The sequence below is a fragment of the Pantoea sp. 22096 genome (genome assembly GCF_052045955.1).
GTDB classification, from domain to species: domain Bacteria; phylum Pseudomonadota; class Gammaproteobacteria; order Enterobacterales; family Enterobacteriaceae; genus Pantoea; species Pantoea alfalfae.
In genome coordinates this window covers 1,143,013-1,198,223 of the sequence record NZ_JBQEPW010000001.1, presented here as the reverse complement: position 1 = coordinate 1,198,223, position 55,211 = coordinate 1,143,013, and the positions used below count along the sequence as shown (strand labels likewise).

Genomic DNA, 55,211 nt, shown 5'->3' with positions numbered 1-55,211 from the left:
AATATGCACTTTTCTGTCATCGGCAGTGATTTTGTGATCCATTGCAAAAGTTAAGGTCCGGTTAAATTTGCTGAATATATGGATCATTTTGTCGTGATTTTAATGTGTGATACCGCTCTACATTTTTCTTCGCTAATACCGCTAAAACTAGCCCAGCGTCTGGACAGTCTGTCGGCACATGCCAGCCTAACGCACTGATTTATGGCTGTACCCACATAAGAAAATTAACTGGTAGCGTTTACACCAATTCGTTATTAGCAGCGAAAAATAACCTGGTACCGGAGAGCATCATGCATAAATTCACTAAAGCATTCGCGGCCATCGGCCTGGCAGCGGTTATGTCACAATCCGCTATCGCCGAGACCATGAAGCTGGGTTTTTTAGTCAAACAACCAGAGGAACCCTGGTTCCAGACTGAATGGAAATTCGCCGACAAAGCGGGCAAAGATCTTGGCTTTGATGTCATCAAAATTGCCGTGCCGGATGGTGAAAAAACCCTGAATGCCATCGACAGCCTGGCGGCCAATGGCGCGAAAGGTTTTGTTATCTGTACCCCCGATCCGAAACTTGGCTCTGCCATCATGGCAAAAGCGCGGGGCTATGGTCTGAAAGTCATCGCTGTGGATGACCAGTTCGTCACCGCGAAAGGTAAACCCATGGACACCGTGCCACTGGTGATGATGGCGGCCACCAAAATTGGTGAGCGTCAGGGTCAGGAACTCTATAAAGAGATGCAGAAACGCGGCTGGGATGTAAAAACCACTGGCGTGATGGCGATTACCGCGAATGAACTTGATACCGCACGTCGCCGTACCGGCGGCTCAATGGACGCGATCAAAGCCGCAGGTTTCCCGGCAGCGCAGATCTACCAGGTGCCAACCAAATCTAACGATATCCCAGGCGCGTTTGACGCCGGTAACTCCCTGCTGGTGCAGCATCCTGAAGTTAAACACTGGCTGATTGTCGGCATGAACGACAACACCGTGCTGGGCGGCGTGCGTGCCACCGAAGGCCAGGGCTTTAAAGCGGCTGACGTCATCGGTATCGGCATCAACGGCGTCGATGCCATCAGTGAACTGTCGAAAGACAAGGCGACTGGCTTCTACGGTTCGCTGCTGCCAAGCCCGGATATCCATGGCTATAAAAGCAGCCAGATGCTCTACAACTGGGTCAGCAAAGGTGAAGAGCCACCGAAATTCACCGAAGTTACCGATGTGGTGCTGATCACCCGTGACAACTTCAAAACTGAACTGGCGAAAAAAGGACTGATGTAACCCTGAGCCTGTCGGGCTGTCCGCAGCCTGGCATCCTTAATAGCCGATTTCGCGCCGCCCGCCGTAACAGGCCGGTGGCGCGAAAGAGTGAGGACCAACATGAACACTGATTCAGCATTTCTGTCGTTTCATGGCATCAGTAAAACCTTCCCTGGCGTGAAAGCGTTGCAGGATATCTCCTTCGACTGCCGGGGCGGTGAAGTCCATGCGCTGATGGGCGAAAACGGCGCAGGCAAATCGACGCTGTTAAAAATACTCAGCGGCAGTTATCAGCCGAGCGGCGGTGAGATTCGTATTAAAGGCAAGCCAATGAGCTTTCAGCGCACCACAGATGCGCTGGACGCGGGCGTTGCCATTATTTACCAGGAGCTGCATCTGGTACCGGAAATGAGCGTGGCGGAGAACATCTACCTCGGTCAGATTCCGCACAAGCACGGGCTGGTTAATCGTAAGCTGATGCGCTTTGAGGCGGGCGTGCAACTGAAAAATCTCGGCATGGATATCGATCCCGATATGCCGCTGAAATACCTGTCGCTGGGGCAGTGGCAGATGGTGGAGATTGCCAAAGCGCTGGCGCGCAACGCGCGCATTATCGCCTTTGATGAGCCAACCAGCTCCCTGTCAGCGCGTGAAATCGACAACCTGTTCCGCGTCATCCGCCAGCTCCGCGAGGAGGGCCGGGTGGTGCTCTACGTTTCTCACCGCATGGAGGAGATCTTTGCCCTCAGCGATGCCATCACCGTCTTCAAAGATGGTCGCTACGTGCGGACCTTTACTGACATGGCCAACACTCATCATGACGATCTGGTGCAGGCGATGGTGGGACGTAACCTGGGTGATATCTATGGCTACTCACCGCGGGCCAAAGGCGAAGTGCGGCTGGAGCTGGACAAGGTTGAAGCGAAGGGCGTGCGGACGCCAATTTCGCTGAAAGTTCATGCCGGTGAAATCGTCGGGCTGTTTGGCCTGGTCGGAGCCGGACGCAGTGAACTGCTGAAAGGATTATTTGGCGGCACGCGGCTGCGCGGCGGTCAGGTGATCCTGGACGGTAAACCGCTGCCGCTGCGGGAGCCGATCGATGCCATCCGCGCGGGCATCATGCTCTGTCCGGAAGACCGCAAAGCCGAAGGCATTATTCCGGTGCACTCGGTGCGCGACAACATCAACATCAGCGCCCGTCGTCACAATCTCACCGCCGGTTGTCTGATTAAAAACGGCTGGGAAAACAAAAACGCCGACAGTCATATCCGCTCGCTGAACATCAAAACGCCCAGCGCCGACCAGCTGATCATGAACCTCTCCGGCGGTAACCAGCAGAAGGCGATTCTGGGACGCTGGCTCTCTGAGGATATGAAAGTGATCCTGCTGGATGAGCCAACGCGCGGCATCGATGTCGGTGCCAAACATGAAATTTACAACCTGATTTATCAACTGGCGAACCGGGGTATTGCGGTGCTGTTCGCCTCAAGCGATTTACCGGAAGTCATGGGCCTGGCCGACCGCATCGTGGTAATGCGTGAAGGTGCCATTGCCGGTGAACTGCTGCACGACGACGCCACGGAGCAGCAGACGCTGAGCCTGGCGATGCCCAAAACCACTCAAGCGGCCGCCGTGGCCTGACAGGAGATCATCATGGCTTCATCCACGACCTCAAATACGCCGCAGCCCGCTTCACGCGGCGGCCTGCAGTTAGGTCGCATCTGGGACAACTTCGGCATGCTGGTGGTATTTGCACTGCTGTTTATTGTCTGTGCGATTTTTGTGCCGAACTTCGGCTCGTTTATCAATATGAAAGGCTTAGGGCTGGCGATGTCGATGTCCGGCATGGTCGCCTGCGGCATGCTGTTCTGTCTGGCCTCCGGGGATTTTGACCTGTCGGTTGCGTCAGTTATCGCCTGTGCAGGTGTTGTGACCGCCGTGGTGATCAACATGTCCGAAAGCCTGTGGATTGGTGTAGCGGCCGGTCTGGTGCTCGGCATGATCACCGGTTTTATCAATGGTTTTGTGATTGCCCGACTCAAGATCAATGCGCTGATCACCACGCTGGCGACGATGCAAATCGTGCGCGGCCTGGCTTATATCTTCTCTGACGGTAAAGCAGTCGGGATTGAAGATGAGCGCTTCTTTGAACTCGGTTTTGCCAACTGGCTTGGCGTGCCTGCGCCCATCTGGCTGACGCTGGCTACCATGCTGATCTTCGGCTTCCTGCTTAACAAAACCACCTTTGGCCGTAATACCCTGGCGATTGGCGGCAATGAAGAGGCCGCGCGACTGGCCGGTGTGCCGGTGGTGCGAACCCGTATCATCATCTTCATTCTTTCCGGTCTGGTTTCGGCGGCCGCGGGCATCATCCTGGCGTCACGTATGACCAGTGGTCAGCCAATGACCTCCATCGGCTATGAGCTGGTGGTGATTTCTGCCTGCGTACTGGGCGGCGTGTCACTGAAAGGCGGCATCGGCAAGATTTCCTACGTGGTGGCAGGGGTGTTAATTCTCGGCACCGTCGAGAATGCGATGAATTTATTGAATATCTCGCCATTCTCACAGTATGTGGTGCGCGGTCTGATACTGTTAGCTGCGGTGATTTTTGACCGTTACAAACAGAAAAAAGCCTGACTGATCGAGCCGTTGGCCCGCAGAGGCAAAGGTCTCTGCGGGCTATCCGAACAATAACAGACTGAGTGAGGACGCTATGTATCACCGCGAATTACCGGCCGAGCAGCAAAACCCCTTGTTGCCGGGCTATTCATTCAATGCCTGGCTGGTGGCGGGGCTGACGCCCATCACCGCTGATGGCCCGCTCGATTTCTTTATCGATCGCCCGCACGGCATGAAAGGTTACATTCTGAACCTCACCATCAAAGGCAAAGGGCGGGTATTCGACGGCGAGCGGGCATTTGACTGCGAACCGGGCGAAATGCTGCTGTTTCAGCCAAAAACCGCTCACTATTATGGCCGCGCGCCGGACAGCCCGCAGTGGTTCCACCGCTGGGTCTATTTCCGTCCACGCGCCTACTGGCACGACTGGCTGCGCTGGCAGGATGAGCAGGAGGGCGTGGGACGACTGCTGCTGCCGGAATCGCTGCGCGGCGAGTTCGACCGCCTGTTTGCCAGTATCGAACAAACCCATAACTCGGGCCGTCGCTTTGCGGAAGAGCTGGCGATGAACCTGCTGGAGCGACTGCTGCTGCGCGCCGTTGAAGAAGATCCGCGCAGCCATCAGCTAATCCGCGATCCGCGCGTGATTGAAGCCTGCCAGTATGTGACCAACCATCTCGCCAGCGAGGTGAAGATTGAAGAGGTGGCACGTCACGTCTGTCTTTCACCGTCGCGGCTGGCGCACCTGTTCCGCGAGCAGATGGGTGTGAATTTGCTACGCTGGCGTGAAGATCAGCGCGTTATCCGCGCCAAACTGCTGCTGCAGACTACCCAGGAACCTATCGCCTCGGTAGGGCGTGAAGTGGGTTACGATGACCAGCTCTACTTCTCACGGGTATTCCGCAAGCGTGTTGGCGTCAGTCCCAGCGACTTCCGCCGTCGCAATCAGGATGCGCACGACAGCCTGGCAGCGCAGACGGCCTGGCCCCTGGCGCGAAGTGCTATCTCTTAGTTTTTTCGGGGGATTCCGCCTTGTCCTCACCTGGTTAATAGTCTTAAATCAATCAGGTTATCAACTAAGAGCCTGCCATACAGGCTCTGAGAGGAATCCAAATGAGCGATAAATTACGTGTTGGTCTGATCGGCTACGGCTTTGCCAGTAAAACGTTTCATGCCCCGCTGATTGCGGGAACGCCGGACGTCGAACTGGCCGCCATTTCCAGTAGCGACGCCAGCAAAGTTCACGCCGACTGGCCCGCCGTAAAGGTGGTGGCCGATCCTCAGGCGCTGCTGGACGACCCGACTCTGCAATTGATTGTTATTCCTACCCCTAATGATACCCACTTCCCGCTGGCTAAAGCGGCGCTGAACGCCGGTAAACATGTGGTGGTCGATAAGCCGTTTACCGTGACGTTGTCACAGGCACGTGAGCTGGATGCGCTGGCGAAAGCCAAAGGGCTGCTGCTGTCGGTGTTCCACAACCGACGCTGGGACAGTGACTTCCTGACGCTGAAATCCCTGCTTGAAGCAGGTTCATTGGGTGACGTGCGCTACTTCGAATCGCATTTTGACCGTTTCCGTCTGGAAGTGCGTAATCGCTGGCGTGAAATGAAGGGCGCAGGCAGCGGAATCTGGTATGACCTGGGACCGCATCTGCTGGACCAGGCGCTGCAGCTGTTTGGCCCGCCGGTCGCCATCAATGTCGATCTGGCCGAAATGCGTCCGGGTGCGCAGACCACCGACTACTTCCACGCCACGCTGACCTATCCGCAGCGCCGCGTCGTGCTGCACGCCAGCATGCTGGTGGCAGCGGAATCTGCGCGTTATACCGTCCACGGCACGCGCGGCAGTTACGTCAAATATGGTCTGGATCCGCAGGAAGATCGCCTGAAGTCAGGTGATTTCCCGCCGCAGGCAGACTGGGGCTATGACATGCGCGACGGCACACTGACGCTGGTTGAGGGCGACTCCCTGACCGAAACCACGCAGTTGACCCAGCCGGGCAACTATCCTGCTTACTATGCAGGCATCCGCGATGCGATTGCCGGACGCGGTAATAATCCGGTAACGGCGGAAGAGGCGATTCAGGTGATGGAGTTGATCGAACTGGGTCTGCAATCCGCCGAAAAACGCCAGACGCTGTCGCTGAAGCGCGTTTAATCTGTAGGTGTAATACGGGCTGGGTACCAGCCTGTCAGATTGCTAACAAGCCCGTAGCGTGAATCAGACAGCAATAAATCTGTTTAGCGCGCAGGGACTACGGTCAGAAGAGGAAAGCGTCCCATCTGACCGTAGTCTTTGCGCAGGCTCGGTCCCATAGCGAAAAGATCTATACCTCGTTACCATAAAAACGGGCCGGTTATCCGGCCCGTTTTTTGTCGCTACGCTTCAGGATTACTGCACGCGAGCGCGAATAGCCGCTTTCTCAGCGTCGCTGAGGAAGGCAATCGTCAGACCATTCTCCTGCGCCTGACGGATCTGTGCCGCGCTCAGACCGGCAGCCGGTGCGGCATGATGATATTCATGCGCCAGTTCAATGCCCTGAACCGCGGGATCATCGGTATTGATGGTCGCCAGAATGCCATGCTCAAGGAAGGTCTTCAGCGGATGCTGCGCCAGTGAAGGCACGGTGCTGGTCTGGATGTTGGAGGTCAGGCAGGACTCAATACCAATATGGTGCTCCGCCAGGAAATCCATCAGCGCGCGATCTTCAATCGCTTTCACGCCGTGACCGATACGTTCTGCGCCCAGCTCACGAATCGCCTGCCAGATGCTCTCCGGACCAGCTGCTTCGCCCGCATGCACGGTAACGCGGAAACCGGCATCGCGCGCCTGGGTAAAGTGACTCAGGAACTCGCTGCCCGGGAAGCCCAGCTCATCACCCGCAAGATCGACCGCAGTGATATGATCGCGGTGGGCAAGCAGACCTTCCAGCTCGCTGAGGCAGGCATCTTCGCCAAAGGTCCGGCTCATAATCCCAATCAGACGCACGTCGATATCGTGCTGCTGACGGCCTGCGCGCACGCCGTCAATGACCGCTTCCACCACACCGGCAATTGGCAGATTGTGGGTCATCGCCATATAACCGGGCGAAAAACGCAGTTCAGCATAATGAATGCCCGCGCGCGCGGCATCTTCGACATTTTCCTGCGCAATGCGGCGGCAGGCATCCAGATCGCCCAGCACTTTCACGCCCCAGTCGAGTTTCTGCAGGAAGCTCACCAGATCAGGTTCATTCTGGCCAACCTGCACATGCGGACGCAGCGTCTCCAGGGTTGATGCGGGCAGGGCGAGATTAAACTGGCGGCCTAAATCAAGAATGGTTTGTGCACGAATGTTGCCATCAAGGTGGCGGTGAATATCAGTCAGAGGAATTTTAGAATCGATCATGGCGCACTCGCTGAGTTGTCGGTGAAGTGCAGAGCATTATAAAAATATCTTGCGCAACAGCGCCAGCTATTTGCGCAACAGCCGCGCCGGATGCTGCTTAATTACCCATAACTGGCGGGCAAACTCACTTCCGCAGCGGTCAGGCATAAAAAAAGCGACCCGGAGGTCGCCTTTGGTGGAAGACAGCGCTTACTGCGGCATGCCTTCGCTGGTCGGCATACCCAGCATATAACGGGACAGAAACTGTTCCAGCGTCATCTTGTCGCCGTTCATGTTCACCTGACCGTTGGTGTACTGCAGGCTGGTCACGATGTTGTTATCCTGCTGTTGAGTCAGGCGGAACATCTGACCCATCGCCGCCAGACCTTTAACCTGCTGATCCGCCAGCTTCTGCGCGTCGTCGGCCTGATAACCTTCAGCCAGACCCACTTTATGCATGGTTTCGGTTGCCATCGGCATATTGATGACCAGCTTGCTGTCCAGACTTTTCAGTACCCGATCAACCATAGCGCTCAGAGTCTGGGCTTCACCGGTAACAGCAGAAGGGTCATTGAAGCTGGCCGTCAGATTAAAGGTGCTTTCACCTTTGTCATTCTTCCAGCTCAGCGGAGCGATGCTGATGGATGGCGAGCCTTTCAGCAGCATCGGCAGATTGGCCATCAGAATCTGATGTATGCCTGCCTGATAGCGGATAGGATCTTCTGCAACGCCAGGCTGGGTCAGCAGTTCCTGCATCTGTTGGTTATAACGATCGGAGAACGCTTTGACCGCCTGCGCATCAAACTGTGACAGCTTCATTTTCAGCGCTGCCTGACCAAAGTCCTGCTTCTGCAGCTGAACGCTTTCAACCTTGTAGTCGATATCGCCGCCAATTTTACCGGCGCTGTTGTCGAAAGAGGAGGTGCCTTTCATTTTGTGCAGCGTCAGGGCGTCCTGACCATTGATGCTGGCATTTACCTTCTCAATACCGACCGACTGATCGCCGATGCGTACGCCTTCGGGGCTGAGGTGCGTGTTACCGCTCAGCTTCAGACCATTGACAGTGAACAGTACCGGCTGGCCCATCTCATTTTTACTGGTCAGCGCGAGGCTATCCACATCGCTGTCCAGCGACACTTTATCGCCTTTATTATCGGCGCTGATGTTGAAAGTGCCGCCATTGGTGGCAAAACGTTCACCGGTTTGCGCATTCTGATAATCAACCGGCAGGACACGCAGTGCGGTATCGGTAGCACCGCTGTAGCCGATGCGGGTGTCTGCGTTAATCAGCGATTTATTGCCGGTCAGCTCAAACAGCTTCTTCACCGCATCGGTGTTAGCCAGCTCGGTATGAACAGATGCCATGCTCGGGATCAGATTGAAATGCCTGAGCTGCGCAAACGGGAAAGGGCCATGATCGATGGTTTCATTCAGGATGATGCTCTGACCCGGCTTAAGCAGCGGATTATCTTCCGTCTGCGAATTGGCCTGAACCACCAGATTCACCTTGCTGCTGAACACGCCGCGCTGATAGTCCTGATAGCTGATCTTCAGTCGACTGTTAGGGGCATAAGCGTTCAGCTGTGCATTGGCGTTCTGCACCAGCTCATCCCTGTGGCTTTCAATTTGCTTGCCGGTGAACCACGCCGCGCCAGTCCAGACTACGCCCAGTGCGATGATGACACCTACGGCAACATTGGTCTTTTTCATTGCTGATTCGTCCTTATCCTTGAGTCCGCTTATGCCGCAGGTTTACCCCAGCGACCGAAGAAAAACGCCCGCAGGCGTTTAAAAGCTAATAGGTTGAAATAATAGCAGTTAACAGAGATTCCGTCAGCCGCGCTGCCCTAAGTCGTTAAATACCCGCGCCAGTCGGCCCGTACCGGCGACCGTTACTGGCGATTCGCTGGCGGCAATGAAGCAGGATTCACCCGGTTTTAGCGTCAGTTGCTGATCGCCTTTGGCGATGACAGCCTGGCCTTCGATGCAGAACAGCAGGGCAGCGCTCTGCTGCGCCAGCGATTGCGGTTCTGCATTCAGGCTATGGATGGCAAAGGCAAAATCTTCTACCGGAATCGGGAAGCGCAGCATGTTGCCCTGTTGCTCTGGCTCCGTCAGCAGCGAGCTGGCAGGCTTCTCCTCAAACTTCAGGTTGGCCATCAGCTCGTCGATATCGATATATTTCGGGGTTAAACCGGCTCGTAATACGTTATCAGAGTTGGCCATCACCTCCAGCGCTACGCCTTTCAGATACGCGTGCGGGGTTTCAGCGTAGAGGAACATTGCCTCGCCGGGCTGCAGGGTGATGACATTCAGCAGCAGCGGTGAAAACAGGCCGCTGTCGTCAGGATATTCAGCCGCAATCATGCGGATGGTTTCCCACGGCTCGCCCTGCTGCGCATCAAGTGCGGATTTCAGCACGCCCAGCGCCAGCGATTTCGCCTCACCCTCCAGTGACAGCAGGGTCGAGAACAGCGCAGCAAGCGTCTCCCGATCGGGATGTTGCAGAAAATGGGCAATCTGAGGATGTGCACCTGCAACCGGCTCGAGCAGTGAGACCATCTGCGTCAGCGTGCGAAAGCCATTCATTGCCTGAAACGGCGTCAGCGCATAGACCAGCTCCGGCTTGTGGTTTGCATCTTTATAGTTGCGCTCGGCGGCCGTCAGGGGAATCCCCGCCGCATTCTCACGGGCAAAGCCCACTTCGGCCGCACGTTTGCTGGGATGGACCTGAATCGACAGCGGCTGATCGGCACACAGCACTTTAAACAGAAACGGCAATTCACCAAAGCGCTGTGCCACCGCGTCGCCCAGCATCGCGGCGGGCGCCGCATCAATCACGTCACGTAACGAACGCGCGTTGCCCTGATCCATCACGATAGAGGGACTTTTCGGATGTGCGCCCATCCACAGCTCTGCCATCGGCAGGCCCTCGGGATTGGCAATCCCATACAGCTCAGTCAACGCTGTTTTGCTGCCCCATGCGTAATTTTGCAGCGAGTTATTCATTTTTTGCATTGTGTAACCCTTTATCACGGGAAATTATTGCGGCTATTAAAGCAGAAACTACCGGTAAAAATACATATCCAGCGCAAAAGGACGCTAAGCTCTGATAATGTTAAATTATTGTATATCAGTATCCTGACCGCCGGGTTATCGATTGCGATGACAGAACGGGCGATCATTCTTTTAAAAAACAGGTGAAGGAGACGTATTCATGGCAGCCAATCGCATTGAGAAAGATTCAATGGGCCCCATCGATGTACCGGCAGACAAACTGTGGGGCGCGCAGACGCAGCGCTCACTGGAACACTTCCGTATCTCAACCGAAAAAATGCCGACCGCGCTGGTGCATGCGCTGGCACTGACCAAGCGCGCCGCGGCCAGCGTAAACCGCGATCTGGGGCTACTGCCTGCTGACCGCGCGGATGCGATTGTCAGCGCGGCGGATGAAGTGCTGGCGGATAAGCATGCGGACGAGTTCCCGCTGGCGATCTGGCAGACCGGTTCCGGCACCCAGACCAATATGAACATGAATGAGGTGCTGGCAAACCGCGCGAGTGAAATCCTCGGCGGGGAGCGCGGGATGTCGCGCCTGGTCCATCCTAACGACGATGTGAACAAGAGCCAGAGCTCCAACGACGTCTTCCCGACGGCGATGCATGTTGCCGCCGTGATCGCCCTGCGCGAACAGTTAATACCTCAGATTCAGGTACTGAAAAAGACGCTGAGCCAGAAGTCTGACGCCTTTAAAGACATCGTTAAGATTGGTCGTACTCACCTGCAGGATGCGACGCCGCTGACGCTGGGCCAGGAGATTTCCGGATGGGTAGCGATGCTGGAGCACAACCTGAAGCATATCGAACAGAGCATTCCGCACGTGGCGGAGCTGGCGCTGGGCGGAACCGCCGTAGGCACCGGTCTGAACACCCATCCGGAGTATGCAGTGCGCGTGGCGAAGGCGCTGGCCGATCTGACGCAGCAGCCATTTGTCACCGCACCCAACAAGTTTGAGGCACTGGCAACCTGTGATGCGCTGGTGCATGCGCATGGCGCGCTAAAAGGGCTTGCCGCCTCGCTGATGAAAATTGCCAATGACGTACGCTGGCTCTCTTCCGGCCCGCGCTGCGGCATTGGCGAAATCGCCATTCCGGAAAACGAACCTGGCAGCTCAATCATGCCGGGCAAAGTTAACCCAACGCAGTGTGAAGCGATGACCATGCTTTGCTGTCAGGTGATGGGAAACGACGTGGCGATCAACATGGGCGGCGCGTCGGGTAACTTTGAGCTTAACGTCTTCCGTCCGATGGTGATCCATAACTTCCTGCAATCGATTCGCCTGCTGGCGGATGGCATGGACAGCTTTAACCATCACTGTGCCGTCGGCATTGAGCCGGTGCGTGAGCGCATCGATCAACTGCTCAACGAATCACTGATGCTGGTGACCGCGCTGAACACCCACATCGGCTATGACAAAGCGGCTGAAATTGCCAAGAAGGCGCATAAAGAGGGGCTGACGCTGAAGGGTTCGGCGCTGAAGCTGGGGTATCTGACCGAAGAGGAGTTTGATGCCTGGGTTCGTCCGGAAGAGATGGTCGGCAGCATGAAGTCGTAAGGTCAGCGATGAAGAAGAGGCCAGCGAATGCTGGCCTTTTTTTTATATCGGGCAATCGACCCACAGATGCAGTCGGGGTATCAGCAGATTAAGCGGTTCAGCGGCGGGCTTATGACGATGCGTAATGTTATCGGCGTCGTAATTAAGCAGCTCGCCCAATACCGGAACCTGACTGCGATCGCGACAGATCACCAGGATCGGTGAAGGGCAGGCCAGCTGGGTCTGTTTTTGTTCATCCGCGCGCCAGACGCGTGCCACCGGCTGGACTTTCACCGGGCGCTTGATTTTCAGCCGTGCCGAGGCGGGCAGGGCACGCACGCTTGCCAGCTCCTCCTGCACTTTTTCCGCCCACTGTTCGCGTGACCAGGGTGCCTTCGCGCGTCCCGACTTCAGGCTTTTTTCCAGCTGGGCGATCACCTCTTCACGCTTAAGATTCTTGATAATGTGCTTGTTGGCCCAGCCGAAACGCAGGCTGTCAGGGGCGCTGAGCAGGGTGATCGTGCGATAGGCATTCAGGGTAATCAGGCCGCGCAGGTGCTGGTGGACGAACTCAAAACGCGCTTCGCTCGGCAGGCCCGAGTCTACCGTGATCAGTTGCTCCAGCCGGGCTTTCAACTGGTTGATGAGGTCGACCAGCGAGCCGATCTCCGCTTCCCGCTGCGCATCGCATTCAATACAGAGCGCGCCGGGTAAGCGAACGGCAGCCTTGGTGCTGAGCTGTTCGGACTGATGCTGCATAAACAGGCGGCAATAATGATCAAGTGCCATCTTCAACGCGCTCTCACCGAGATGCTGTTCAACGGCAATCTGAGTTATCGCTTCATGTTCACGGCCTTTCACCACCGGCGGCAGGCTGAAGATGCGGGCGATCAGCAAAGGCTGCGCCTCAATCTGCTGACGCAACTCGCCCAGCGCCAGTTCCAGGTCGTTTACACACTGATGCATATCAGCCACTAAGTCGTAGCGCGTCATGTCGTGCCTCCATAGTTACAACGTTCACAATGTGGCAGAAGCCTGGCGAGGATGCAAGCACCATATAGTTACAACATACTAAAAGTATTTTACTTAAAACCGTGCGGCCTGCGTAGCTATCCAGTCAAAAGGGCATCACGCATTTTGGCTTATCGCGGAACATGTTATAAAAACGGTTCGCCTGCTAACCAAGAAATTGCCTGTGAATCAGAACAACAAACCCGTTATCGCCGCCATTTTCACCCTGGGCCTGGTGCAGATCCTGTCATGGGGCGGGTCATTCTACCTGATGGCGGTGATGGCGAATCCGATTGCGGCTGAGACAGGCTGGTCACAGCAGTGGATCTACGGCGCGCTCTCGACGGGAATACTGGTGTCAGGCCTGCTGTCACCGCTGGCTGGCAGGATTATCGCCCATACCGGCGGTCGTCTGTTACTGGCGTTAAGCGGTCTGGTAATGGCGGTGGGGCTGGTGATAATGGCGGTCAGCGACTCGCTGCCGCTGTTTCTGTTTGCCTGGGTGATCATCGGCATCGGTATGGCGATGGGCCTTTATGATGCCCTGTTTGCCACACTCGGCACCTGCTATGGCGGTCAGGCACGTTCAGCGATCACCGGTATTACGCTGATTTCAGGCTTCTGTACCACGCTCGTCTGGCCCGGCACAGCGTTACTGATTCATGGATTTGGCTGGCGGGATGCGTCACTGATTATTGCGGCAATGATGGTGATCTGCGTGCTGCCTGCCTATCTGTTTGCCTTACCGGCGAGCCATGCTAAGCCGCCTGCAAAAAGGGCGGTTAAACAGTCTGCCATGCCGGAGATTGAACCTGCGCTGTTCTGGCTGCTGTGCGCCATTTTTACTCTCGCGTCTGTGATCATGACGGCGATTTCTGTGCAGCTTATCGCGCTGTTGCAGGCGAGTGGCCATACGCTGACGTCGGCGCTGGCGATCAGCGCCGTACTTGGCCCGTGCCAGGTGGGATCCCGACTCGTCGATATCGCCTTTAAACGCAGTCATCCGATCCGCACTACCTTTTTTTCTGTCGGGCTGGTGGCGCTGGGCCTGCTATTACTGGCACTTTTTCCGCAGATGGCGCTGCTGAGCATGGTGCTGTATGGCGCAGGAAATGGCTTACGCGCCATCGTGCGCGGAACTTTACCGCTGGCGATGGTCAAACCAGAGTCTTACGCGATTGTAGTGGGTAAAATGGCCCGCCCGGCATTAATGGGACAGGCACTGACACCGCTGATGGGTGGATATGTGTTTGAAAAGATGGGTGCATCGGCGACGCTGTGGTTGCTTTGCGCTTTAGCAATCTTTAACGTGGTGCTGGTTATGGCGCTAAAGCAGCGATTACCGGCGGCGTCGGTCACCACCGCATGATCGCACTGTTCTCCGTGTTCAGCAGAATAAGGACAAAGAACAGGGTAAGCACCTTGTGCTATCAGGCCTCAGCCTTTGGTGAATACGTGCCTTGTCACCGTGGGCTTGCTTCAAAAAAGCAACAGTGTTTGTTATATTTATTGCTCATTGATTGTTCACTTATGCGGCAATAAAACAATAAGATGCACCGCAACTCAGGATAAAGAAATGCTTGATTACCGCTTCCCGACAGCTTTGCAAATGGTTCTGAGCGTAGCGATGGCGGAGCAAATGGGTAAACGCTCTACCAGCGCGATTCTGGCCTACGGGCTTGAAGCGAATCCCAGTTTCATTCGAAAATTAATGGTCCCGCTGACCCGTGACGGCATTATCGTCTCTACGCTGGGCCGAACCGGTTCGATTCATCTGGGCCGTCCTGCGGCGGAAATCACCCTGCGGGATATCTATGTCTCAGTGATTGAAGACAAAAAAATCTGGGCTGCGCGCCCTGACGTCGCGCCGCGCTGTCTGGTCAGTGCCAACCTCTGCTGGTACTTTAAGTCGATAGCCGATGAAGCCGAGCAGGCGTCGCTGGATGTGCTGGCAAAACGCACCGTGGCAGACGCACTGAACGAACTGAAGAAACGCGATACCAGCAACTGCACCGCCGTGCCGGAACCTGAACCCGAAGAGAGTGAAGAACTCTGCAAAAAAGGCCGCTGATTAGCGGCTTTTTTTATGCCTGCTGAACGTCCATTTCTGAGCCACTTCTTTCCCAAACCTGCAACACAGGCCTTCTCTCCGTAAATTCCATCTTGACCTCTTACCGTATCGTAATAAAATGACTTCACTGGGTGAAGTCGCGAAGGTCAGGATGAACACCGTTGTCAGGGACTTACGGAAAAAACAGCGTGAAACGTTGGAGCAGGTTTTTCAAATGCCGCCGCCGTCCGGACTGAAATGGCAGGCAGTTGAGTCATTATCAGGGCTCTGGGTGGTGAGATTAAAGAAGGCAGTGGTTCACGGGTGCGTTTTCTTCTCAGAGGAAGAATAGCGCGTTTTCACCGGCCGCATCCTTCGCCAGACACCGACAGAGGGGCTGTTATTAATCTGCGTGAATGGCTGGAAAGTATTGGAGTCGATCCTTATGAATAATCGTTCAAATTCATCAATCACCGTCGCCGGGCAACCCGCCGTGATCACCTATGTTCCTGAACTCCACATGTTCCGTGGGCGTTTTACTGGCCTGTCAGGCTACTGTGATTTTGTCTCTGACAGCGTACAGGGGCTGTACAAAGAGGGCGAGATTTCGCTGCGCGAATACCTGGAAGATTGTGCAGCCTCCGGCATTAATCCCTATGCTGAGCAGGAAAAAATTAAGACCTTTACGCTGCGCTATCCTGAATCGATGGGAGAGCGCCTGTCTCAGGCTGCCGCGCAAAATGAAACCTCGCTGAATGCGTTTATCATTGAAACGCTGAATGAAAGATTGAAGCGGCGCTAATCAACATGTTGCCAGTCACAGACAAAAAAAGGGGCGATCATCCGATCGCCCCTTTTAATGTTGAGTGTTTACGCCGTCACGGTTTCGGCATCACCTGACCGGCGCGTCACCAGCTTGCGCAGGGCGACGTAGAACACCGGCGTCAGGAACAGGCCGAAGAGTGTCACGCCGAGCATGCCAGAGAAGACGGTAATCCCGGTCACGCCGCGCACTTCTGCACCCGCACCTTCACCCAGAATCAGCGGGATGGTACCGGCGATAAAGGCGATTGAGGTCATCACAATCGGACGCAGACGCAGGCGACACGCTTCCAGCGCCGCTTCGATAATCCCTTTGCCCTGAATCTCCAGCTCACGCGCAAACTCCACGATAAGAATCGCGTTCTTACAGGCGAGGCCCATCAACACCACCAGTCCGACCTGCACGAAGACGTTGTTGTCACCGCCGGTCAGCCAGACGCCAAACAGCGCAGAGAGCATCGTCATCGGCACAATCAGGATCACTGCCAGCGGCAGCGTCCAGCTCTCATACAGCGCCGCCAGCACCAGGAACGCCAGCAGGACGGCCATCGGGAAGACAATCAGCGCGGTATTACCCTGGGTTGACTGCTGATAACTCAGGTCGGTCCACTCGATGTTCATGCCGTTCGGCAACAGCTGGCCGGACATCGCTTCCAGCTGACTCATCGCCTGCGCCGAAGAGAGCACGCGTGGATCGGCATCGCCAATTAAATCCGCCGCAGGATAGCCGTTATAGCGGATCACCGGATCGGGGCCGTAGCTGGTGGTGATGTTAACCATGCTGCCAATCGGCACCATCTCACCGCGGTCGTTGCGGGTACGCAGGTTCGCAATATCTTCGACGCTGTCGCGGAACTCCCCATCCGCCTGCGCCATGACGCGCCAGGTGCGCCCAAAGCGGTTAAAGTCATTCACGTATGACGAGCCGAGATAGGTCTGCAGCGTGCTGAACAGTGCGGTCAGCGACACGCCCTGAGCTTTGGCTTTATCCCGGTCAACCTGCACATCAAGCTGTGGAACATTGGCCTGATAGGAGGAGATAGGGAAGTGCATCCCTGGCGTCTGCATGATGCTGCCCGACAGCGTATTAATTGCCGTTTGCAACGCGCCATAGCCCAGACCGGCACGGTCCTGCACATAGAGCGAATAGCCAGAGCCCTGACCCAGTCCCAGAATCGGCGGCGGCATAATCGAGAAGCCAAAGCCCTGCTGGATCTGCGCGATTTTTGCATTAATCTCCGCGTTGATCTCTGCCGCCGTATGTTTGCGCTCATTAAACGGCTTCAGACCAAAGAACACCGTGCCGCTGTTCGGGGTGTTGGTGAACTGCAGCGCATTCAGGCCGGGGAAGGCCACCGCATAGGCGACGCCTTCGGTCTGCATACCGATTTCGCTCATCTTACGAATCACTTCATCGGTGCGGGCCAGTGAGGAGCCTTCCGGCATCTTCACGCCGCCAATCAGATAGAGCTTATCCTGGGTTGGGATAAAGCCACCCGGCACGGTTTGGAACATAAAACCAGCACCGGCCAGCAACAGGATATAGACGCCAAATACCGCGCCACGGCGACGCAGCGTGCGGCCAACCAGCGATTCATAACCGTGCGCACTACGCTGGAAGAAGCGGTTAAACGGACGGAACAGCCAGCCGAACAGGGCATCAATGATTCGCGTCAGCCGATCTTTCGGCGCATCATGTCCTTTCAGCAGCATCGCCGCCAGCGCGGGCGAGAGCGTCAGCGAGTTAATCGCCGAGATCACCGTGGAGATCGCGATAGTGGTGGCGAACTGCTTATAAAACTGCCCGGTCACGCCAGAGAGAAACGCCATCGGCACAAACACCGCGCACAGCACCAGCGCGATGGCGATGATCGGCCCGGAGACCTCGCGCATTGCCTGATGCGCGGCGGCGCGCGGAGACAGTCCCATCTCAATGTTACGTTCGACGTTCTCCACCACCACAATGGCGTCATCCACCACGATACCGATCGCCAGTACCAGCCCGAACAGGCTCAGGGTGTTCAGCGAAAAGCCGAGCAGATAGAGCACGCTAAAGGTACCGACCACCGAAACCGGCACCGCCAGCAGCGGAATAATCGAGGCGCGCCAGGTCTGCAGGAACAGAATCACCACCAGTACCACCAGGATTACCGCTTCCAGCAGGGTCTGCACTACCGCTTTAATCGAGTCGCGGACAAACACCGTTGGATCGTAAGGTGCAGCCCATTTGACATCGTTGGGGAAGCGGGTTGCCAGCTCATCCATTTTGGCGCGAACCGCATTGGAGAGATCGATAGCGTTAGCGCCCGGAGCCTGGAAGATGCCGATACCGACCGCATCTTTGTTATTGAGCTGCGAGCGCAGGGCATAGCTGCCTGATCCCATCTCAATCCGCGCCACATCGCGCAGCCGCACCAGCGAACCATCTTCTGAGGTTTTCAGGATAATATCGCCAAACTGCTGCTCGCTCTCCAGTCGTCCCTGGGTGTTGATCGACAGCAGGAAGTCACTCTGCTTTTTCAGAGGCTCCGCGCCCAGCTGACCGGCAGAGACCTGCACGTTCTGCTCCTGCATCGCCGTCACTACGTCAGCGGCCGTCAGGCCACGCGCCGCAACTTTACTGGGATCAAGCCAGACGCGCATCGCATATTCGCCTGCGCCAAAAATCTGGATCTGACCGACACCCGGCAGGCGCGCCAGCTCATCTTTGACCTTGAGCGTGGCGTAGTTACGCAGGTAGAGCGAATCGTAGGTATTGTTCGGTGAAAACATGTGCACGACCAGCGTCAGCGTCGGCGACATCTTCTGGGTTGTCACGCCCAGCCGACGCACATCTTCCGGCAGACGGGCTTCCGCCTGTGCCACGCGGTTCTGCACCTGTACCTGTGCCTGATCGGGATCGGTGCCCGGACGGAAAGTAACGGTTGTCACCAGCACGCCGTCCGAACCGGCCACTGACTTCATGTACATCATGTTTTCGACGCCGTTGATCGCCTCTTCCAGCGGCGTTGCCACGGAATCCGCGATCACTTTCGGGTTAGCGCCAGGATACTCGGCGCGCACCTGCACGCTGGGTGGCACGACGTCGGGGTACTCACTGATTGGCAGCAGCGGAATGGCAATCATGCCGGTGACAAAAATCAGGATCGACAGCACCGCAGCAAAAATAGGCCGGTCGATAAAAAAGCGGGAAAAGTCCATAGCGGCCTCGAATTATTGAGCGGTTGCCGCACGCATGGCGACCTGCTGAGCTGTGACCGGCATGCCGGGCATAAAGACTTTTTGCAGACCGGCGATGATCACCTTGTCACCGGATTGCAGACCCGATTTAACGATACGCAGGCCATCTGCCATTGCGCCGGGCTGAATATCGCGCCGCTGTGCTTTACCTTCACCATCCACCACGTAGACATATTTGCGATCCTGGTCGGTCAATACCGCTTTATCATCGATTAGCACCGCCTCAAACTGTGCGCTGCCGGGCAGACGTACGCGGGCAAACAGGCCAGGCGTAAACAGCCGCTGTTGATTGTCGAGCAGGGCGCGCATACGAATGGTGCCGGTACTGGCGGTCAGCTGGTTATCCAGAAAATCAATTTTGCCCTGGTGCGGGAAACCCTGTTCGCCGACCAGCGCAATCTCAACCGGCAGCGCATGGCGCTGCTGGCCCTGACGCGCCATCGCCTGATAGTTCAGGAAGGTGTTCTCATCGACATCGAAATAGACATACATCTGCTGCTGCGACACCAGCGTAGTCAGCACACTGGCGCTGTCGCCGGCGGTCACCAGGTTACCGGCGGTGATCATCGCCCGGCTGGCGCGGCCATCAATCGGTGCGGTGACGCGGGTAAAGTCGAGGTTCAGCTGCGCCATATCGACCGCAGCTTCAGCAGCCAGCACATCAGCCTGCGCCTGACTGGCGGCCGAGCGACGCTGTTCCCATGCCTCGCGGGAAATCGCCTGGGTGCCGATCAGCTTCTCGCTGCGGCCTGATTCGCTGCGGGCCAGACTGGCCTGACTGCGCGCCCGCGCCAGTTCCGCTTTGGCCTGCTCCAGCGCTGCGCGGTAGCTGCGGTCATCGATGGTAAACAGCACCTGACCTTTTCTGACCTCATCGCCTTCACGATAGTTAACGGCGTCGATATAGCCCGAGACGCGCGGCCGCAGCTGTACACTCTGCACCGCTTCAACCCGGCCATTGAAATTGTCCCACTGGCTGACCGGCTTGATCAGCACCGGCGCGGCACTCACTTCAGGCGGTGGTGGCGGGGCGTTTTGCGCCACACCTTTATCGCAGCCGCTCAGTTGCGTGATGAGCAGTACCATCCCTAAGAGGGTTAAACCCTGACGAACCCGGTTCGTAATCATTGTTGTTATTCCGCGATAGATATAAAAGACGACCTGCAGGCCAATATTTGCAACTTTTAATATTGCAATTAATCGCAGGGAGTGTAGGCTTGCGTCGCGGGCAACTGCAAGAATAACAGATACACTTTATGTGCGGTTTTGGGCAGAGCGATGAAAGCCTGACCAGTTGCGCTAAAACCCTATAAACAGTGCGGCATTTAATGTACTAATAAAACTTGCATTAAATGGCATAGTCAGCCACCCTTAAGTGTAACTGCAACTGATACTAATACTTTTCGCCACGGCGACAGGAGAGACTGGAATGATGAGTGATGCTTTTATTCACGATTTAATCGACTGGATTGATAACAACATCGAAGCACGTCTGGATCTGGATACCGTTTCAGAGCGCGCGGGCTACTCCAAATGGCACCTGCAGCGCATGTTTAAAGAGCACACCGGTTATCCACTGGGTGAATACATCCGGGTTAAGAAGCTGAAGAAATCAGCCGATCGTCTGACCAGCACCGATGAACCGATTCTCAATGTGGCGATCTCGTTAGGTTTCGACTCCCAGCAGTCCTTTAACCGCAGCTTCAAACGTCAGTATGGTGTCGCGCCGGGTGCATGGCGTCGTCACAGCGGGGAATCGCACGCCGCATAACCTCGCCAGGGCCAGCTTGTCTGGCCCGCGCTTTTCTCGGCGCACAAAACTGGTATTATCTGCGTCCTGTTGTCTCGGATGCCATCATGTCAAAAAAACTCTGGATTGGACTTTTCCTTGTCCTCGCGGCCTGTTTCTACGGCCTTAAACCTTATCTGAACACTGTTTCAGCCCCTTCTCAGGCAGATATCGCCACCCTGACTGACGCCCATACCGTGGCGCGCTGGGTGCTGCAGCACCAGCAATTACCGGACTACTACCTCACTAAAAGTGATGCGCGTAAGCGTGGCTGGAATCCGGCCACAGGTAATCTGTGCGAGGTACTGCCGGGCAGAGCTATCGGCGGCGATCGCTTTACCAACCGTGAAAAGCGGCTTCCCGCGCGTGCGGGCCGTCAGTGGTATGAAGCGGATGTGAATTATCGCTGCGGTCACCGCGACGCCGACCGCCTGGTATACTCCTCTGACGGGCTGGTGTTCCTCTCCACCGACCACTACCGCAGCTTCAGACAGGTGCCCTGATTATGCTTAACCTGACCTTCGACCTGCGTCAGCTCACCACGCGTGCGGCCTTTTATCAGCAGTTTGCTGAGCAGAGCGGCTGCCCGCAGCGCTTCGGCCATAATCTGGATGCGTTATGGGACTGGCTGACGGGCGGCATGGCGCTGCCTGCTACGGTCTGGCTGCAGCACTATGCTGCGCATGAAGCGGATTTAGCGCCGGTGCTGGCGCTGCTGGAAGAGGCGACGCAGTCGCTGGAGGGCGAACTGCGCCTGATTATCGATTAAGTGCGCAGGGGCTTAAGGAGAGCAATCAGCGCTTCACGGGCCGCCACCGGCAGGTCGCCGCCGCCGGTATAACCATTGTTTTCAATAATCACCTGATTCAGCCCCACCAGCCAGTCGTAAATATAGTAGGCGGTGTGGTTGGCCGGAGCAGCAGAGAGTTTGGTCAGGCGCTGACCGGCACTGAAGCTGACGCTGGGTGCCGGAGGACGGGAGAAAATTGCCTGACCCCGGTTAACCCGGCTGGCCGGACGTTCGGATTCAGGACGCTGTAAAAAGCCGAGCCAGGCCACAAAATCCCCCAGCACTGTCATCGCCCGCGTCACCTGACGATCGGCGCGTGATTCATAGCTGACGCTCTGCGTATCCGGCTCATGCAACGCCTGCTGCAGTTTCTGCGCGATATCGGTGCGGAAACCGGCCGTAATCAGCTCTTCAACCAGCCACTCCATCGTCGCCTTGTCGACGTTAAGTAATGCCAGCAGGCTGCGATTTTCCGGCAACTGGCGCAGATGATCCAGCCACAGTAGCAGCACCTGACGCGGATACTGCTGAGCGCTCTGCAGACTCTGACGCGGCTGAACCGGCGCTTCCGCCGGACTTTCGCTGAACAGATCAAATTCAAACCCGATGCCAAACTGATTTTCCGGTGCCTGAATTGTGGCCGGTTTGCTGCCTGGCTGGGCCGACTGATTGAGCCAGAGCTGGCGCAGTGCTTCACGCGGCGGCTGCAGGCGCTCGAGCAGCTCGCCATGCAGACCGGTGCGATGCTGCAAACACTTCAGCAGCGTGTCGGCGATATTCTGTTTGCGTGCCGCCTGCTCCGGGCTGGCCCCCGCTTCGGTCCAGGGCAGCAGACGTCGCTCCACCACGGTGTGCTGGATCTGCGCCAGCTGAGCCAGCAACATGTCGCGGCGCGCTTCCGGCTGCATTTCGTCCAGCAACCAGCTCGCCATGCGATCGACGCCTGCGCGATCCAGTGCCAGCATCGACCCCCAGTGCTGACCGGGCTGTCCCATCTGACGCTGAACGGCTTCATCGACATTGACCTGCTGATGACGGGCATCGAAAGGAGTAATCGCCCAGATCAGACGCGGTTTCTCTGCAGATTCCTGGGCAGGCTGGTGGCGCTGCCATTCACGCAGCGTTTCGCTGGCAAGGTCAGCATCCTGACGCTGGCTGGCGGCAGTGCAGACCAGCAACAGATCAATCGCCTGCCGCGCAGCATAGAAGCCAGGCAGCAGGGCGCGTTTCTGTTCCAGCAGCAGTGCTCGCAGCGGATCCTGCTGCTGCAGGCGCTGACGATCTTCCTGCGTTGCCGCATCACTGGACTGACCCGGCGCGGGCAGCTCCAGCATATCGGCATCATCATAAAGCGCGGTTCGCGGTGTGGAACTCAGCGGGACCAGTACCTCCAGCGTCAGCAGCGCCAGTAGCCCCAGCGGCACGTTCTGCGCCTTGCCGATGCGGTTACCGTTCATCGGGCAGACTTCTACTGACTGCTGTTGATCCTGCTCACTGGCGGGCACAATCAGCTGCTCGGCAGGCAGCAGTGACGCATCGGTCAGCAGGCTCAGCGGCGCGAGTACCCGGCTGCTGTTACGCAGCTGGTGACGCAGGTGCAGCAGGGTACGCAGCATCTCATTCAGGGCAGGCTGAGCAGGCCACAGCAGTGAAAAGAGCTGCACCCGGTCGTCAACGCTGAGCCAGGGTGCCAGCTCAACGGCCTGTGGCCAGAAATGGCGATCCAGCCGTGCATCGTGGTGCGCACGGCGACGGCACCAGGACCAGAGTGTGACCAGCGCGTCGCCTTCCAGACCGGCCAGCGGCGTGGTGAGACGATGACGCTGCAGGCGCTGCAGGGTGCTGTCGATTTGCGCGGTGTCGGGCGTGGACGTTCTGGCACAGGCGACCATCAGCCGCACCAGTTCCGCTTCGCTCAGCAGCGTCAGTTCAACCGGCCATTCGCCTGACAGCGGTTCGCGCTGATGGCTGAAGCGGGTGGCCGTCGCAAAATCGAGGTTGCCGGGATTGATATGCTGGAACCAGCTCAGCTGTTTATCGCCCATGCGGGTGACTAACTGGCCCTGGGCATCGGCCACCATTTCGTTCAGCAGCCAGGCTTTACCTGCCTGCGACTGGCCAAACAGCGCCAGCGTGACCGGACGCGCCACCTGCTGCGCCAGCGCCTGAGTCTGCACGCGCGCCTGGCGCAGTTGCAGCGTCAGGGTTTCGGCTTCCAGCGCCAGACGCGGCGACTGCTCACGTGTGGTCTCAATCCAGTTCAGGCTGTTATTCAGGGCGTCCTGCAACAGGCTAAGACGTTTTGCCAGCGTTTGTGGCTGACGGGGTTTTAACGCTTTCATCGTTTACACACGCTCCCGCTGTCAATCCAGTATTGCGCATTGGCATTGCCGGTCGCCGACAGGGTATTCAGCTTCAGACTTAACTGCTCCAGCGGCACGCGGGTGCCATCGTCCAGGCGCGCATCGCTCAGCACCAGACTTTCCGGGCCGGCGGCGTCGGGACCGGCTTTGACGGCCAGACGAATACGCAGCACGCTCTCACCGGCTACTTTACGCGCCAGCGTGGCGTCGTTCAGCGTCAGGCTGTAAAGCGGCGAGGCGGGCCAGCGTTCATTATCCAGCTGACGGAAACCGAGACAGACGTTGCCGCGAATACGGAAACTGCTTTTTTTATCCAGCGCATAGCCAGGATCGTCGAGGTCAATTTCGCTGTAGCAGAGGTTCTCGTCCGTCAGCGCCTGATTTTCATCGAGCATACCCAGGTAGCGAATGGTCGAATAGGGTTCAAAATCCCCGGCGCGGAACCAGAAGCTGCTGAGACGCAGATCCAGCGCCAGCAGGCAGAGCATCGCGCCGACTGCTGCAGTAGATTTCGGGTTGTCGATGCGGCCATGTTTGTTAAACGGATACCAGTCACTGGTGTGATAGCCTTCCAGCGACAGAATACGGCTGCCCGGCAGCGGTTGCAGATGACGGACCAGCGCCTGAATGCCCGGGAAGCGCGACGGACGACCGGTCAGCAGCAGCACGTCACACTGATAGAGCGACACCACTTCACACATGGAGCGCAGCGCCGGAATAATTGCCATGCGGTGCTGCATAAACTCACCATGCAGCAGCGACAGGCTCACCACCAGAGGCACCTGCAGCAGGTCAAAGCGGCTGTTACCGCCCAGTTCGCGCTGAATTTCGCCGTTAACAAACGCCAGCACCGCCTCGCCCGGTGGCTGCTCGACCAGCTCGCCAAACAGCGCATTGATCTCCGCATGGCTCTCCAGCGGATCCCAGTTTTCGTAACGCTCAAGCACCGCCTGCGCCAGTGGAATAAACAGCTGTAAGGTAACCTGCTGACGCAGTGTCGCCTGACCGTCCATGCGGCTGTCGTGACCAAACAGCTTGTTCATCAGCGGTTCCGCCAGGGTCAGGCCCGCTTTCTGCAGATGCTGCTGCAGCGCCGGTAAAATCCATAGCTGAATCACATCCAGCAGGATGTCGTCGCCCGCCACTTTAAAGCCTTCGCGGAACAGCAGACGCGGCGTGATTTTGACGTTGTTGCCCTGACCATCATCCAGACGATACTGGGTGATGGCGAGGTCGGTGGTGCCGCCGCCGATATCTATTGAGGCGATACGCAGGCTTTTGCCTGGCAGTTCGTCGGCCTCGCGCGGGCGATCAGGACGGGCCATGCTGCTGAAAAAGTCTTCGGCGCGACCGGCAAAGTTGACCTGGGTTTCGTTAAACAGCCAGACCATCTGACCACAGGTCGCTTCATCCCACTCCATCTGCACATCCGGCAGCGGTTTCGGGTTCTGACGCGGCAGAGAAGGTGACAGGTCATCGTCGTCCGCCAGCCAGCCCTCGGCTTTCCAGACCAGCGCCAGCGCTTCCTGCATCCGGCGGCGGAAAATTTCGCGCTCCGGCTTCGGCATCGCTGACGGCAGCGTCAGGATCACATGGCGCAGCTGACGCGGCGCGTGGCTCTGCGGCATACGCTGACGCTGTGCTGCACTGTTCATCTGCATCAGCGCCTGTGCCAGCAGTTCACACAGCATAAAGGTCATCAGCGAACTGCGGCTATAGTGCGGTGAAAAGACCGGCAGACGATCGTCGGGTGTCAGTGAGGAAAGCGGCTGGCCTTCGTCGTTGAGCAGGGTGGTAAAGGGTGCGGCATAAGCCAGGGGTTCAGCCTGATCGCCAGGGGTGTTAAAACGCCAGCCTGGCTGATAGCGGGCTTCATCCCACAGGTAACGACGTGGACTGGAGAGGCCGGTGCTGCCTTCCAGACCCACACGCTGTAGCGCCAGACGGCTTGCTTCGCGTCCCACGCGCGTCAGGGAAGGCCACATAAAGGCCTGCTCACGACCGCTCTCCAGCGAGAAGCTGGCTTTGCCGAAACGCGCCTCAGCAAACTCCAGACGGCTGTCAAACAGCTCGTTATACACCTGATGCGGCTGCGAGAGATCGCGCAGCTGCAGCTCATAGGTCTGCTTCAGGCCGTTGCTCTCTTCCGGGTGATCTTCCACCAGAATGCCGCAGGTATGAGAATTGCCGACATCCAGAATGATATCGACGTTGACCGCCGGGGTCTGTAGCGTGGCGGCCTGGATATGGATCTCGCTGAGGTCGAGCTGCTCGCCCATCAGTTCCAGCAGATTGAGGTAGTGCGCCTGATACTCAAACTCGCGCAGGGCCTGATTAATTGCCTGTTCGCGGCGATCGGAAACACGGTCGGTAAAGGATTCTCGCAGCCAGCCGTCAACCCAGGTCAGGTCAAGAAAATCGCCCAGCTCGTAGTTGTGCCAGGCCAGCGCAAAGGTCACGCCGTTCTGCGCATCGGCAGCGCTAAGGCCGAGCTGTTCGCCGCCATCCTGTTCCGCTACACAGCGGGTATCAAAGGCCAGAGTAACGCGATGGGTATTGCCTGCCGCATCGGGCGCGGGCAGGGCCACCAGACGCATCCGCGCCCAGTTTTCCGGGCCGCCTATAAAACGACGGCCGCTGGCGCAGCGCAGCATCGGCAGCGGCAGCCAGCAGGCTGACAGCAGTGTAAGTGAGTCTGCCAGGGCGATATCCGACTCCGGTCGCACCACTTCAGCAGCGCCCCCATCTTCCGGGTAGAGCATGAATTTACCGCTGTTGCCATCGACGTTCAGGCGCAGCAGCGGGCCGTTAGCGGTCTGGCGCACAAACTGACGGCGTGCCTGGGTAGCTGAGAGTTGCAGGCCAAAATCCAGAAACTGCACACCGCTGTTTTCAATCAGCGAAATTTTTTGTTTGTCATCGATCAGGGGAGCCAGCATCGTTATTTACTCTCACGCTTAATCGTCATCGGGAATACCCGGTCTTCAGCATACTGTGCTTCACACACGGCGGCGCCCATACTCGCATGGCAGATCAGCAGTGGCATACGGTAGCGCGAACTGTTCTGACACTTCGCCGTGTAGCGGCTCTCAATCACCAGGTTACCGGCACTGGTCATGGCGGCGCTGACATCAGCTTTACAGGTGGTATTACCCTGGGCAACCTGCACGCTGCCTTTGCCATTTTTAAACTGGAAGCGCATCACCGGCGGCTTACCGGTCGGCGTCGGCATCTGGTCGATAGTCACACGCCAGCGGCCATCAATCACCTGTACCTGACCTTCGCGCACGGCGTCCGGCGTGACAATCAAATCATCAGGCTTAGCCGGAACCGGCGGGGTCACTGCACTGGCAAGGGTAGCAGATGAAGCGGCTGGTGCGGCTTCGGTCGTGCCAGCGCTGGCTGGTTTTTGCGGCTGCGACTCGGGTTGTTTCTCAGCTGTTGCTGTCTCCGCAAGTGTCGTTGCTGCCGGTGTAGCGGCAGGTGTGGCCGCTGCCGGGGCCTGACTCGCCGCAGAGGCAGGAGTAGAAACCGCGGCGGGCGCTGAAACAACCGCAGGGGCGGCGGCTGGCTTCGTTGATGCCACCGGTGTGGCGACAGGTTCAGGACGATGCAGCAGCACGGCCACCGTTACGGCGGCAGCAATCGCCACCGGCGGTAACAGATACCAGACGCGGAAACGACGGCGAGCCGCTACAGGTGCAACCGGCTCAGGCGCAACGGCTGCCGCGACTGGCAGCGGCTCCTCTTCAGGTTCAGGTGCAGGTTCAGGCTCAGCGACGATGACCGGCTCGACGGCAACAGGTGCGGCAGGCAGCTCAGGCAGCGGTTCAACCAGCGTCACCGGCAGATTCTCTTCCAGCGTGTCGCGCAGGCAGGCCAGCGCATCGTCACGGCTGCGTGCCTGGGCATCAACAAAGCCCCAGAAGGTAATGACCGGTTTGCCATCAACCAGATAAACATACTGCTGATCGGGGAATTGCAGGGTTTTGCTCAGCAGCGCACCAAACAGCCGCATCGACGGGTTCTCTGCCGCGCGCGCGCGCGTACTGAGATCCTGCATATCCTGCTGGCAGGCGGTAAGCTGCTGCAGTGCCACCCGACGTTCATGATCGCTGGCGCCCAGCCAGGATTTCACCCGGCCGCTGAAAGGGGCATACCAGTCGAGGCGGTCGCCCCGTTCATTGGCCTGAGGAATGGCCAGGCAATCTGCCAGTGCGCTCTGACGGCGCAGGCGCAGGGTTTCACGAATTTGCAATGCTGAGGCATAGACCGGCTGGCCATTTTCACCTAATGCCAGAACTGCATCTAAATTACCGCTGCGCAGAAAAGTTTTTGCCACCTGTTGGGCCCTTATCGGTCGTTGTCTGAGGCAGAAAATCGCGTGTTATCGACGATTAGGTTGATTTTACGCGGGGCAATGACAAATCAAACGGCAGAAAAGGAGGTAAATCCAGTGTTTTTTTCACCGGCGGGCGGAAAAATAACCGATATTTCAGCAGCTATCACGCAATCAGGCGGTTTTACGCACCAGCACCAGGTGCGCGATAACGCCACCGATCAGTCCCCAGAAGGCAGGGCCAATACCCAGCAAAGAGACGCCTGATGCGGTGATCAGAAACGTGATTAGCGCACTGTCGCGTTCGGCAGGCACATCGAGTGCGCGATGCAGGCTGCCGCCCAGGGTAGCCAGCAGAGCCAGACCCGCCAGCGCCTCAATCAGCACCGCAGGTAGCGCACTGAACAGCACGGCAATCAGCGCACCGGACGCGCCCGCCAGCAGATAAAAGACCCCGGCCAGCGCAGCGGCACGCCAGCGTTGCTGCGGATTAGCGTCGACTTCATCGCTCATGCAGATCGCCGCCGTAATCGCCGCCACGCAGACCGAAAAGCCTCCAAAAGGCGACAACAGCAGCGCTGTAACACCGGTCCAGCTCATCAGAGAAGAGACCGGCGGACGGTAGCCGTGCGCCTGTAACGTCGCGATGCCAGGGGCATTCTGCGACGCCATGGTCACCAGGAAATAGGGCACGCCGATCCCCAGCAGCGTGGTCAGGGTAAAGTGCGGCATCACCGGCTCCGGCAGTGCCAGCATCGTCGCCTGCGGGGGAAAATGGATGGCATGCTGGGCCAGTGCCACGGCAATCCCTACCATCAGCGTCACCAGAATGGCATAGCGTGCCAGCCAGCGACGGGCCAGCAGCCAGGCGAGGCACATGCTGCCACACAGCACAAAGTTGCTCTGCAAATCGGCAAAGGTCTGCAGCCCGAAGCGCAACAGAATACCGGCCAGCATCGCCGCCGCCAGCGAGGCGGGAATATGGTTCATCAGCCGGGCAAACAGGCCGGTCACGCCGCACACCACGATCAGCAGATTTGCGAAAACAAACACGCCCACCGCCTCATTCAGCGTAACGCCGTGAAAGCTGGTCGCCAGCAGCGCGGCACCGGGCGTGGACCAGGCGGCCAGCACCGGCATGCGGTAGCGCAGTGAAAGACCCAGCGAGACAATCCCCTGCGCAAGACCCAGCACTGACAGCCAGCCACCAATCTGCGCCGGTGAAGCGCCCGCCGCCTGAAACATCTGATAAATAATCGCGCCGCTGCTGCTGTAGCCCACCAGCACAGCAACAAAGCCGGAGACCAGCATCGGCAGGGTAAAACGGGACGGTTCGGCTCTCGTCATGGTCAGACTCAATTTAAGGTGTGCGTTATAGCGCACATGTTCGCATAGTGCGCTATAACGCACAAGTGTTACACTATCGGCATAACGTCACCTGCCAGGGTGACGAGAACTCAGGAGAAAAAATGGCAGATTTTCAGCAACACCTGAGCGGTGCGCTCAGACAGTTGCGCCAGGCCAATGGCTGGAGCCTGACGCTGACGGCGGAGCGAACCGGCGTCAGTAAAGCGATGCTGGGGCAGATTGAGCGGGGTGAATCCAGTCCGACCGTGGCGACGCTGTGGAAGATTGCTACCGGGTTTAACGTGCCCTTTTCCTTTTTTATCGACGGGAGCGCGTTGCCTTCCGGCACCATATCGGGATTCAGTCAGCCCAACGCTGACATGTCGGTACGCTCCGTGCTGCCTTACGATCCGCAACTGCGATTTGATCTGCTGGCGGTGGAGCTGGCCGCGGGCGCGCAGAGCCATTCCTCGCCACATGAAGCGGGCTGCGTGGAGCAGGTGGTGGTTATTGAGGGCGAACTGTTGCTGGGGGTCAACGATCGCTGGCGGCGTCTGCTAAAAGGCGAGGCGTTTCAGTTCAGCGCCGACGTGCCGCACAGCTACCGCAACCCGCTCAGCACGCCGCTGCGCTTTCACAGCCTGATTCACTATCTGCAGCGCCCGGACGTTACAAATTGATACCTGAGCAAACTACACAGTTTACCTTCGTATCTTTATACTTTCGCTTATCGATGGAGACGGGAAATGCGCGATCTGACTGAATCTGCTGCCACGCTGCGCATGCTGGTGGGCAAGCTGGGTCGCCGGTTGCGCGAATCGGCACCGCCTGGCGAACTCACCTGGTCGCAGGTGGCGGTGCTGGGGCATCTGGTGCGCGACGGGGCGATGACGGTGACGCAACTGGCCGCCGCCGAGGGCGTGCGCACCCAGTCAATGGGGACGACCGTCGCCGGATTAGTGGCGGCAGAACTGATAACGGGCGAGCCCGATCCCCATGATGGCCGTAAAACACGCTATCTGCCTACCGCATCGAGCCTGGCGGTAATTACGTCGAGTCGTGCAATGCGCGATGACTGGCTGGTCAGGACACTGGATGCGCGGCTCAGTCCGGCAGAGCAGCAACAACTGATCGACGTTCTCCCTCTGCTGCAACGACTCACTGACTATTGAACCTGAGGATCCAACATGGCTGTAACCACACTTGATGCAAAAACTGCGCTGATTGTTATCGACCTGCAACATGGCATTGTAGCGCTGCCTCTGGTCCATGAGCCGCAGCCGGTGATCGAACGCTGTGCCGATCTGGCTGAGGCATTTCGCGCGCACGACCTGCCGGTGGTGCTGGTTAACGTGGCCGGTGGGGCACCTGGCCGTAACGAGCAGGCGCGTCACAACGGCGATCTGCCTGACGACTGGGCCACGCTGGTTCCGGCGATGACGCCGCAGCAGAATGATCTCACCATCACCAAGAAAACCTGGGGCGCGTTTCATAACACGGCGCTACATGAGGAACTGCAAAAGCGCGGCATTACTCAGGTCGTGATCTGCGGTATTGCGACCAGCATCGGCGTGGAGTCGACGGCACGTCAGGCGTATGAATTAGGTTACAACGTCACGCTGGCGACCGATGCGATGACCGATCTCAACATGGATACGCACAACAACAGCGTAAAATTGATATTCCCGCGCCTGGGTGAATCCGGCAGCTGTGACGATATTGTGGCGCAGCTAAAATCCCGTGCCTGATAAGCGTATGACGGTATGATCCGGGCCACCGCAATGGTGGCCCGGATAGTTTTAACGGAAGGCGTAACCCAGCGTCACACCGACGCTATAGTTGCGGCCCGGCGCAGACTCGAAGTAGCGACCATTGCTCTCATTCACAATCACTGAACCCACGTAGTGCCGGTCAAACAGGTTATCGACCCGGCCAAACAGATCCAGCGTCCAGTTCTCCACCAGCCACTTATAGCCACTGTTTACGGCCGCCACGGTGTAAGACGGGGTATTCACGTTGTTCTGATCTTCAGCGGCGATCTGGCTCAGATAACGCACTTCACTGCCGGCGTAAAAGCCCTGTTCCGGCAGATAGCCGAGTCCGGCGTACGCCATGTTTCGCGCGATGCCCGGAATGCGGTTGCCGTCACAGCTATCGCTGCCGCAGGCGTTGCTGCGATAACGCGCATCCAGCAGTGTATAGGCCATCTTCAGCCGCCAGTCCCAGGCAAACTGCTGATCCAGGCTTAACTCCAGACCGCGGCGGCGGGTCTGACCGGCATTTTTATAGGTAGTTCGTCCGCCGCTGCTGGTATCCGCCACAATCTCATCGCGAGTATCGGTCTGGAACAGCGCCGCGCTGACCAGGCCATTGCCGATGCGTTTTTTGCTGCCGATCTCCAGCGTGTCGCTGGTGGCCGGTTTCAGCCCCAGGTTCAGGCCGGTCGCGCCATCCGAGCGGTAAGAGAGCTCATTAATGGTCGGCGTTTCAAAGCCGCGTCCGGCGGAGATCCACGCGTTCCAGCTCGGGTCAAACGCATATTTCAGCGCCGCCGCGGGCAGCCACTTGTGATACCGCGCCTCACCGCTGTCGTCACCGTTACCGGGCCGGATATAGAAGTCATTGGAATCAAAGTTAACGGTGCTGAAGCGCACGCCTGCATCCAGCGACAGTTTATCGGTGAGCTGCCAGTTGGTCTGCACATAAGGATCGAGCGTCCACATCAGGTTGCGCTCGTTGCGGCGCAGATTGCCCTGTTCGCCCAGCTGCGTTACGCCGCTGCTGACGGTGTAGTTTTCATAACCCTTGCGGCGCTCGGTCATGGTTTCGTAGTCGAGTCCGCCGGTCACCGCCACCGGCATCGACAGCAGCGTGTCGCGATGGGTCCAGCGCGTATCGACGCCCTGATAGTGGCGGGTAAGGTCGATCACGCCTCCTGGATGAGAGGGATTACGCTGAACGGCGGCAGGAATGGACTGGAACTGCGTGGTTTCACGCACTCCTGCATAGAGCATTACGCTGAGGTCATCGTTTTCACTCATCTGGCGCTGATAACGCAGGCCGCCCTGGGTCTGATCGACCGTTTTACGGGTGTTGTAAAGCGTAACGTTACTGACCACCTGGCGCGGATTGTCACGCCACTGCGCTTCGGTTAAGCCGCCGGGATCCTGGGCGTCAATGTGCACGCTGTTAAACAGCAGCGTCAGGGTACTGACATCATCGATGCGCACGCCGAGCCGGGCGTTGCCGAGGTTCTTCTGCGCAGAACTGTGATCGCGATAACCGTGGGTCGTAAAGCGTGAGGCGGAGACGGTGTAGTTCACATCCCCGGCGTGCGTGCCGTCACCGGTTGCGCCACTGGCTTTAACGCTGTTGCGCCAGCTGCCGTAACTGCCGTACCAGCTGCTCGCTTCCAGCGTGGCCGGCTGCTGACCCTGCTGGGTGGTCACATTGATCACGCCGCCCGATGCGTTGCCATAGAGCGCAGAAAAGGGGCCGCGCAGCACCTCGACATGATCAATCGAGCCGATATCAATATTGGAGGTCTGCGCCTGACCGTCCGGCATGGTGGCCGGGATGCCATCCACATAGATGCGCAGCCCGCGTACGCCGTAGGTTGAGCGGGAGCCAAAGCCACGCATCGACAGCTGCAGGTCCTGGGCGTAATTCTGGCGGTTTTGGATCTGCAGACCCGGCACGCTGCTGAGGTTTTCCGACAGGTTAACGCGCGGCGCAGCCTGACGCATATCGTCGCCGCTGACCACACTCAGGGCGGCGGGGGTATCAAGCTCGTTAAGGCCCGTTTCTGGCGGGGCGGCCGTGACGACCAGGGTATTGTCATTGTCTGCTGCCAGCAGCGGCAGCGGCAAAATGGCAGGCAACATCAGCAGCGTCGCCTGCCGCAGAGAGAGTATTTTCATTATCAGAGGCCTGAAAAGAGAAGCATAAATGAACCAGGTGAAACAATTGCCGCATAGGGTAAGGCTTCGGGGTGCCGGGGTACACCGTTTCACGCTGGATTTTTTCTCTGTTTACCGCCAGGCTGGAATCCATCTTTTGCAGTAATAAGGCATCCAGCATTGACGGATGCAGACACAAACTTATGGGAGTCAGCATGAAACAACCTGAAGTGGCGGTTCTGGGATTAGGCGCAATGGGGCATGCATTTGCCGCCAACCTGCTGAAAAAAGGCTTTCGCGTACACGGCTGGAACCGTACCCGCGCGCGCGGCGAGGATTTGCTGGGCGCCGGATTGCAGCTGGCTGATTCACCGGCAGAGGCGGTACGCGAGGCAGATGTGGTAATCGCCATGCTCTCCGACGGTGACACCACAGAGCAGGTGCTGCATCAGGCCAAAGCGGCGTTTAAGCAGGGTGCGACGCTATGTCAGATGGGCACCATCGGCGTGGAAAAAACCGATGCGCTGATCGCCTTTTTCACAGCGGAACGACCGGATCTGCTGTTCATCGACGCGCCGGTTTCCGGCACCAAAGCACCCGCAGAAAACGCACAGATTCTGGTGCTGGCCAGTGGCGATCAGAGCCGTGCCCAGGCGGCAGAAACGGTGTTTGCCGCCATCAGCAAAGAGACAAAGTGGCTGGGCGAGGCGGGCAAAAGCACCCGCATGAAGCTGGTCATCAATAGCTGGCTGATTGGCATGATGCAGAGCCTGGCAGAGAGCACCCGGCTGGCGGAGGCGTTCGGCTTTTCTACCGACGATCTCTGGCAGGTGCTGGAGGGCGGTCCGTTGGCCGCACCGTATGCAAAAATGAAGCTCGGGATGATCGCCAGCGACGACTTCACGCCGCAGATGCATCTGGTCTGGGCGCTGAAAGATGCCCGCCTGGCGCTGGATGCCGCAGAGACGCCGCTGCCGGCGCTGGAGAATATCGCCCAGCTCTGGCAGCAGGCGGTGGAGGCCGGACACGGTGAAGAGGACCTGGCGGTGATCTACCGCTACCTGAAGGCGCAATGAGTCAGCAACATTTTGACTTCAGCACGCGTCCGCTGGTGCCGCTGGCACACGATTACCTGCACGGTGCCAGCGAACCCTGGCACCAGCACGCCTGTGCCCAGCTGATCCACACCCTGAGCGGCGTGGTACGGGTGGAGACGGAGTATGGCAGCTGGATTGTGCCGCCGAGTCGCGGCGTCTGGCTGCCCGCATTTACCCGTCATGCGCTGCAGATTACCGGCAGTGTGGCGGCGCGCACGCTGTTTATCGATCCGCTGGCGCGCGCCGATCTGCCCGCCAGTTGTCAGGTGGTGCAAATCTCACCGCTGCTGCGCGAACTGATTGTCACGGCGCTGAGCCTGCCAGATCGTTACGCCGCAGGCAGTCGGGCCGAGCGGGTGATGGAGTTGATTCTGGATGAAATCCGCGGCATGGAGGTGCTGCCATTTGCCTTGCCGACGCCCGACAGCCCCCGTTTACAGGCCCTGTGCGAGCTGATTCAGCAGACGCCCGGTGAAAGCTGGACGCTGCTGCGCGCCAGCGCCCACCTGAATGTTTCGGGCCGCACTCTGGCCCGCCATTTTATGCGCGAAACCGGCCTGCAGTTCAGCGACTGGGTGCGCCGCGCCCGCCTGGCTATCGCCCTGACGCGACTGGCGCAGGGCGACTCCGTACTGCGGGTGGCGCTGGAGCTGGGCTATGAAAGCCCCAGCGTGTTTAGTGTGATGTTTCGTCGTCTGCTGGGCGCCTCTCCGACGGACTACTTTTCGCCTGCAGAAACTGGCCTGCTGCGCTGAGCAGCGCCTGCATCGCGGCGCGGGCGGTGTCATTGTCGATACTCACTCCCCAGGCTCGCGCGCCACGGGCATCCACGCAGCTGATATAGGCCACCGAGCGGCTATCACTGCGCCGTCCCAGCGTATGCTCGTGATAGCCCTCGATGGTCAGATGCAGATCAAACGTGCTGCGCAGGGCATTGACCGCCGCCGACAGCCAGCCGTTGCCGCTGCCGGTCAGCATCAGCGATTGCGTGTGATACACCACGCTGGCGCTAATCTGCGTCTGCCCGCCGCTGTCACTCTGGCTGTCAGCCCGTTGTAATGCCAACGCGGGCTGCGTTACGCCATACTGGCGGCAGAAGAGCTGCCACAGCGCGTAGTGCGTCATCTCTCCGCCGTGCCGGTCAGTCTCCTGCTGAACACAGCGGCTGAAATCCTGCTGCAGCGCTCGCGGCATTTGTAACCCGTGATTCTGCTCCAGCAGCCAGGCGGCCCCGCTTTTTCCCGACTGGCTGTTGACGCGGATCACCGCCTCATAGCTACAGCCAATGTCGGCCGGGTCCAGCGGCAGGTAAGGCATCTGCCACTCTGTTTCCTGCTGCTGAGCGCGGATGGCAAACCCTTTTTTGATTGCATCCTGATGAGAACCAGAGAAGGCAGTGAAGACCAGCTCGCCCGCATAAGGATGGCGCGGATGAACCGGCAGCTGGTTGCAGCGGGTTACCACTTCAATCACCTCATGCATCTGGCTGAAATCGAGCTGGGGCGAAACGCCCTGGGTATAGAGATTCAGCGCCAGCGTCACCAGGTCCACATTGCCGGTGCGTTCACCGTTACCAAACAGACAGCCCTCGACCCGGTCAGCGCCCGCCAGCAGCGCCAGTTCTGCGCAGGCGACGCCGGTGCCGCGATCGTTGTGCGGATGCACGCTGATGCAGACGGCATCACGGCGGCTGAAGTGACGGCAGAAATACTCAATCTGATCGGCATAAACGTTGGGGGTATTGACCTCTACCGTGGCGGGAAGGTTAATGATCATCGGGCGCTGTGCGTCCGGTTGCCAGACATCGGCTACCGCCTCGCAGATCTCCAGCACAAACTCCGGCTCGGTAAAGCAGAAGGTCTCTGGTGAATATTCAAAGGTCCAGTGGGTGTCCGGCTGCGCCTCGCATTCGGCGCGGATCTGCCGTGCACCAGCGGTGGCCAGCGCCACGATTTCCGCTTTGCTCTGCTTAAATACCCGCTCGCGAAACAGCGGCGCGGTGGCGTTATAAAGATGCACGATGGCGCGCGGGACGCCCTGCAGCGCCACAAACGTGCGGGCAATCAGGTCTTCCCGCGCCTGAGTCAGTACCTGTAACGTCACATCCTCCGGGATACGCTGTTGCTCAATCAGGTCGCGGACGAAACCGAAATCCGTCTGCGAGGCAGAGGGAAAGGCGACCTCGATCTCCCGAAACCCGCAGCGCAGCAGCAGATCCCAGAAGGCCATTTTGCGTTCCCGATCCATCGGTTCTGCCAGCGCCTGGTTGCCGTCACGCAAATCGGTGGAAAGCCAGCGCGGCGCCTGGGTCAGCTGGCGTGAGGGCCACTGGCGATCGGGCAGGGTGATCAGCGGGGAGGGACGATATTTATCAGCGGGTCGGGTCAGCATAGGAGTCTCCTGTGGTTTTTTTATCAGTCTGCCGACACGGCTCCGGGTCCGCGCGCGCAAGGCTGACAACCTGACGCGCAAAAGTGACAATACCCTGCATGACCTGCATGACCTGCATGACCTGCATGACCTGCATGACCTGCATGACCTGCATGACCTGCATGACCTGCATGACCTGTGTTGCCCTGCGTGCGCTCTGGTTTGGTGAATCCGCCGGGCAGGGTTAGCATGGTCACCTGTTTATCCGGGTGAACACTTATGCTGATTTTTGACGGCCACAATGATCTCTTGCTTAACCTCTGGCTGCATCATCGCGATGCACCCGTGCAGGCGTTTTATCAGGGCATTGAACGGGGCCACCTCGACTATCCGCGCATTCAGCAGGGCGAGATGGGCGGCGGGCTGTTTGCGATTTTTGTGCCGCCGCAGGCGTACATTGCCAGCACTGTTCCGGCCCGCGCCGATGAGCCGTATGAACCGCTGCAAATCATGTGGCAGCAGCTCGATATCCTGAGGCAGCTGGCCGAGGCACCAGGCGGACGGGCGCGACTCTGCCTCAGCAGTGACGAGATTGCCGCCTGCCGCGCGGAAGGCGTGCTGGCGATGGTGGCGCACATTGAAGGTGCCGATGCGCTGGACGAAGAGGGCGAGCAGCTGCACGCCTTCTGGCAGGCGGGTGTGCGCAGTATCGGGCCATTCTGGAATCTGCGCAGCCGCTTTGGTGAAGGCGTCAGTGGCTCGTTTCCCGGCACGCCCGATACCGGGCCGGGGCTGACCGCCGTCGGTGAAAAGCTGATTCAGCAGGCGAGTAGCCTGAAGATGATGATCGACGTGTCGCACATGAATACCAATGCGTTCTGGGACACCGCCCGGCTTTCCCGTGCGCCGCTGGTCGCCAGCCACTCCAACGCGCACGCCCTCTGTCCACAGCCGCGCAATCTGACCGACGATCAACTGGTAGCGATCCGCGACAGCGGCGGTCTGGTTGGCATTAACTTTGGCAATGCGTTTCTGCGCGCCGATGGAAAACGCGACGCTGAAACGCCATTAACAGAAATTGTTAAGCATTGTGATCACCTGTTGAAGATAATGGGCAGCGACCATGTGGCCTTTGGCTCTGATTTCGACGGGATTACCCCTCCGGCCGCGCTGGGCGATGTCAGCGGAATGCCGCGATTGCTCGCCGCTTTTCAGGAAGCGGGCTATGATCAGAGACTGACAGAGAAGCTGGCATGGGGAAACTGGCAGCGGGTTTTACATCTGACCGGGCTGTGATAACAATTTCCTTATGTTCCGGGCTTGATCCCGACGCGCCATTGGCGCAACATCTGCCTGGAAATTGTGACGGTGTTCTCATTTAACAGCCGTCACGCCGATTTCAGACAGCACATTTACTGTTAACCAAGAGGAAGTAACTCATGTGGAAAAAACCAACTTTCGTTGATATGCGTCTCGGTCTGGAAGTGACTCTTTACATCTCCAACCGTTAATCGTTCTGCCCGCCCTCTGAGCGGGCATTTTTTTCAACTTCTGGTTGTCCTCTATGTTTATCAAAATCCTCGGCTCAGCCGCGGGTGGCGGGTTTCCACAGTGGAACTGTAACTGCGCCAACTGCCACGGCGTGCGAAATGGCACCATTCAGGCTCAGGCACGCACACAATCGTCGATTATCCTCAGTGATAACGGCGAAGACTGGGTGTTATGTAACGCGTCACCTGACATCGGCCAGCAGATCCTGCACACGCCAGAACTGACCCGCAAGGGCGTACTGCGCGGCACGGCGATCGGGGGAATTATCCTGACCGACAGCCAGATCGATCACACCACCGGGCTGCTGAGCCTGCGTGAGGGCTGCCCGCATCAGGTCTGGTGTACGCCGGAAGTGCATGCCGACCTCAGCACCGGCTTCCCGATCTTTCCGATGCTGACCCACTGGAACGGCGGTTTACAGCACCGGCCGATTGCGCCACTGACCCCGTTCAGCGTCGATGTCTGCACCGATTTGCAGTTCACCGCGATTCCTATTATCAGTAATGCACCGCCTTACTCGCCGTATCGCGACCGGCCGCTGCCCGGTCATAACGTGGCGCTGTTTATCGAAAACCGGGCGAATGGGCAGACGCTGCTCTACGCACCAGGTCTGGGCGAACCGGATGCGGTGATCCTGCCGTGGCTGCAAAAAGCGGATTGCCTGCTGATTGACGGCACCGTCTGGCAGGATGATGAACTGCTGACCACCGGGGTGGGTCACAACACCGGCAAGGCGATGGGGCATCTGGCGCTGGCGGAAGAACAAGGGCTGATGGCGCTGCTGGCGTCGCTGCCGGCAAAACGTAAAATTCTGATCCACATTAACAACACTAATCCGATCCTTAATGAGCAGTCACCCCAGCGTCAGTTTCTGACGGAGCAGGGAATAGAGGTGAGCTGGGACGGAATGGCGATCCACCTTCAGGGCTAAATCATGCAGATTACTGACACGCTGTCGCCGCAGGCTTTTGAACAGGCCCTGCGCGACAAAGGCGCTTTCTACCATATTCATCACCCGTATCACATCGCGATGCATAACGGTCAGGCCACGCGCGAGCAGATTCAGGGCTGGGTGGCGAACCGCTTCTATTACCAGACCACTATTCCGCTGAAAGATGCGGCGATCATGGCGAATTGCCCCGATCCGGCTACCCGCCGTAAATGGGTGCAGCGCATCCTTGACCACGACGGCAGTAACGGCGAAGAGGGCGGCATTGAGGCCTGGCTGCGGCTGGGCGAGGCGGTCGGGTTGACGCGCGAAGAATTATTGTCTGAGCAACATGTGCTGCCGGGCGTACGCTTTGCGGTCGATGCCTATATTAACTTCGCCCGCCGCGCTAACTGGCAGGAGGCGGCCTGCAGTTCACTTACCGAGCTGTTCGCCCCGCAGATCCACCAGTCACGACTCGACAGCTGGCCGCAGCACTATCCGTGGATCAAAGAAGAGGGCTACTTCTACTTCCGCAGCCGCCTGGGTCAGGCGAACCGCGATGTGGAGCATGGCCTGGCACTGGCGCTGGAGTACTTCACCACCGCCGAAACGCAGAATCGGATGCTGGAAATTTTGCAGTTTAAGCTCGATATTTTATGGAGCATGCTTGACGCCATGACCATGGCTTATGAGCTGAAACGTCCGCCTTATCACACCGTCACCGACAAGGCGGCGTGGCACACCACCCGACTGGTATAACAGATGAATGAAAACTCGATTGCCGCGTTTCGTCGCGGCTACCGCATGCAGTGGGAAGCTGCCCAGGATACCCATGTGGTGCTCTATCCCGAAGGCATGGCGAAGCTGAACGAAACCGCCGCCGCCATTCTTGAGCTGGTGGATGGCAAACAGGATATCGCCGCAATTATCGCAACGCTGGATAGCCGGTTCCCTGAGGCGGGCGGTGTGGGGCCGGACGTTTTAGAGTTCCTGCAGTCAGCCCATGAACAGAAGTGGATACAGTTCCGTGACCCCGCATAAACCTGGCGTGAATCCGCCGCTCTGGCTGCTGGCCGAGCTGACCTATCGCTGTCCGCTGCAGTGTCCCTACTGCTCCAACCCGCTGGATTTCGCACAGCAGGAGAAGGAGCTGACCACGGAACAGTGGATTGAGGTCTTTCGTCAGGCGCGCGCCATGGGCAGCGTCCAGCTCGGATTCTCCGGCGGCGAACCGCTGGTGCGTAAAGATCTGCCTGAGCTCATTAAAGCGGCGCGCGATCTCGGCTTCTACACCAACCTGATCACGTCGGGCATTGGCCTGACGGAGAAGAAGCTGGATGCGTTCAGCGAGGCCGGTCTGGATCATATCCAGATCAGCTTCCAGGCGAGTGACGAAACCCTGAATGCGGCGCTGGCCGGGTCGAAGAAAGCGTTTCAGCAGAAGCTGGAGATGGCGAAAGCGGTAAAAGCGCACGGCTATCCGATGGTGCTGAACTTTGTGCTGCATCGCCATAATATCGACCAGATTGACAGGATCATTGACCTCTGCATTGAGCTGGAAGCGGATGACGTTGAGCTGGCAACCTGTCAGTTCTACGGCTGGGCGCAGCTCAACCGCGAAGGCCTGCTGCCGACGCGTGAGCAGATCGCTCAGGCGGAAGCGGTGGTCAGGCGCTACCGCGAGCGGATGAGCACCACCGGCAATCTGACCAATCTGCTGTTTGTCACGCCGGATTACTACGAAGAGCGACCTAAACCCTGCATGGGTGGCTGGGGTGCCATTTTCCTCAGCGTCACACCAGAGGGCACCGCGCTGCCGTGCCACAGTGCGCGCCAGCTGCCGGTAGAATTTCCGTCGGTACTGACACAGCGCCTGGACGATATCTGGTACAACTCGTTCGGCTTCAACCGCTATCGTGGTTTTGACTGGATGCCGGAGCCGTGCCGCTCCTGTGATGAGAAAGAGAAAGATTTTGGTGGCTGTCGCTGTCAGGCGTTTATGCTGACCGGTAATGCTGACAACACCGATCCGGTCTGCAGCAAATCACCGCATCACGGCAAAATCCTTGAGGCCCGGCGTGAGGCGGATTGCAGCGACATTAAAATTGGTCAGCTGCAGTTCCGCAACCGCAGCAACTCGCAACTGATCTACAAAACCCGGAACCTCTGATGACCCCGCGCGGCCTGGTGATAAACGGTCTGATGGTTGAACTGGTGCATCAGGCTGATGCCAGCCAGGCCGCCGCCCTGATTCAGATAGGGGCAGGGAGTCACGACGAGCCGGATCGCTGGCCCGGACTGGCGCATCTGCTGGAGCATCTGCTGTTCACCGGCAGCACCGGCTGGCCCGATGAGGGCCGGCTGATGAGCTGGATCCAGACGCAGGGCGGCAGGGTTAATGCCACCACGCTGGCCCGGCGCAGCGCGTACTTCTTTGAGGCCACGCCGTCACTGCTGGCAGACGGTCTGGCAAGACTGCAGGATATGCTGGTCTCTCCGCTGCTTGATAATCAGGCGATTGCGCAGGAAGTGGCGGTCATCGACGCGGAATATCGGCTGTTACAGCGTCATGAGCCATCCCGCATCGAAGCGGCATTGCTGCACGCCGCAGCAACCCCCGCTGAATTTCAGCGCTTTCATATCGGCAGCCGGGCGAGCTTTGGCAATGAGCTGTCGGCGCTGCAACGGGCATTGCGCCAGTTTCACCAGCGCTACTACGTTGCCAGCAATATGCGGCTCTGGCTGCAGGGACCGCAGTCGCTGGATGCGCTGGAAGAACTGGCGCGTCAGTTTGCCGCCGCGCTGCCTGCCGGTCAGTGGCAGCAGGATCTGGCACCGCCGCAGCTCAACAGCGATATCTGCTGGCAGCTGGCAGAGACTGCCCAGGCAGCGTTATGGCGCACCTGGTTGCTGGATAACAGTGACGGTGTCACGTTATGGCGTGAATTTCTGTTGGATGAAGCGCCCGGCTCGCTGCTGGCTACTCTGCGTGAGCAGGGACTGGCGGAGGCGCTGGAGCTGAAATGGATTTATCAGGCTGAAGATGCGTGCTGGCTGGCGCTGGGTATCGAAACCAGCGAGCCTGCGAGGGTAAATCATCTGGTTAATGGTTACATCGATGCGCTGCGCCAGACGAATAATCAGCAACATCAGCACTATCATCAGCTTGCACATCACTACTTTGTGACGTTGTCACCACTGGAGCAATTGCGTCAGCGCGCTATCGGCTTCGCACCTGATGAAAGGCTGCCTGCGCTGCAGCCGTTGCTGAAGAAACTCACCCATGCGTCTGGCACCGTGCTGTGCTGTACGTCACAACCGGCAAGGGAACACATCGTCACGCAGGGCTTCACTCTGGCGTTGACGGCCTGTGAGCCAGCCCCGGATGAGACGCTGCCCGCTGCCCGTTTCACCTTCTATCCGCCCGACATCACTGCGACGCCTGCGCCGCTGCCCGCGCAGGCGGTGGCATTGCCGCATCATCAGTCAGATGACCCGCAGGCAACGCTTATCCTGCGACCGGAGTTCTGGTCAACCTTTACTGCGGAGACGGGAGAAACGCTGGGCCGGCGGTTGCGTCCGCTATTTGCGGCGCTGCGTCATCAGGGGGGGCACGGCAGCTGGCAGGAAACAGAGGGCGTGTGGCAACTGACGCTCCGCCTGACAAAGGATGAGGCGGTAACTGACCAGACGCTGAGCCAGATTGTCTCTGCCCTGACATTGCCGGTTGAGGCAAATCTGCCATCGCCTGTCGAAAGCATCGCTATCCGTGCGTTGCTGCGACAGTTGCCTTATCAGCTGGCAGCCAATGTTACGCCAGGGTGCTGGCGGGCGGCGCTGAAGGGCGGCAACGCCGCGCTGCATTCACGCATTGCCCGACGGCTGAGCGCGCTGTCGCTGCCGGTTAACCCGGACACGCCGCCCAAGCGTATGACCACGCAGACCGGCATGACGCGCCTTCCACACGCCAGTGCAGACAACGCGCTGCTGCTGTTTATTCCGCTACAGCGTCCTGAACAGCTGGCTGCATTGCGCGCACTGGCGCTCATCTACGAGCCACGCTTTTTCCAGCGCTACCGCGTTGAGCAGCCAATAGGTTACGTGGTCAGCAGCCGCTACATGCGCTGCGCTGATGAAGAGGGGGTGTTATTTGCGCTACAGTCGCCCGATTACAGTGCGCTGTCACTACTGCGCTACTGCCGTAACTTCCTGCGGTCACTGAACGAGACGCTGGCGGAATGTGATCTTGTGGCCCTGAAAGCGCGACTGCTGAGCCAGCAGGTTGAGCAGCCACTGGCCCTGCTACGCCGTGAAAATGGCCTGGCAGAACCGGACGCGACGCAGATTGCGGCGCTGACCCTTGCAGATTTACTGCAATTGCACCGCACGCTGATTCAGGATCGCCGCCGCTGGCGGGTGCTGTTTACCGGCGGGAATACGTAGTGACCGGTTTTAAGGTTGCTGAATTTATTTGAAAATTACCGACAAATCTCTTCACTGTCTATTCCGGGAAAACTGGACCACACTCAATTCACTTTTGTCCGCATAAGGAATTGACCGTGAAGAACTTCAAACGTATTGCACTGCCCCTGTTAGCCGCTGCTACCCTCTACGCTCCGTTATCTCAGGCTGAGGCGATGCACTACCAGCTGAACCCTGAGCATACGTCGGTAATTGTTGCCTGGAACCACTTTGGCTTCTCAAATCCTACCGCGGATATCCCGGACGCAACCGGTACTCTGGTGTTCGATAAAGATCATCCGGAGGCCTCACGCGTTGACGTGACCCTGCCAGTCAGCAAAATCGACAGCCACGTCGCGGCGCTGACCAAAGAGTTCAAAGGTACCGAATACTTCGACACCGCCAAATACCCGACAGCGACCTTCCACAGCACCAAAGTGGTGGCGAAGGGCGACAATAAATTTGACGTTGAAGGTAACCTGACCCTGAAAGGGATCACCAAACCGGTTACGCTGCACGCGACGCTGAACAAGCAGGGCGAGCATCCGATGGTCAAGAAGCAGGCGATTGGTTTTGACGCCACCGGCACCATCAAGCGTTCTGACTTCAAGCTGGACAAATATGTCCCTGCGGTAAGCGACGACGTTACGCTGACGCTGTCTACCGAAGCTTACGCGAAGTAATCAACGGATGGCGTAGCCCCTCTGGCTGCGCCATCGTTTTTCCCTTTAATTCGTCAGCTCTGCAGACTCTCCAGCGTGACAGACGCCCCGCCACAGACGATAACCAGCACGTCATCATCCGATTTAAAGCCGATTTTCCCGTCATACAGCATCGATAATGAGACGCCACAGGCTGGCTCTGTCAGAACACGATGATCGTCCAGGAAGCGGCGACAGGCATTCACAGCTTCATCATCGCTCACAACCTTTCCCCTGACATCTGCCCGGCGTGCCACGTTAAACGCATTTTCACACACCTGACTGGCTGCCAGCGTAGTGGCGATACCGCTGACCCGGTCCAGCGTGACCCGCTCCCCGGCTTCCAGCGCAGCGTTAAGCGACGCGGTTCCCTCAGTTTCAACCGCATAAATCGGGATATGGCTGAGCTGATGCTTTTCCAGACCCTGGGCAATGCCGGAGAGCAGACTGCCTCCGCCCACGGAGAGGATTACCGCATCGGGACGTAACCCTTCATCAATCACTTCATCGACCAGCGTACTGATACCGTCCCACAGTAGCGGATTGTCGAACGGATGGATGTAGATATGTTCCTGCGACGCCAGCGATAACGCGTACGCGTTGGCCTCACTCCAGACGCTGCCGTGTACGATCAGCCTGGCACCTTCCTGTTCGATAAGCTGTCTGGCGCGCGCCGGGGTCGTTTCAGGTACCACCACCGTGACCGGGAACCCCAGCCTGCGGCCGCTGTGCGCCACAGCAATACCCGCATTGCCGCCGGAGGAGCTGACAAACGCCTTAGCGCCCTGTGCAGCGTAGTACTGACAGATATAGCCTGCGCTTCTGAGCTTAAAGGATCCGGACGGCTGCGCCGATTCCATTTTCAGCCAGACGTTGCTGCCGCTGAGCTGACTCAGTGGCAGAGAGTGAATGAGAGGGGTACGGATAGCTATTTCCATGCGTCTGATCCTGGTTAAATGGGGTCACAGAGAACCGGTTTGTCGTCACGGTGAACGTCGGTTTTGCCGTGCGGAATAGCAGCGTCGGACGCAGAAGAGAAAGTCACCCCTCAGAAAAAGCGTGGAGGTTTTTCCTTAAAAATCATTATCGTCAGGCTACCTGTTCTGTCTACATAGAAAGGTTATACCGAAGAATACGACTTGTTCGCAACAGCGATGCTGAATCGGCTTGCAGATTTTCTTTTTGCATCTTAATTGCGGTTTCTGTTCTGTGAAACCGGGAAAAATGAGGTGAAAGTCACAAATCTGCAACGCCACGTGAATGACCGATTTTACCTCCTCCTGCTTTCTGGCCAGCTCACCCCCGTCATCCGCTAACCCAATGATTTATATCGATTCGCCTTAAGCGCAATAAGTAGGAATAGTGTGAGTTAAATCACAAATAAAGGAGTGTGAATTGCCCTGTCAATATTCCTGTCTGAGAAAAACCGCGCGTAACTGTGATCTCCTCTGCAAATAGCAACCCCGCTAACCGGAAGAATAACCTTCAGCAGAGTAAGCCAGCGAGGTGAGGGTGATGCGAATTGGAATGGTGATCAGTGGCGGTGACGTGACCGGCATTAATAATTTTGTCTTCCAGATTGGGCGTATGGCACAGGCGGAGATGGTGATATTTGATGGCGGTATTCCCGGCCTGCTGCAAAATCATCATCGTGAGATCAGCCAGCGCGATCTGCTCGACTTTTCCATCGCCTCTATTCCGGTTATGCAATCGGGACGCACTGAAAAGAAACTGGTGCGCAGCGAATATGAGTTAATTGCACGCCAGCTGAAAAGTGCCCGGATTGACATATTAATTATGGCGGGCGGAGACGGGTCGCTGCAATTTCTCCATACCCTGTCGGCGTATGGCGTAAATTGTTTCGGCGTCGGCATGACCATCGATAATGATGTTTTCGGCAGTGATTACACGCTGGGATTCTCCACCGCCTGCGAGCAGGTATTAAAAGAGGTGGCGAAACTGCGCAATACCGGCCGCGCCTTACCGGGCCGGGTTTTTATGCTGGAGTTGCTCGGTGGCTATTGCGGCGAATTAACGCTGCAATCCGCGATTAAATCTAACGCAGATATTGCGTTAATTCCGGAGTGCCAGATCCCGCTGCCACAACTGGCGCAGCGCATCACCGGGCGGCTGGCAGCGCAGAATAGCGTAGTCATCCTCTGTTCGGAAGGCTACACCCGTGAATATTCGCCCGGTTTTCAGGGGGCGATCGACACCTTAATCAAACAGCTTGAACCTCTCATTGGCGTGCGCATCCGTAAAACCATTATGGGTTACGGGCTGCGCAATGGTGATCCCACCTGCGAAGAGATCTTTCAGGGCACCATTATAGCCAGTGAAGTGGTGCGTTGTATTCAGTCAGGCATGCGGAATAAAGCGGTCATTATTAATGGCAGCAATAAACCAATCCCGATTGATTTAATAAGCATGCAAAAACGCCTGGTCGATATTGACGGGCACCATTACAAACTCGCTAAACAACTCAATATAGTGTGAGGAAAAACCATGCTGAAAATATTATGTGTCTGTGGTTGTGGATTAGGTTCCAGTTTTGCGATTGAGATGAGCGCAAAAGCGGTATTAAAAAAACTGGAGATTGAGGCCGATATCGATCACACCACCATTTCAGAAGCGAATGCCTTTAAGTCAGATATGATCCTGACGCAAAAAGCGTTTGCCGATGTTTTAAACGCCGACGCCAGTCCGGAGCAGATTAAACGGGTCATAATTCTTAACCGGCTCACCGATAAAGCGGAAATTGAGCAGAAGATCCTGGCCTTTTTAAAAGAACGCAATCAGAAGGTCGCCGCCCATGAATAGTGTGATCGACTTTCTGGTAAAAGATCTGCTGGGGCAGGCGTCGATTCTGATCGCCTTTATTGCCCTGATTGGTCTGCTGCTGCAAAAAAAATCGGCAGGCAAGGTGGTGGAAGGCACCTTTAAAACCCTGCTCGGCTTTTTAATTATGATGGCGGGTATCAATATTATTGTAGGCACCCTGACGTTCCTCAATACTATTTTTACCCATGGCTTTGGCATGCGCGGCTATATCACCGATGTGGCCGCCATTGCCGGGCTGGCTAACCGTGAGCTGGGGTCTGAAGTCGCGCTGACGCTGCTGGTGATCTTTATCGTCAATATCATCATCGCGCGACTGACGCCCTTTAAATACATCTTCCTGACCGGCCAGGCGTTGCTGTGGATGGCGACCATTGGCGCGGTGATCGGTTATAAAGCGGGGCTGACCGGGCTACCGCTGATCCTGACCGGCGGTATCTTTGGCGGAATCATGGCGGTCGTGATGCCCGCGCTGGCGCAGCCGGTGGTGCGGCGCATCACCGACTCTGACGATGTCGCCCTGGGTCATTTCTGCACCATCGGTTATCTGGTCACGGCGGCGGTCGCCAAAGTGGTTGGCAAAGGATCGCGCTCCACCGAAGACCTGAAGCTGCCCGATAACTTTAAGTTTCTGCAGGATACCTATCTGTCGATGGCGCTGGTGATGGTGCCGATGTACCTGATTCCCGCCGTGGCAGCCGGTCCGGCCTTCATTGCCCAGTACAGCAACGGCATGAACTACCTGATGTACGCCTTTATGCAGTCGATTCAGTTCGTGGCCGGGGTCTTCGTGCTCTACAGCGGTGTCCGTCTGCTGCTGAACGAGCTGGTGCCTGCCTTCCGGGGTATCGCGATGCGCGTCGTGCCGGATGCGAAACCGGCACTGGACTGTCCGGTGATGTTTCCGTACGCCCCGAACGCGGTGATCGTTGGCTTCCTTGCCACCACACTTGGTTCCATCGTCGGCATGCTGGTCTTCCCGATGTTGGGTCTGGCGATGATCCTGCCTGGCCTGCTGACCAACTTCTTTGCCGGTGGCACCGCCGGCGTATTTGGTAATGCCATGGGCGGACGGCGCGGCGCAATGATCGGCGGCTTCGTCCATGGACTCTTTATCACCATTCTGCCTGCCATCCTGGTGCCGATGCTGGAGAGCTACGGCTTTACCGGCGTCACCTTCAGTGACTCCGACGTGATCAGTACCGGCCTGGTGCTCGGCCATGCCTTCCAGAATAACTGGCTGTTCGTCGCCCTGTTTATTGCCTTTGTTACCGCGCTTGCCTGGTTTGTTAATGGCAAATCGACCAAACCTCAGGAGGAAAAAATCCATGAAACTTTATAACTTCGCCGATCTGTTACAGCTGGCCAAACAACGTGACTTTAAAGCGGTCGGTTCGTTTAATCTTCACTGTCTGGAGATGCTGCCCGCCTATTTTAAAGCGGCAGAGAAAACCAACAGTCCGTTAATGATTCAGATCTCTACAGGCACGGCGAAATATCTTGGCCACAAGCTGCTGGTTGATGCGATTAAATCGCTGTCAGAGAGTATGAATGTGCCGACCTGTCTGCATCTGGATCACTGTTCCGATTTAGCCGCGATTCAGACAGCGATTGATGCCGGATTCAGTTCTGTCATGTATGACGGCTCCCATCTGCCCATTGACGAGAATATTGCGAATACCCGCCGGGTCATCGATATGGCGCGGCCACACAATGTTTCGGTCGAGGCTGAGTTGGGTGCCATTGGTGGGTCGGAAGATGGTAAATGCGTAGAGATGGAGGCGATAGCGTTCACGCCCGTGGAAGATGCTCGCCGTTTCGTCGAAGAGACGGGCGTCGATATGCTGGCGATCTCTATCGGCACCGTACATGGCCTTTACACCGGTAAAGCGCATATTCAGCATCAGCGACTGGCGGATATTACGGCGGCAACGCATACGCCACTGGTGCTGCACGGCGGCACCGGCGTCAGCGATGAAGATATGCGGCTGGCGGTCAGCAGCGGGATTGAGAAGGTGAATGTCGGCACCGAAATGAACGTGCAGTGGGTAGCGCAGTGCAAATCGACCTTTGAAAAAGGCAAGGTCAATGACAGCGTGCGTAATTTCCTGGTACCGGCCAATGATGCAGTAACCAATGTACTGGTAGAGAAAATGCAGTTATTCCGGTAATGACACGTGCCGCCATCACCGGCTTAATGCGTTAACGATCTTTTATTCTCTGTTTATATTAGCCACCCCAATATTATGCGGGGCAGGAGAGCCTATGTTTGGATTCCTCAAAAAGTCTCAGGCTGCGGAACCACCCAGCGAGCAGCAGCAGGATCATCTGGCGGAATTAAGTCGCGAGAAAATAACGCAACTGGAGCAGCAGCTGGCGATTAATCCGCGTGATGGCGAAACGCAAAAACAATTAATGCTGGAATATAATCGTGCATTAAGCCTGTTTGCGAAAAGCCGTCGCTACCGCAATGAAATTGATGCGCTGTTTGTCAAAATCGATGAATTACGCAATGTGGTTCGCCAGTCGATTTAAGGAGAGCTGATGACGATTAAGCAGTTATTGCAAGAGGCAAACGCTATTCAGATTGGGATTGACGCCACGGACTGGCGTCAGGTTATCGCGCTGGCTGCCGAACCGCTGGTCAGCGGCGGTTATCTCGATGCCACCTATCCTGATGCCGTGATCGCCAATACGCTGGCCCATGGCGCTTATTATGTGTTCGAGGAGGGGATCGCCATTCCCCATGCGCGACCGGAAGCGGGGGTGATCCGCGACTGTTTCAGTCTGATCCTGCTGAATGAGCCGATCTCGTTTGAAGGCAGTGACAAGGCGGACATCGTGATTATGTTTGGCGCGCGCGACAGCAACGCGCATATCGAAGAGGGGATCCGCGCGATTGTGTCGCTGCTGGAGGATGAGGAGACGCTGGTCCGGTTACGTCAGGCCAGCAGCGTGGCGGAGGTTATCGACATTCTATGACGCAAAATACCCCCCTCAAACGCGTGGTGCTGGTTAACGGTATTCCGGCATCGGGTAAAAGCACCCTGACGCACGCGCTGTCACAACATTTTGGCTGGCCGGTGCTGACACTCGACAGCCTGAAAGAGCCGTTTATGCAGGTTTTTTCCCCAGTCGATCGCCAGCGCAACCGGCAACTGGGCTGCGCGGCTTATCAGGCGATCTGGAACATCGTCGACCAGGCACCCGCCAGTCAGATCTGGCTGATTGATGCCTGGTTTGGTTTTCAGCCGCGCGCGCTGCTGGAGCAGGGACTGAAACAGGCGGGTGTCGATGAGGCGCTCGAACTGTGGCTCAGGATTGAGCCGGAGGTGGCGGTGGCGCGCTATCAGGCGCGACTGTCGCAGCGGCTGCCAGGTCATCCGGGGGCTGAGTATCTGCCGGAGCTGCGCCAGCTGGCGCACCAGGCCAGTCCGATGGCGTTGGGGCCGGTGTGTGAAGTGGATGCCTGCGCTCAGGATCTCGCGGCCGTTATCCGCTGGCTGCACCAGCAACTGACCAGAACCCGCTACACTTCAGCTCATCATCAGATGAGTGAGGAGTTGCAGGATGTCGTTACCCCCGTATCTGCAAACCGGTGAAAGCGCCGTGCTCTATGACGGCGTCTGTAAACTATGTAACGGCTGGGTTCAGTTTCTGCTGCGTCACCATCTGGCGCGGCAGGTCCGTTTTGCCTCAGTACAGAGCGAGCAGGGCAAAGCGCTGTTGCGCTGGGCCGGTATGCCGGAAGATAACATCAGCACCATTGTCTACATTGACGGTAATCAGCACTGGCTGCGGGCGCAGGCGGTGTTCCGCGTGATGCAGCATTTGCCTGCCCCGTGGCGCGGGCTGGCGGTGCTGCGCCACTTTCCCGACGCGATCAGTAATTTTGCCTACGACCGCATCGCGTTAAACCGCTATAAGCTGTTTGGCCGCTACAGCAGCCAGCACGCGATCCAACCCGATTATCCGGGTCGATTTCTGCATAAGGTGGAGCCGTCCGTTACATCGGAAGGGTAAAGACCGTGCGGTAGCGGCTGTCGTCGCTCTGCCAGGCCTCAGCGACCTCACTGAGTGGCCGCGACTGGAAGGGGATGGAAAATCCATGTGACGCGGCAGCCTGCAGCATTTCCCCTATTGAGGCGATCAGCTCACGGTCTGGCACGCTGCCCAGCCCGCTTCCCATCAGCGTTAAGCCGGATGAACGCAGCAGTTTACTATGCAGAGAAATCTCCTGTCCGCTTAGCGAACCAATCTGGACAAAGCGAACCACCTTGTCACCACCGCGTACCGCCGCCGTCATGATCGCCAGTGCACTCTCACCCCACAGATAATCCAGCACCACATCAACGCCTTCCGCCATCAGAGAAGGAAGCTCTGCCGATAATGCATCCAGCGTCAGTATGATATCAGCACCCTCACTCTGTAGCTGTTCCAGAGTCTCCCGGTTACGGCCTGTGGCAATGATTCTGCCTGCGCCCAGCGCACGGGCAATGCGGATCGCCAGACGTCCCGAGGTGCCGGTGGCACCATTTATCAGCACGGTCTCGCCAGGACGCAGTGCCGCCCGACGGGTCAGCGCCGCCCAGGAGGACATGCCCGGATTCGCGAGAGCGGCAGCCAGTACCACATCCAGACCGGCAGGCAGTGGAATAATATGTTCACTGTTGACCACAGTTCGCTCGGCCATGCTGCCCGCCGCGGCGTTAAACGTCAGAAAATAGACCGGCTCGCCCGTGTCGAGATATCCGGTACCGTCAATGCCGGGAATAAAAGGATAGTGCGCCACAGAGCTGTAGTGGGTGCCTGCCGCGCGGGCCTTTGCCAGCTGGCTGAGTGCCGCAGCGTTGACCGTCACCCGCTGCTGATGCTCACCGGGCTGGTGTTCCGGCATGTCGCCGTAGTGGGGTTGTGCGCCTGCCTGCCCGATTATTGCTGCTTTCATTGTTTATCATCCTTCTGTTCAGGAGTTAATGGGTGTAAAGTACACACATTATTCCTGCCTCTGGATGGCGTCAATGAAAAGTGTGCAAAATACACATAAATACGATGCGCTGCATGATTGTCTGCTGACAATTGCGGGCGCGCTTAACCGGCCTCAGCGCGATATGGCGATGATTAAAGCGGCGGGTATTGAGCTGGATCGGGCACTGTTTCCACTGCTGGTTCAGGTCAGCCGGTTCGGGCCAATCGGCGTGGGCGAACTCGCCGATCGGGTGGGTCGTGATTACAGCACGGTCAGCCGTCAGGTAGCGAAATTAGAGGAGACCGGGCTGGTCGTGCGGCAGAAAAACCGTCAGGACAAAAGGATCAACGAAGCCGCAATTACTGCGGCTGGCAGGGCGATGACCGATAAAATCGATGCGCAACGGGTGCAGGTTTATCAGCGCATTTTCCTCCACTGGCCAGAGAGCGACCGCGAGATGCTGGAACAGCTGCTCAGCAAATTCGTTAGCGATTTCAGCCAGACAGAAGGCGATGAAAACGATGATGACAAGCCTGATGCGGTTTAGGGGAAGAGGAATGTATGCCGGTTAATTTCGATCTCAACGATCTCTACGCATTTCGCGCGCTGGTGGAGTTTGGCAATTTTCGTCTGGCGGCGGAATCGATCTGTCTCTCACAGTCCGCGCTGAGCCGCCGGATCGACAAGCTGGAAACTACGCTGGGGATCAAACTGTTTGAGCGGACCACGCGCCGCGTCACGCTGACGCTGAAGGGGCATGCGTTTGCTCAGCGCTCGGAAAAGCTGCTGGCTGATTTTGAAGAGGTGATGGCCGATCTCAGTGAAGTGAGCTTAGCCCGCACCGGTCTGATTACCGTGGCCTGCGTCCCGTCAGCCGCCTACTACTTTATGCCCAGCATCATCCGGCTGTTTCAGGCGCGCTATCCAAAAGTGCGGGTGAAGCTGATCGACAGCAGCGCGGCCAACGTCTATGACGCGGTGATTGGCGGGCAGGCCGACTTTGGCATCAGTTTTTCCAGCCGCTCGCAGCCGGATGTGCATTTTCAATCGCTGATGGATGACTCATACGTAGCGGCCTGTCGGCGTGACCACCCGATAGCAGGCAAAAAGAGTCTGAGCTGGCAGGCATTTTATCAGTATGAGTGGGTCGGGCTGGATAAAACCTCCGGCAATCGCAATCTGCTGGATCAGGCGTTGCAGGCGATCATGCCGGAGAAGCCCTGTGTCTGTGAAACCCGGCACGTGACCACCATGCTGGGGATGGTTGAGGCGGGGCTTGGCATTGCTGCCGTCCCCGCCATGTCGATGCCAGGCTACGATCACGCCCTGCTGATGGCGGTGCCGTTAACCGATCCGCAGGTGAAACGCACCGTGGGACTGCTGCGCAAGAATGGCCGGACGCTGTCGCATATCGCCAGCGAACTGGAGAATCTGATCATTGAACAGTATCAGCGACGTTAGCCGGTTTTGACGCCTTCACGCTGTGCAGGCCGCTGGCGTGCACGGCCTGCTGTGCCTCAGGCGAGGCGAGCCAGTGCAGCAGCTTCGCCGCCTCGTCGGGCTGCGCTGACCTGCGTACTACGGCACCGGCAAAGCGGGTGGTGTACTGCAGCGTGTCCGGCAGTTCGCCAATAAAAGTAACGCCTGATACCGGCAGCAGCTCACTGACCTGCTGAAAGCCGATGGCGTATTTACCGGCCGCGACCTCGGAGGCCACCGGAATGCGCTCAACCTTGACCGCCTTCGCTTTCACCTGATCCTCAATGCCCAGTCGGCTGAAGAGCTGACTGCTCACATATTTGCCACTGGCGCTGTCAGAGTAGGCGATAGAAGAGGCGTTCAGCAGGGTGGTACGCAGTGCGCTTTCGCTGCCGATTTTCACTGGCGTGGCACCCTGTTTGATCACCGCACCGATGCGCGAGTCCGCCAGCTCAACCCGTGAACCCGGCAGCGTCGCCCCCTTTTTTTGCAGATCGCTTAGCGCATCACCGACCATAATCACCACATCGGCCGGTTCACCGCGCGCCAGCCGCGCCGGAATGGCCTGTGGCGTCTTGCCCATTGACGGACCGGCAACCGTGTTAATGGTGATCCCTTCACGTTCGGCAAAGCGTGGCGAGAGCGTATCCCATGCCGCTTTAAATCCGCCGGAGATCATTACCGTCAGCTCTTTCGCCTGCGCCGTGGCGCTGCCCGCCACGCTGAACAGCAGGGCAGCGTACAGCGACATCGTTTTCAGTTTCATTTTCATTTCCTCAGCTAACGGTTTTATGGACAGGTGAGACGGCACTGCGGGTGCGGCGATAGAGATACAGTGTTGCGCCCAGTGCGCAGACAGCTGCGAAACTCATCCAGTAACCTGGCGAAGCTTTGTCGCCGGTCAGCTCGATCAGGCCGGTCGACATCACCGGGGTAAAGCCACCAAACAGCGCCGTTGCCAGGCTATAGGCCAGCGAGAAGCCCGCCACGCGCACTTCCGCTGGCATGATTTCGGTCAGTGCCGGGATCATCGCGCCGTTGTAGAGGCCATAAATCATTGAAAGCCACAGCAGCACGCCCAGCATCATGAAAAAGCCCGGTGCCGCCGCCAGCATGCTCAGGGCTGGATAGCTGGTGGCGATTGCCAGCAGGGTCATGGCAACCAGGACAGGTTTGCGGCCAAAGCGGTCGGAGATCGCGCCGCCAATCGGCAGCCAGATGAAGTTAGATACCGCCACCAGCAGCGTTACCAGCAGGCTGTCAGAGGCGCTCAGCAGCAGGACTTTCTTGCCAAAGGTCGGCGCGTAAACCGTAATCAGGTAAAACGCC

At 57.7% G+C, this 55,211-nt stretch carries 53 protein-coding genes and 1 pseudogene (1 of these 54 running past the window's edge); 36 read left to right on the top strand and 18 right to left on the bottom strand.

Annotation, left to right across the window (positions count from 1 at the left end; all coding sequences use genetic code 11):
• The first annotated feature begins 290 nt into the window (after positions 1–290).
• From ACTJKZ_RS05505 to ACTJKZ_RS05485, 5 genes are all read left to right on the top strand, one after another.
• Entirely contained in the window at positions 291–1,274 is a 984-nt protein-coding gene (locus tag ACTJKZ_RS05505; protein WP_003853437.1) for an arabinose ABC transporter substrate-binding protein, read from the top strand.
• Between the two features lie 99 nt (positions 1,275–1,373).
• Entirely contained in the window at positions 1,374–2,894 is a 1,521-nt protein-coding gene (gene araG, locus ACTJKZ_RS05500) for an L-arabinose ABC transporter ATP-binding protein AraG (protein ID WP_161732444.1), read from the top strand.
• Positions 2,895–2,906: 12 nt separating this feature from the next.
• Positions 2,907–3,890: an L-arabinose ABC transporter permease AraH gene (gene araH / locus ACTJKZ_RS05495; protein WP_440829346.1), complete on the top strand. Its 984-nt coding sequence runs from the start codon at positions 2,907–2,909 to the stop codon at positions 3,888–3,890.
• A 76-nt stretch (positions 3,891–3,966) separates the two neighbouring features.
• Complete coding sequence (gene araC, locus ACTJKZ_RS05490; protein ID WP_003853440.1) at positions 3,967–4,884, top strand: arabinose operon transcriptional regulator AraC; 918 nt, start codon at positions 3,967–3,969, stop codon at positions 4,882–4,884.
• Positions 4,885–4,985: 101 nt separating this feature from the next.
• The gene (locus tag ACTJKZ_RS05485) at positions 4,986–6,032 is read left to right on the top strand and encodes an oxidoreductase (RefSeq protein ID WP_222924073.1); all 1,047 of its coding nucleotides are present in this window, start codon (positions 4,986–4,988) and stop codon (positions 6,030–6,032) included.
• 234 nt (positions 6,033–6,266) lie between these two features.
• On the opposite strand, the gene add is transcribed toward ACTJKZ_RS05485, so the two are convergent.
• From add to manA, 3 genes are all read right to left on the bottom strand, one after another.
• A complete protein-coding gene (gene add / locus ACTJKZ_RS05480) occupies positions 6,267–7,262 on the bottom strand; it encodes an adenosine deaminase (RefSeq protein WP_161732440.1) in 996 nt (331 codons plus the stop codon).
• Positions 7,263–7,451: 189 nt separating this feature from the next.
• The gene (locus ACTJKZ_RS05475) at positions 7,452–8,951 is read right to left on the bottom strand and encodes a YdgA family protein (RefSeq protein WP_161732438.1); all 1,500 of its coding nucleotides are present in this window, start codon (positions 8,949–8,951) and stop codon (positions 7,452–7,454) included.
• 123 nt (positions 8,952–9,074) lie between these two features.
• Positions 9,075–10,259: a mannose-6-phosphate isomerase gene (manA, locus tag ACTJKZ_RS05470; protein ID WP_440829345.1), complete on the bottom strand. Its 1,185-nt coding sequence runs from the start codon at positions 10,257–10,259 to the stop codon at positions 9,075–9,077.
• A 199-nt stretch (positions 10,260–10,458) separates the two neighbouring features.
• Here manA and fumC point away from each other — a divergent pair, with 199 nt between their 5' ends.
• Positions 10,459–11,856, top strand: coding sequence for a class II fumarate hydratase (gene fumC, locus ACTJKZ_RS05465; protein ID WP_161732435.1), 1,398 nt, complete (start codon positions 10,459–10,461; stop codon positions 11,854–11,856).
• A gap of 42 nt (positions 11,857–11,898) precedes the next feature.
• Here the strand turns inward: fumC and tus are convergent, their stop codons facing one another.
• A complete protein-coding gene (gene tus, locus ACTJKZ_RS05460) occupies positions 11,899–12,828 on the bottom strand; it encodes a DNA replication terminus site-binding protein (protein ID WP_161732433.1) in 930 nt (309 codons plus the stop codon).
• A 202-nt stretch (positions 12,829–13,030) separates the two neighbouring features.
• Between tus and ACTJKZ_RS05455 the strand changes: the two genes are divergently transcribed.
• The 4 genes and pseudogenes from ACTJKZ_RS05455 to ACTJKZ_RS05440 all read left to right on the top strand — a co-directional run bounded on the left by ACTJKZ_RS05455 (position 13,031) and on the right by ACTJKZ_RS05440 (position 15,698).
• Positions 13,031–14,215 (top strand): MFS transporter, encoded by a 1,185-nt coding sequence (locus ACTJKZ_RS05455; RefSeq protein WP_440829344.1) that lies wholly within the window; start codon positions 13,031–13,033, stop codon positions 14,213–14,215.
• Between the two features lie 207 nt (positions 14,216–14,422).
• Positions 14,423–14,917: an RrF2 family transcriptional regulator gene (locus ACTJKZ_RS05450; RefSeq protein WP_161732429.1), complete on the top strand. Its 495-nt coding sequence runs from the start codon at positions 14,423–14,425 to the stop codon at positions 14,915–14,917.
• A 151-nt stretch (positions 14,918–15,068) separates the two neighbouring features.
• Positions 15,069–15,349, top strand: a pseudogene (locus tag ACTJKZ_RS05445) (type II toxin-antitoxin system HicA family toxin).
• Positions 15,342–15,698 carry a type II toxin-antitoxin system HicB family antitoxin gene (locus ACTJKZ_RS05440; protein ID WP_161732427.1) on the top strand — a complete coding sequence of 119 codons (357 nt, stop codon included), beginning with the start codon at positions 15,342–15,344 and terminating at the stop codon, positions 15,696–15,698. Before ACTJKZ_RS05445 ends, ACTJKZ_RS05440 begins: the two are co-directional and overlap by 8 nt.
• Before the next feature lie 68 nt (positions 15,699–15,766).
• Here ACTJKZ_RS05440 and oqxB read toward each other — a convergent pair whose 3' ends face one another.
• Positions 15,767–18,919: a multidrug efflux RND transporter permease subunit OqxB gene (oqxB, locus tag ACTJKZ_RS05435; RefSeq protein WP_440829343.1), complete on the bottom strand. Its 3,153-nt coding sequence runs from the start codon at positions 18,917–18,919 to the stop codon at positions 15,767–15,769.
• Positions 18,920–18,931: 12 nt separating this feature from the next.
• On the bottom strand, positions 18,932–20,086 hold the full coding sequence (locus ACTJKZ_RS05430) for an efflux RND transporter periplasmic adaptor subunit (protein WP_440829342.1): 1,155 nt from the start codon (positions 20,084–20,086) through the stop codon (positions 18,932–18,934).
• A 301-nt stretch (positions 20,087–20,387) separates the two neighbouring features.
• On the opposite strand from ACTJKZ_RS05430, the gene ACTJKZ_RS05425 reads away from it, so the two are divergent.
• The 3 genes from ACTJKZ_RS05425 (at position 20,388) to ACTJKZ_RS05415 (ending at position 21,516) form a co-directional block, all read left to right on the top strand.
• Complete coding sequence (locus ACTJKZ_RS05425) at positions 20,388–20,729, top strand: helix-turn-helix domain-containing protein (RefSeq protein WP_013357796.1); 342 nt, start codon at positions 20,388–20,390, stop codon at positions 20,727–20,729.
• 86 nt (positions 20,730–20,815) lie between these two features.
• Positions 20,816–21,250, top strand: a complete 435-nt coding sequence (locus tag ACTJKZ_RS05420; protein WP_161732421.1) for a ribonuclease domain-containing protein — start codon at positions 20,816–20,818, stop codon at positions 21,248–21,250.
• A 2-nt stretch (positions 21,251–21,252) separates the two neighbouring features.
• Positions 21,253–21,516, top strand: a complete 264-nt coding sequence (locus ACTJKZ_RS05415; RefSeq protein WP_161732419.1) for a barstar family protein — start codon at positions 21,253–21,255, stop codon at positions 21,514–21,516.
• Here the strand turns inward: ACTJKZ_RS05415 and ACTJKZ_RS05410 are convergent.
• The 4 genes from ACTJKZ_RS05410 to ACTJKZ_RS05395 form a co-directional block, all read right to left on the bottom strand.
• A complete protein-coding gene (locus tag ACTJKZ_RS05410; RefSeq protein ID WP_440829341.1) occupies positions 21,513–23,879 on the bottom strand; it encodes a virulence factor SrfC family protein in 2,367 nt (788 codons plus the stop codon). The two genes, ACTJKZ_RS05415 and ACTJKZ_RS05410, sit on opposite strands and share 4 nt — an antisense overlap.
• Positions 23,876–26,839: a virulence factor SrfB gene (locus ACTJKZ_RS05405; protein WP_440829340.1), complete on the bottom strand. Its 2,964-nt coding sequence runs from the start codon at positions 26,837–26,839 to the stop codon at positions 23,876–23,878. The genes ACTJKZ_RS05410 and ACTJKZ_RS05405 overlap by 4 nt, the downstream gene beginning before the upstream one ends.
• A gap of 2 nt (positions 26,840–26,841) precedes the next feature.
• Positions 26,842–28,242 carry an SrfA family protein gene (locus ACTJKZ_RS05400; protein ID WP_440829339.1) on the bottom strand — a complete coding sequence of 467 codons (1,401 nt, stop codon included), beginning with the start codon at positions 28,240–28,242 and terminating at the stop codon, positions 26,842–26,844.
• A gap of 171 nt (positions 28,243–28,413) precedes the next feature.
• Positions 28,414–29,586, bottom strand: coding sequence for a benzoate/H(+) symporter BenE family transporter (locus tag ACTJKZ_RS05395; RefSeq protein WP_440829338.1), 1,173 nt, complete (start codon positions 29,584–29,586; stop codon positions 28,414–28,416).
• A 122-nt stretch (positions 29,587–29,708) separates the two neighbouring features.
• Between ACTJKZ_RS05395 and ACTJKZ_RS05390 the strand changes: the two genes are divergently transcribed.
• The 3 genes from ACTJKZ_RS05390 to ACTJKZ_RS05380 all read left to right on the top strand — a co-directional run bounded on the left by ACTJKZ_RS05390 (position 29,709) and on the right by ACTJKZ_RS05380 (position 31,334).
• Positions 29,709–30,266, top strand: a complete 558-nt coding sequence (locus tag ACTJKZ_RS05390) for a helix-turn-helix domain-containing protein (protein ID WP_161732409.1) — start codon at positions 29,709–29,711, stop codon at positions 30,264–30,266.
• Positions 30,267–30,332: 66 nt separating this feature from the next.
• Positions 30,333–30,758: a MarR family winged helix-turn-helix transcriptional regulator gene (locus tag ACTJKZ_RS05385; RefSeq protein WP_222924060.1), complete on the top strand. Its 426-nt coding sequence runs from the start codon at positions 30,333–30,335 to the stop codon at positions 30,756–30,758.
• A gap of 15 nt (positions 30,759–30,773) precedes the next feature.
• Positions 30,774–31,334 carry an isochorismatase family protein gene (locus tag ACTJKZ_RS05380; RefSeq protein ID WP_161732407.1) on the top strand — a complete coding sequence of 187 codons (561 nt, stop codon included), beginning with the start codon at positions 30,774–30,776 and terminating at the stop codon, positions 31,332–31,334.
• Positions 31,335–31,385: 51 nt separating this feature from the next.
• Here the strand turns inward: ACTJKZ_RS05380 and pqqU are convergent, their stop codons facing one another.
• Complete coding sequence (gene pqqU / locus ACTJKZ_RS05375) at positions 31,386–33,506, bottom strand: TonB-dependent receptor PqqU (protein ID WP_285085789.1); 2,121 nt, start codon at positions 33,504–33,506, stop codon at positions 31,386–31,388.
• Positions 33,424–33,702: a hypothetical protein gene (locus ACTJKZ_RS05370; protein ID WP_222924057.1), complete on the bottom strand. Its 279-nt coding sequence runs from the start codon at positions 33,700–33,702 to the stop codon at positions 33,424–33,426. The genes pqqU and ACTJKZ_RS05370 overlap by 83 nt, the downstream gene beginning before the upstream one ends.
• On the opposite strand from ACTJKZ_RS05370, the gene ACTJKZ_RS05365 reads away from it, so the two are divergent.
• On the top strand, positions 33,701–34,561 hold the full coding sequence (locus ACTJKZ_RS05365) for an NAD(P)-dependent oxidoreductase (protein WP_253421857.1): 861 nt from the start codon (positions 33,701–33,703) through the stop codon (positions 34,559–34,561). The genes ACTJKZ_RS05370 and ACTJKZ_RS05365 overlap by 2 nt on opposite strands.
• Positions 34,558–35,337, top strand: a complete 780-nt coding sequence (locus ACTJKZ_RS05360; RefSeq protein ID WP_440829337.1) for an AraC family transcriptional regulator — start codon at positions 34,558–34,560, stop codon at positions 35,335–35,337. The genes ACTJKZ_RS05365 and ACTJKZ_RS05360 overlap by 4 nt, the downstream gene beginning before the upstream one ends.
• Here ACTJKZ_RS05360 and leuA read toward each other — a convergent pair.
• Positions 35,258–36,973 carry a 2-isopropylmalate synthase gene (leuA, locus tag ACTJKZ_RS05355; protein ID WP_440829336.1) on the bottom strand — a complete coding sequence of 572 codons (1,716 nt, stop codon included), beginning with the start codon at positions 36,971–36,973 and terminating at the stop codon, positions 35,258–35,260. The two genes, ACTJKZ_RS05360 and leuA, sit on opposite strands and share 80 nt — an antisense overlap.
• Positions 36,954–37,145: a hypothetical protein gene (locus ACTJKZ_RS05350; protein ID WP_440829335.1), complete on the bottom strand. Its 192-nt coding sequence runs from the start codon at positions 37,143–37,145 to the stop codon at positions 36,954–36,956. The genes leuA and ACTJKZ_RS05350 overlap by 20 nt, the downstream gene beginning before the upstream one ends.
• Positions 37,146–37,231: 86 nt before the next feature.
• Between ACTJKZ_RS05350 and ACTJKZ_RS05345 the strand changes: the two genes are divergently transcribed.
• The 8 genes from ACTJKZ_RS05345 to ACTJKZ_RS05310 all read left to right on the top strand — a co-directional run bounded on the left by ACTJKZ_RS05345 (position 37,232) and on the right by ACTJKZ_RS05310 (position 44,578).
• Positions 37,232–38,248, top strand: coding sequence for a dipeptidase (locus tag ACTJKZ_RS05345; protein ID WP_161732397.1), 1,017 nt, complete (start codon positions 37,232–37,234; stop codon positions 38,246–38,248).
• A gap of 143 nt (positions 38,249–38,391) precedes the next feature.
• Positions 38,392–38,463: a pyrroloquinoline quinone precursor peptide PqqA gene (pqqA, locus tag ACTJKZ_RS05340; RefSeq protein WP_010245082.1), complete on the top strand. Its 72-nt coding sequence runs from the start codon at positions 38,392–38,394 to the stop codon at positions 38,461–38,463.
• A gap of 53 nt (positions 38,464–38,516) precedes the next feature.
• Positions 38,517–39,434, top strand: a complete 918-nt coding sequence (gene pqqB / locus ACTJKZ_RS05335) for a pyrroloquinoline quinone biosynthesis protein PqqB (protein WP_013357812.1) — start codon at positions 38,517–38,519, stop codon at positions 39,432–39,434.
• Positions 39,435–39,437: 3 nt separating this feature from the next.
• A complete protein-coding gene (pqqC, locus tag ACTJKZ_RS05330; RefSeq protein ID WP_161732395.1) occupies positions 39,438–40,193 on the top strand; it encodes a pyrroloquinoline-quinone synthase PqqC in 756 nt (251 codons plus the stop codon).
• Positions 40,194–40,196: 3 nt separating this feature from the next.
• Positions 40,197–40,475, top strand: a complete 279-nt coding sequence (pqqD, locus tag ACTJKZ_RS05325; protein WP_161732393.1) for a pyrroloquinoline quinone biosynthesis peptide chaperone PqqD — start codon at positions 40,197–40,199, stop codon at positions 40,473–40,475.
• Entirely contained in the window at positions 40,438–41,604 is a 1,167-nt protein-coding gene (gene pqqE / locus ACTJKZ_RS05320; RefSeq protein WP_161732391.1) for a pyrroloquinoline quinone biosynthesis protein PqqE, read from the top strand. Before pqqD ends, pqqE begins: the two co-directional genes overlap by 38 nt.
• Positions 41,604–43,877 carry a pyrroloquinoline quinone biosynthesis protein PqqF gene (gene pqqF / locus ACTJKZ_RS05315; RefSeq protein WP_440829334.1) on the top strand — a complete coding sequence of 758 codons (2,274 nt, stop codon included), beginning with the start codon at positions 41,604–41,606 and terminating at the stop codon, positions 43,875–43,877. The genes pqqE and pqqF overlap by 1 nt, the downstream gene beginning before the upstream one ends.
• Positions 43,878–43,993: 116 nt before the next feature.
• Positions 43,994–44,578: a YceI family protein gene (locus ACTJKZ_RS05310; RefSeq protein WP_222924051.1), complete on the top strand. Its 585-nt coding sequence runs from the start codon at positions 43,994–43,996 to the stop codon at positions 44,576–44,578.
• Between the two features lie 53 nt (positions 44,579–44,631).
• Here ACTJKZ_RS05310 and ACTJKZ_RS05305 read toward each other — a convergent pair whose 3' ends face one another.
• Positions 44,632–45,534: a pyridoxal-phosphate dependent enzyme gene (locus ACTJKZ_RS05305; protein ID WP_440829333.1), complete on the bottom strand. Its 903-nt coding sequence runs from the start codon at positions 45,532–45,534 to the stop codon at positions 44,632–44,634.
• 577 nt (positions 45,535–46,111) lie between these two features.
• On the opposite strand from ACTJKZ_RS05305, the gene ACTJKZ_RS05300 reads away from it, so the two are divergent.
• From ACTJKZ_RS05300 to ACTJKZ_RS05265, 8 genes are all read left to right on the top strand, one after another.
• Positions 46,112–47,092 (top strand): 6-phosphofructokinase, encoded by a 981-nt coding sequence (locus ACTJKZ_RS05300; RefSeq protein ID WP_260058163.1) that lies wholly within the window; start codon positions 46,112–46,114, stop codon positions 47,090–47,092.
• A 9-nt stretch (positions 47,093–47,101) separates the two neighbouring features.
• On the top strand, positions 47,102–47,416 hold the full coding sequence (locus tag ACTJKZ_RS05295; protein WP_013357820.1) for a PTS sugar transporter subunit IIB: 315 nt from the start codon (positions 47,102–47,104) through the stop codon (positions 47,414–47,416).
• On the top strand, positions 47,409–48,776 hold the full coding sequence (locus tag ACTJKZ_RS05290; RefSeq protein ID WP_253421870.1) for a PTS sugar transporter subunit IIC: 1,368 nt from the start codon (positions 47,409–47,411) through the stop codon (positions 48,774–48,776). Before ACTJKZ_RS05295 ends, ACTJKZ_RS05290 begins: the two co-directional genes overlap by 8 nt.
• Positions 48,763–49,605: a class II fructose-bisphosphate aldolase gene (locus ACTJKZ_RS05285; protein ID WP_222924049.1), complete on the top strand. Its 843-nt coding sequence runs from the start codon at positions 48,763–48,765 to the stop codon at positions 49,603–49,605. Before ACTJKZ_RS05290 ends, ACTJKZ_RS05285 begins: the two co-directional genes overlap by 14 nt.
• 94 nt (positions 49,606–49,699) lie before the next feature.
• On the top strand, positions 49,700–49,969 hold the full coding sequence (locus ACTJKZ_RS05280) for a hypothetical protein (protein ID WP_222924048.1): 270 nt from the start codon (positions 49,700–49,702) through the stop codon (positions 49,967–49,969).
• A gap of 9 nt (positions 49,970–49,978) precedes the next feature.
• Complete coding sequence (locus ACTJKZ_RS05275; protein ID WP_033732648.1) at positions 49,979–50,416, top strand: PTS sugar transporter subunit IIA; 438 nt, start codon at positions 49,979–49,981, stop codon at positions 50,414–50,416.
• Positions 50,413–51,036, top strand: coding sequence for an AAA family ATPase (locus tag ACTJKZ_RS05270; protein ID WP_161732373.1), 624 nt, complete (start codon positions 50,413–50,415; stop codon positions 51,034–51,036). The genes ACTJKZ_RS05275 and ACTJKZ_RS05270 overlap by 4 nt, the downstream gene beginning before the upstream one ends.
• Positions 51,005–51,457: a thiol-disulfide oxidoreductase DCC family protein gene (locus tag ACTJKZ_RS05265; protein WP_285085782.1), complete on the top strand. Its 453-nt coding sequence runs from the start codon at positions 51,005–51,007 to the stop codon at positions 51,455–51,457. Before ACTJKZ_RS05270 ends, ACTJKZ_RS05265 begins: the two co-directional genes overlap by 32 nt.
• On the opposite strand, the gene ACTJKZ_RS05260 is transcribed toward ACTJKZ_RS05265, so the two are convergent.
• Positions 51,441–52,382, bottom strand: coding sequence for a quinone oxidoreductase family protein (locus ACTJKZ_RS05260; RefSeq protein WP_285085781.1), 942 nt, complete (start codon positions 52,380–52,382; stop codon positions 51,441–51,443). The genes ACTJKZ_RS05265 and ACTJKZ_RS05260 overlap by 17 nt on opposite strands.
• 73 nt (positions 52,383–52,455) lie before the next feature.
• Here ACTJKZ_RS05260 and ACTJKZ_RS05255 point away from each other — a divergent pair, with 73 nt between their 5' ends.
• A complete protein-coding gene (locus tag ACTJKZ_RS05255; protein WP_260058170.1) occupies positions 52,456–52,950 on the top strand; it encodes a MarR family winged helix-turn-helix transcriptional regulator in 495 nt (164 codons plus the stop codon).
• A gap of 14 nt (positions 52,951–52,964) precedes the next feature.
• The gene (locus ACTJKZ_RS05250) at positions 52,965–53,864 is read left to right on the top strand and encodes a LysR family transcriptional regulator (protein WP_285085780.1); all 900 of its coding nucleotides are present in this window, start codon (positions 52,965–52,967) and stop codon (positions 53,862–53,864) included.
• Here the strand turns inward: ACTJKZ_RS05250 and ACTJKZ_RS05245 are convergent.
• Entirely contained in the window at positions 53,839–54,648 is an 810-nt protein-coding gene (locus tag ACTJKZ_RS05245; protein ID WP_440829332.1) for a substrate-binding domain-containing protein, read from the bottom strand. The two genes, ACTJKZ_RS05250 and ACTJKZ_RS05245, sit on opposite strands and share 26 nt — an antisense overlap.
• Positions 54,649–54,658: 10 nt before the next feature.
• On the bottom strand, positions 54,659–55,211 hold the final stretch of the coding sequence (locus tag ACTJKZ_RS05240; RefSeq protein ID WP_405038435.1) for an MFS transporter. Its footprint extends 752 nt past the window's final position; the window shows 553 of its 1,305 coding nt (coding positions 753–1,305); the start codon falls outside the window, past its right edge; the stop codon is at positions 54,659–54,661.

What these genes read in the sequence shown, in the direction of transcription:
- ACTJKZ_RS05505 (WP_003853437.1), top strand. Translation starts at nt 291, where the DNA reads ATGCATAAATTCACTAAAGCATTCGCGGCCATCGGCCTGGCAGCGGTT.
- araG (WP_161732444.1), top strand. Translation starts at nt 1,374, where the DNA reads ATGAACACTGATTCAGCATTTCTGTCGTTTCATGGCATCAGTAAAACC.
- araH (WP_440829346.1), top strand. Translation starts at nt 2,907, where the DNA reads ATGGCTTCATCCACGACCTCAAATACGCCGCAGCCCGCTTCACGCGGC.
- araC (WP_003853440.1), top strand. Translation starts at nt 3,967, where the DNA reads ATGTATCACCGCGAATTACCGGCCGAGCAGCAAAACCCCTTGTTGCCG.
- ACTJKZ_RS05485 (WP_222924073.1), top strand. Translation starts at nt 4,986, where the DNA reads ATGAGCGATAAATTACGTGTTGGTCTGATCGGCTACGGCTTTGCCAGT.
- add (WP_161732440.1), bottom strand. Translation starts at nt 7,262, where the DNA reads ATGATCGATTCTAAAATTCCTCTGACTGATATTCACCGCCACCTTGAT.
- ACTJKZ_RS05475 (WP_161732438.1), bottom strand. Translation starts at nt 8,951, where the DNA reads ATGAAAAAGACCAATGTTGCCGTAGGTGTCATCATCGCACTGGGCGTA.
- manA (WP_440829345.1), bottom strand. Translation starts at nt 10,259, where the DNA reads ATGCAAAAAATGAATAACTCGCTGCAAAATTACGCATGGGGCAGCAAA.
- fumC (WP_161732435.1), top strand. Translation starts at nt 10,459, where the DNA reads ATGGCAGCCAATCGCATTGAGAAAGATTCAATGGGCCCCATCGATGTA.
- tus (WP_161732433.1), bottom strand. Translation starts at nt 12,828, where the DNA reads ATGACGCGCTACGACTTAGTGGCTGATATGCATCAGTGTGTAAACGAC.
- ACTJKZ_RS05450 (WP_161732429.1), top strand. Translation starts at nt 14,423, where the DNA reads ATGCTTGATTACCGCTTCCCGACAGCTTTGCAAATGGTTCTGAGCGTA.
- ACTJKZ_RS05440 (WP_161732427.1), top strand. Translation starts at nt 15,342, where the DNA reads ATGAATAATCGTTCAAATTCATCAATCACCGTCGCCGGGCAACCCGCC.
- oqxB (WP_440829343.1), bottom strand. Translation starts at nt 18,919, where the DNA reads ATGGACTTTTCCCGCTTTTTTATCGACCGGCCTATTTTTGCTGCGGTG.
- ACTJKZ_RS05430 (WP_440829342.1), bottom strand. Translation starts at nt 20,086, where the DNA reads ATGATTACGAACCGGGTTCGTCAGGGTTTAACCCTCTTAGGGATGGTA.
- ACTJKZ_RS05425 (WP_013357796.1), top strand. Translation starts at nt 20,388, where the DNA reads ATGATGAGTGATGCTTTTATTCACGATTTAATCGACTGGATTGATAAC.
- ACTJKZ_RS05420 (WP_161732421.1), top strand. Translation starts at nt 20,816, where the DNA reads ATGTCAAAAAAACTCTGGATTGGACTTTTCCTTGTCCTCGCGGCCTGT.
- ACTJKZ_RS05415 (WP_161732419.1), top strand. Translation starts at nt 21,253, where the DNA reads ATGCTTAACCTGACCTTCGACCTGCGTCAGCTCACCACGCGTGCGGCC.
- ACTJKZ_RS05410 (WP_440829341.1), bottom strand. Translation starts at nt 23,879, where the DNA reads ATGAAAGCGTTAAAACCCCGTCAGCCACAAACGCTGGCAAAACGTCTT.
- ACTJKZ_RS05405 (WP_440829340.1), bottom strand. Translation starts at nt 26,839, where the DNA reads ATGCTGGCTCCCCTGATCGATGACAAACAAAAAATTTCGCTGATTGAA.
- ACTJKZ_RS05395 (WP_440829338.1), bottom strand. Translation starts at nt 29,586, where the DNA reads ATGACGAGAGCCGAACCGTCCCGTTTTACCCTGCCGATGCTGGTCTCC.
- ACTJKZ_RS05390 (WP_161732409.1), top strand. Translation starts at nt 29,709, where the DNA reads ATGGCAGATTTTCAGCAACACCTGAGCGGTGCGCTCAGACAGTTGCGC.
- ACTJKZ_RS05385 (WP_222924060.1), top strand. Translation starts at nt 30,333, where the DNA reads ATGCGCGATCTGACTGAATCTGCTGCCACGCTGCGCATGCTGGTGGGC.
- ACTJKZ_RS05380 (WP_161732407.1), top strand. Translation starts at nt 30,774, where the DNA reads ATGGCTGTAACCACACTTGATGCAAAAACTGCGCTGATTGTTATCGAC.
- pqqU (WP_285085789.1), bottom strand. Translation starts at nt 33,506, where the DNA reads ATGAAAATACTCTCTCTGCGGCAGGCGACGCTGCTGATGTTGCCTGCC.
- ACTJKZ_RS05365 (WP_253421857.1), top strand. Translation starts at nt 33,701, where the DNA reads ATGAAACAACCTGAAGTGGCGGTTCTGGGATTAGGCGCAATGGGGCAT.
- ACTJKZ_RS05370 (WP_222924057.1), bottom strand. Translation starts at nt 33,702, where the DNA reads ATGCTGACTCCCATAAGTTTGTGTCTGCATCCGTCAATGCTGGATGCC.
- ACTJKZ_RS05360 (WP_440829337.1), top strand. Translation starts at nt 34,558, where the DNA reads ATGAGTCAGCAACATTTTGACTTCAGCACGCGTCCGCTGGTGCCGCTG.
- leuA (WP_440829336.1), bottom strand. Translation starts at nt 36,973, where the DNA reads ATGCTGACCCGACCCGCTGATAAATATCGTCCCTCCCCGCTGATCACC.
- ACTJKZ_RS05350 (WP_440829335.1), bottom strand. Translation starts at nt 37,145, where the DNA reads ATGCAGGTCATGCAGGTCATGCAGGTCATGCAGGTCATGCAGGTCATG.
- ACTJKZ_RS05345 (WP_161732397.1), top strand. Translation starts at nt 37,232, where the DNA reads ATGCTGATTTTTGACGGCCACAATGATCTCTTGCTTAACCTCTGGCTG.
- pqqB (WP_013357812.1), top strand. Translation starts at nt 38,517, where the DNA reads ATGTTTATCAAAATCCTCGGCTCAGCCGCGGGTGGCGGGTTTCCACAG.
- pqqC (WP_161732395.1), top strand. Translation starts at nt 39,438, where the DNA reads ATGCAGATTACTGACACGCTGTCGCCGCAGGCTTTTGAACAGGCCCTG.
- pqqD (WP_161732393.1), top strand. Translation starts at nt 40,197, where the DNA reads ATGAATGAAAACTCGATTGCCGCGTTTCGTCGCGGCTACCGCATGCAG.
- pqqE (WP_161732391.1), top strand. Translation starts at nt 40,438, where the DNA reads ATGAACAGAAGTGGATACAGTTCCGTGACCCCGCATAAACCTGGCGTG.
- pqqF (WP_440829334.1), top strand. Translation starts at nt 41,604, where the DNA reads ATGACCCCGCGCGGCCTGGTGATAAACGGTCTGATGGTTGAACTGGTG.
- ACTJKZ_RS05305 (WP_440829333.1), bottom strand. Translation starts at nt 45,534, where the DNA reads ATGGAAATAGCTATCCGTACCCCTCTCATTCACTCTCTGCCACTGAGT.
- ACTJKZ_RS05300 (WP_260058163.1), top strand. Translation starts at nt 46,112, where the DNA reads ATGCGAATTGGAATGGTGATCAGTGGCGGTGACGTGACCGGCATTAAT.
- ACTJKZ_RS05295 (WP_013357820.1), top strand. Translation starts at nt 47,102, where the DNA reads ATGCTGAAAATATTATGTGTCTGTGGTTGTGGATTAGGTTCCAGTTTT.
- ACTJKZ_RS05290 (WP_253421870.1), top strand. Translation starts at nt 47,409, where the DNA reads ATGAATAGTGTGATCGACTTTCTGGTAAAAGATCTGCTGGGGCAGGCG.
- ACTJKZ_RS05285 (WP_222924049.1), top strand. Translation starts at nt 48,763, where the DNA reads ATGAAACTTTATAACTTCGCCGATCTGTTACAGCTGGCCAAACAACGT.
- ACTJKZ_RS05280 (WP_222924048.1), top strand. Translation starts at nt 49,700, where the DNA reads ATGTTTGGATTCCTCAAAAAGTCTCAGGCTGCGGAACCACCCAGCGAG.
- ACTJKZ_RS05275 (WP_033732648.1), top strand. Translation starts at nt 49,979, where the DNA reads ATGACGATTAAGCAGTTATTGCAAGAGGCAAACGCTATTCAGATTGGG.
- ACTJKZ_RS05270 (WP_161732373.1), top strand. Translation starts at nt 50,413, where the DNA reads ATGACGCAAAATACCCCCCTCAAACGCGTGGTGCTGGTTAACGGTATT.
- ACTJKZ_RS05265 (WP_285085782.1), top strand. Translation starts at nt 51,005, where the DNA reads ATGTCGTTACCCCCGTATCTGCAAACCGGTGAAAGCGCCGTGCTCTAT.
- ACTJKZ_RS05260 (WP_285085781.1), bottom strand. Translation starts at nt 52,382, where the DNA reads ATGAAAGCAGCAATAATCGGGCAGGCAGGCGCACAACCCCACTACGGC.
- ACTJKZ_RS05255 (WP_260058170.1), top strand. Translation starts at nt 52,456, where the DNA reads ATGAAAAGTGTGCAAAATACACATAAATACGATGCGCTGCATGATTGT.
- ACTJKZ_RS05250 (WP_285085780.1), top strand. Translation starts at nt 52,965, where the DNA reads ATGCCGGTTAATTTCGATCTCAACGATCTCTACGCATTTCGCGCGCTG.
- ACTJKZ_RS05245 (WP_440829332.1), bottom strand. Translation starts at nt 54,648, where the DNA reads ATGAAACTGAAAACGATGTCGCTGTACGCTGCCCTGCTGTTCAGCGTG.